The following is a 54,557-nucleotide window of genomic DNA, read 5'->3' as shown; positions in this document are numbered from 1 at the left end:
CGGGCGCGATGACGCGCGCCAGCGCCGCCCGCCGCGCCTCCCCGCCGGAGAGATGGGCGGGGTCCTCCTGGCCCGTGAGGCCGAGCTGCTCCAGGAGATATTGGGCACGGTAGGCGTCGTCGCCGGGGCCGAGGCCGGCCTCCACATAGGCGAGCGTGGTCGCGAAGCCGCCGAAGTCCGGCTCCTGCGGCAGATAGCGCACGGTGGCGCCGGGCTGGAAGAATCGCGTCCCGTCATCGGGCGCGATCAGGCCCGCCGCCACCTTGAGCAGCGTCGACTTGCCCGAGCCGTTGCGCCCGACCAAGCACACGCGATCGCCGGCGGAGACGGAAAGTTCCGCCCCGTCGAGCAGGGGAGTGGCGCCGAAGCGCAGATGGATATCTTGAAGCAGGATCAGCGGTGGGGCCATGACGCCCGATTAAAGCCACCGGCGCCGGAACGCAAAGGGTCTGCGCACCGCGCGGACACGAATGCCCCGCCGCCGGCTTCAGCCGCGATCCGCCGACCGCCGCCGGGCAGAACCCGACGTCGGCGACATCCTCGACCAGATTGTCAATGAAGGGTGGATGGCCCGCCGAGGCGGTTCATTTCGTCCTTGAGAACGAGCTTCCGGCGCTTGAGCTCCGCCACGCGGACCGAGTCCTTGGCGGGGGAGGCGAGTTCGCGGGCGAGCTCCGTATCGAGAGCCGCGTGGCGACGCTTCAACTCCATAAGGTGCGACTGGATGGACATACTGAGCCACTCCCTGTCTGCATCACGCTTTGGAGTGTGTCATGGGTTTGATACTGAGTCGACCACCTTTCTGATAGGCATCGCCGGAAGATGTCTTGCAGTGCAAAAAGCCCGTGCCATAGTCGGTCGGCGCGTCCTGCGCGCACGGCGGCTCGCGCCCTGCGGGCTCCCGTTGCCGAAAACGTGATCTAAGAGGCCCGGAGGCGCCGCCGAAGGGATGGGCCGCTCGGGCCCAGGTTTGGGGGAAGGCCCGGTCGCCGCGCGCGGCGGGGCGCGGGTTGCGACGGATGGGTGCATGACCAGTGACGAGGAACGGGATCTGAAGATCCTCTTGGAGCGCCTGCGGCAGGAACATCGCGACCTCGACGTCGCCATCGAGGCCCTCACCGACGTGACGGGCTCCGACGTGCTCCAGGTGCAGCGGCTGAAGAAGCGCAAGCTTCAGCTCAAGGACCGCATCACCCACCTCGAGGACCAGCTGTTCCCCGACATCATCGCCTGAAGCGGGCGGCGGGACCGGGCGCGGCTTCCGCGCCGGCGCCCGTCCGCCGGCTCCGGCCGCTCAGAGAAGCGCGAGCAAGGCCTCGGCGGTGGAAAGCTCGGCCTTGCCGGGGCTGTCCTCCACCTGCAGCGTCTTCACCACGCCATCCTCAACCACCATGGCGTAGCGGCGCGAGCGCACGCCGAGGCCGGCCGCGGAGGCATCGAAGCTGAGGCCCAGCGCCGTGGCGAAGCTCGCGTCCGCATCCGACAGGAACAGCACCTTGCCGGCGGCGCCGGAGGCGTTCTCCCACGCGCCCATCACGAAGGGATCGTTCACCGCCACCACGGCGATGGCGTCGACGCCCTTCGCCTTGATGGCATCGGCATTGGCCACGTAGCCCGGCAGGTGGTTGCGGTGGCAGGTGGGGGTGAAGGCGCCGGGCACCGCGAACAGCACCACGCGCTTGCCCTTGAAGACATCGTCCGTGGTCTTCTGCACCGGGCCGTCGGCGGTCATCACGCGAAAGGTGGCGGGGGGCAGGCGGTCGCCGACCGAGATGGACATGGCTCTCTCCACGGGAAAACGGCCGGGAACGGCCGCCCGGCGACAATACGTAGTTTTCCGGAGGATAAAAGGGCCGCCCCCTGCCCCGCCCTCAGGGCTGCGGCACCGCCTGGACGGTCACCGAGCGGGGCGTGTCGGAGAGGGTGAAGGTGAGGCGCGCGCCACGCGGGTCGGCATCGGCGGGCACACCTTCCATCGGCAGGGTGAAGCGCGCGAGGCCGCCGGGCAGCGCCGTCTTCTGCGGCAGGGGCAGCGCCCAGCGGGCGTCGGGCCCTTCCACGAACAGGTCGGCCATGGGGGTCGCGGTCCGCGCCTCCACCACCAGCCGCGGCGGCGTCACCTCCGCATCGATACGGGCGGAGAGAATGGCGGGCGTGCCCTCCGCCCCGATGGGCTGCGGTTCCGGCACCTTGCCGCGCGCCTCGGCGATGCGCCGGGCCACGGCCGGGTCGGCGGCCCCGTCGAGCTCTAGCGCGAGGCGCGCGGTGGCGGGCATGCACAGCGCCTCGCACACCGCGAAGTCCATCACCAGATCGAGCCGCGCGGGGCGCGCCGGATCCTTCAGCGTCACCTTCAGCGGAAACAGCACGCTCGACTTGTAGCCGATGGAATAGCCCCCGCCGCCGTCCGCGAAGCGCCGGGGCGCCGGCCAGCCCACCTCCACGCCGGCCACGTTCTGCGAGCTCTCGAAGGAGACGGCGGGCGGCACCCCGCTGTCGCCGGGATAGCGCCAGTAGGTCTTGAACCCCGGCTGGAGGCGGATGTCGATGCCCGCCTCGCGCACGGGCCCGGAGCCGCCCGCCTCCACCAGCCGCACCTCGGCGCCGGGCACGCTCACCGCATCGGTCTCGGCGGCGCGGGCCGCCGTCCCGGCGCCGAACGCCAGGGCACAGGCGAAGCCGCCCGCAAGGAAGCTGCGGACGCTGCGGGCCGGCCTAGCCGCCCGGCGAAATGCGATCTGTGTCATGCCTCCCGCGGTAGCCGCTCCCGCCCTCGCCGCAAAGACGCGCGATCGCACAAGGCTGTGAGCGGCCCCGCCGGCCCGCACCGCGGACGCGCATTCCCAAAACGCCGCAGGCGCGGTACGCTTCTCCCATGACCGCGACCCATACCCCGAATACCCCGGCTGGGGACCCGCGCTTCCTGGACGGGCAGATGCTGATCGCCATGCCCACCATGCGCGACGAGCAGTTCGCGCGCACGCTGGTCTATGTGTGCGCGCACTCCTCGGAGGGGGCGATGGGCATCGTGGTGAACCAACCCGCCAGCCATATCGATTTCGGCGATCTGCTGGTGCAGCTCGACGTGGTACCGGCCTCCGGGCGCATCCTGCTGCCCGAGAGCGCGGGGACCATCAAGGTGCTGAAGGGCGGGCCGGTGGAGACGGGGCGCGGCTTCGTGCTGCACTCGGCCGACTATTTCATCGAGAACTCCACCCTGCCCATCGACGACGGCATCTGCCTCACCGCCACGCTGGACATCCTGAAGGCCATCGCCGGCGGCACCGGGCCGCGCAGCGCGGTGCTGGCGCTGGGCTACGCCGGCTGGGCGCCGGGGCAGCTCGAGGCGGAGATCCAGGCCAACGGCTGGCTCAACTGCCCCGCCGACCCGGACCTGATCTTCCGCCGCAGCATCGAAACCCGATACGACGCGGCGCTGCGCAAGCTCGGCATCGATCCCGGCATGCTCTCCAGCGAGGCCGGGCACGCCTGAGGCGCCCGCGCCTCACGGCAGGGAGGCGAGCAGCGCTTCCATGTCCGCGCGCGAGGCGAGGATAAGTCGTGGCCCGGCGAAAGCCTCGAACAAAGTGGCGTGGCCGGCGCGGGAGCTGGTGTCGCTCCTCAGGTCATAGTCACCGGCCCAGCCGATGAGCGCATCGAGCGCCGCCGTGTCGGCACCGCGCCGGATGCCCCGGCAGCGCAGGTTGCCGGCGCATTCCTCCACCGGCGGGCGCACCCAGATCATCGCCGTCGCGCGCGGGATGGCGACGGCGGCGAGCCAGCCATAGACCCCCTCGATGATCCACCCCTCCCGCGCCGCCGCCGCGCGGACCTGGGCGCGGGCGGCCTCGCGCTCGCGCGCCCGGCCATAGGCACCGGGCTCCCAGTGGATCAGGTCGAGATCGAGCGCGGGCAAGCCCAGCCGCGCGGCGAGGCGCTCGGCCAGCCAGCTCTTGCCGGCACCGCTGTTGCCCAGGATCAGGATGCGGGAAAGCGCCTGCGCGTCGAGGCGCTGCGCCACCCCCGCCGCCTCCCCCGCGGACGAAGGCGGCTCGCCGGGCGGTGCGGTAGAGGAAGGATCACCCATGGGAGAGCCCCCGGAAAGCCGCCGCCGGTGCCGCTCACTCGGCCGCGGCGCGCTTCTTCTTGGCCTCGACCGGCGCGGGCTCGATCAGCGCGCGGCAGTCTTCCGCCGTCAGCGGCTCGCCGAACACCACGCCCTGGGCATATTCGCAGCCGTAGCGGGCCATCTGCACCGCCTCGCCCTCGCGCTCCAGCCCCTCGGCAATCACATCCATGCCCAGCTCGTGCGCCAGCTCCACCAAGGAGTTGACGATGATGGGACGGGCCGCGCGCGCCGGGCCCTTGGCGGTGTCGCGCACGAAGTGCTGGTCGATCTTGATCGCGTCGAAGGGGAAGCGCTGGAGATAGGACAGCGAGGAATAGCCCGTGCCGAAATCGTCCAGCACCAGCCCCGAGCCCAGCTCCTTCAGGCGGTTGAGCAACACGGCGGCGTATTCGGGGTTCTCCATCACCAGCGTCTCGGTGATCTCCAGCTTCAGCGAGCCCGGCGCCACGTGGTTGCGGGCGAGGACGGATTTCAGATCCTGCACCAGATCGTGCCGCAAAAGCTGGCGGGAGGAGACGTTGACGTGAACGAACAGAGGCGGGTCAACCCGCAGCATGCTCTGCCAGATGGCAAGCTGCCCGGCCGCCTTCTCCAGAACGAACAGGCCGAGATCAAGGATGAGCCCGCTCTCCTCCGCCAGCGACAGGAACTCGGAGGCGGCAAGCTCCCCGAGGCGCGGGTGGTTCCAGCGCATGTAGGCCTCGAACCCGCCGATGGCCCGGTCGCCCAGGCGCACGATGGGCTGGTAGCGCACGAAGATCTCGCCCTTCTCCAGCGCCTCGGCCAGCTCCGCCTCCAGCACCACGCGGTCGATCTTCTGCTGGCGCATGGCGGGGCGGAACACCTCGATGCGGTCGCCGCCGATGCGCTTGCCGTAATACATGGCCAGCTCGGCGTCCTTCAGCACCTCGTCGCGCTTGCCCACCTCCGGCCCGGACAGGACGAGGCCGATGGAGGCGGTGACGAACACCTCCCGCTCCGCGAAGGTGATGGGCGCGCGCAGGGAGCGGCGCAGGGTGTCGGCAAAGGTGGTGATGCGCTCGGGGTCGCGCTCCGACATCAGGATGAGGCCGAACTGGTCGCCGGAGATGCGAGCCAGGGTGTCCTGCGGCCGCAGCAGGCGCATCAGGCGGCGGGAGACCGTGAGCAGGATGGAATCGGCCACCGCCATGCCCACCTGCACGTTCACCTGCTTGAAGCGGTCGAGGTCGATCACCATCACCGTCGGCTTCACCTTGTGGTCGAGCCGCGCGAGGGTGAGGGCCTGTTCCAGCCGGTCGAGGAACAACTCACGGTTGGGCAGGCCGGTGAGATTGTCGCGCACCGCGTCATGGAGCAGGCGCTCGGCGGCGATGCGCTCGCCGGTGACGTCGAACAGCGTACCCACACAGCGCACCACCTCGCCGTCGGCACCCACCACCGGGCGGGCCTTCAGGTTGAAGGTGAGGTAGTGGCCGTCGATGGCCTTGAGGCGGAAGTCCTGGTCGATGCGGCCGCGCCGCTGGTCGATGATGCCGTCGAGCGTGGCGCGGAAGCGGTCGCGGTCGGCGGGGTGCAGCACCTCCAGCCAGCCGGCGGCCTCGGTTTCCAGCGAATGGCGCTTGAGGCCCAGGGCCTCCTCGGCCTCGGGGGAGGTGTAGATCCGGTCCGTGTCCACGTCCCAGTCCCACACGATGAGGCCGGAGCCCGCGAGCGCCAGCGCCCGGCGCTCCAGCTCCGAGGTGGAGCCCTGGATGCCGCCGATGCCGGCGAAGGCGTGCTGCATGACGGTGAAGCCGATGAGCATCACGATCAGCACCAGGCCGCCGGAGAGCGCCGGCGCCGCGAGATCGTTGCTGATGATCCCCGCCACCGTAAGCCCGGCCATGATGACCCACACCAGAAGCAGCGACCAGGTGGGGATGATGAGCACCGCGCGGTCGTAGCCGTGCTGGGAGAGCCACAGCACGATGCCGAAGCCGGCCACCGCCACCGCCAGCAGCGACAGGCGCGCGACGCCGGCCGCCACCGGCGCGTCGAGCAGCGCCACCACCACCAGGGCGGCCAGGAAGGTGAGCCAGCCGGCGGCCACGTGCACATAGCGCACATGCCAGCGGTTGAGGTTGAGATAGGCGAACAGGAACACCAGCAAGGTGGCGGTGAGGAATGCCTCGCCCGCCGCCCGCCAGAATTGCTCCGCCACCGGCGAGAGGCCGAACACCTTGGACCAGAACGCGAAATCGAGCCCGATATAGCCCAGCACCGCCCATGCCAGGGCCGCCGCCGCCGGGAACATCACCGAGCCCTTCACCACGAACAGGATGGTGAGGAACAGCGCCAGCAGGCCGGCGATGCCGATGACGATGCCGTGGTAGAGCGTGAAGGCGTTGACGCGCTCCTTGTAGGCGTCCGGCTCCCACATGTAGAGCTGCGGCAGGGTGGAGGAGCCGAGCTCGGCCACGAAGGTGACGGTGGAGCCGGGATCGAGCGTGACCAGGAACACGTCCGCGTCGGGGGAGTTCTGGCGCTCGGGCTTGAAGCCCTGGCTGGGGGTGAGCGAGACGATGCGCCGGTTGCCGAGATCGGGCCAGAACAGGCCCGAGCCCACCATGCGGTAGTGGGGCGCAACGATGAGGCGGTCCACCTGCTCGTCGGTATTGTTGGAGAGGGCGAAGGCGATCCAGTCCACATGCTGGCGCCCGTCGGCGCTCTGCACCTCGATGCGGCGCACCACGCCTTCCGAATCCGGCGCGGTGGAGATCTGGAAGCGGCCGTTGTCGGTGGCCTCGCGCTCCACGGCGGGGGCGAGGTCCGTCACCTTGGCGTCGAGCCTGATGGCGACCGGCTCCAGCGCCCGCGCGGGCGCGCTCCCCAGGGTGGCAAGGGCGACGGCCAGGACAAAGGCGATGGTCGCGGCGATGAATGAACGCAACGGCAGGTCTCCGCGGGCAGGTCTCCGCGCCCCGGCATGATCGGGCGGCGATTCGTCACTAACGAAGGCATACGGCCGGAGCAAGGCGGCTCCCGCCGTAGCATGATACTGCTACGCACGGTGTCACGCTCACCCGGAGCAGGAGCCACGCAGGACCGCGCCGCCCGGGCAGACGATCAGTTTAGGGCATTTCCGCGTTCAGGAAATCGCGAAATGCCTCCGCTTTCATGCAGGGCGCAGGCAGCGCGCCCCGAAACAGCTTCGTCCATTCCCCTATAGCGAGGCTGAGGGCCGATGGGAATCCCCTGTCCCTGAGGCACCCGCCTGCCACCGGCGGATTTGAGCCAGATCAAAAACGGCACGCTTCTTGCTGCGCCGCACGTTCGCATGCCGCGGATGCCGGAACCCCGTCGCTTTTGTCGGGGGCCGGACATCACGCCCGACATCGAGCCCGACATCGCTTGGGACTATGAGGTGATCGATGAAGCTCATCGTCGAACGTCCGGTCGTCGTTGCCCTGGTGGACGCCTTTCCCGATCACGCCCACCTGCTCGCCCAGCCACGCTTCTCGAACCGAGTGGAGGTGGGCCTCGACACGCTGAGGCCCGAGGAGCTGACCCACCTGCATGATTTGGTGCGGAAGAACGGCGGCACCCCCATCCGCGGCCAGGACGAGCAGCTCGCCAATCTGGTGCGGGTGTTCCAGTACGAGGGGCAGGCGTTCGGGCCGGACGACCTGGAGGATCTCGCCGGGGCGCTGGCCCTGTTCCTGGTGGACACCTGCATCCGTGGCTGGCTGTTCCGCATGAACCCCGGCGGCAAGCCCGAGCCCTACCTCATCACCCGGCTCGACTATACCCCCGCCGGCGATGAGGAAGCGGGGCGCGTCATCATCGAGCTGAAGGCCAACAGCCGCGGCCGCACCCAGATGGAGAACCTGCTGATCCGCTCCAAGGATCTGCGCGGCCTCACCATTCCCGGCACCCTGGCGGCCAAGGGCTGGCTGCTGGAGGACCCCGGCCTGCTCCGCTCCTTCGACGACGAGACGGCGCGCTATTTCGACTGGCGCGGGCGCTACGGCCAGCAATTCTCGGCCACCGGCACCGGCATCTTCGCCGAGGACCCCACCTCCAACCGCCGAGACACCGACTGGGCGCGCAAGTCCACCATCGTGCTCTCCTCCTCCGGCACGCCCACGCGCCTCGTCAACGACGAGGAACTACTGGGCGAGCGCACCCTGGGGGCGGAGACCTCCGGCTTCTTCCTCGACAAGCTGGTGAAGAAGGCGGAGAAGCAGAACTGCTTCGACATGGCGGTGGACGAGGCCCTGAGGAAGGCCAGGGACAGCATTCCCAAGGGGGCCTTCACCGACATGCCGGTGCACCCCCTGATCCTGATGTTCCATCTTGAGCTTCACCACCACGTGTGGGTGCACGTGGACAATATGAAGCCGTATGAATACCATCCGGAACTCAAGCAGAAGCTGGTCCTGCCTCCCGAGCAGACGGACCTCATCGACATCCTGACCGCCGAGATGAACACGCTGATGGCGGACATCGTCGAAGGCAAGTCGGGCGGCACCACCGTGCTGTGCGCCGGCCCGCCCGGTGTCGGCAAGACGCTGACCGCCGAGGTCTATTCGGAGATCATCCAGCGCCCGCTCTACCGGGTGCACTCGGGCCAGCTCGGGCTCGATGTGGCGACCATGGAGAGCCAGCTGAAGGACGCCCTCACCCGCGCCCAGCGCTGGGGCGCGGTGATGCTGATCGACGAGGCCGACGTCTACATCAAGCGCCGGCAGGACAACCTCACCATGAACGCCGTGGTGGGCGTATTCCTGCGCGTGCTCGAATATTTCAACGGCCTTCTCTTCCTCACCACCAACCGCGTGGACGACATAGACGAGGCCATCGTCTCGCGCTGCATCGCCCTCATCAAGTATCACGCGCCGGGGCCCGACGACCGGCGCAAGATCTGGCGGGTGATGGCCGAGCAGTTCGCCCTGCCCCTTTCGGATGAGCTGATCGAACTTCTGGTGCGGCAGTTCCCCGAAACCTCGGGCCGCGACATCAAGGGCCTCGCCAAGCTGGTGTCCAAGTTCTGCACGCAGAAGCAGGTGGCGCCGTCCATCGAGATCTTCCGGCGCTGCGCCATCTTCCGCGCCCTCGACGTGCCGCCCATGTGACTCTCATCTGCGGCGGCGCGCGCTTTTCTGCCCATGAAGGCGCCGGCCCAGGCGCCGGCGCCTTCATGCTATATTTCATGCGACATAGCTTCGCAGACCCCGCACGCGCGCAGCCTGCGTCCAGCGCACTTTTCGCGCAAAACGGGAAAACAAGCATATTTTTCGCATATTGTTTCCCCACGCGCAGCCCCTTAGCTAAAGGCCCAGAGACGCATTTTCCCGTCTTCGCCAAGCTCAGTTCTCACGGAACGTAACCTTGCGCGACCAATATCAAGGAGAATGAAGATGAAGGTCTCCGCGCGGAATGCTCTTTCCGGGAAAATCGTTGCCCTGAAGAAGGGTGCCACCACCGCTCATGTGGTGATAGACGTGGATGGCCTGAAGGTCACCGCCTCCATCACCAATGAATCCGCAGAAGACCTCGGGCTCAAGGTGGGCGGCACCGCCACCGCCATCATCAAGTCGTCGGACGTCATCATCGCCGTGGCGTGAGCCGGCCCGCCGCATTGACTTCACCGCAGGTGCCGTAAGCTTGCGGGGCGTCTGCTCCATCGAGCAACGGGAGAAGAGACAATGAAGGTTTCCGCGCGCAACGCCCTTCCCGGCAAGATCGTCGAGATCAAGAAGGGCGCCACCACCGCCCATGTGGTGCTCGACGTGAACGGCCTGAAGGTGACCGCCTCCATCACCAACGAGTCGGTGGACGAGCTCGACCTCAAGGTGGGCGGCGAGGCCACCGCCATCGTGAAGTCCTCGGACGTCATCATCGCCGTGGCGTGACGCATCCGGCCGCAAGGTCATCCCACCCCGAACGAACGGGAGAAGACCATGAAGGTTTCCGCACGCAACGCTTTCCCCGGCAAGATCATCGAGATCAAGAAGGGCGCCACCACCGCCCATGTGGTGCTCGACGTGAACGGCCTGAAGGTGACCGCCTCCATCACCAACGAGGCGGTGGACGACCTGGGCCTCAAGGTGGGCGGCGACGCCACCGCCATCGTGAAGTCCTCCGAGGTGATCGTCGCCGTGGACTGATACCAAAGGCCCATGAGTTTGACTCATGGGCCTTTGGTTAAGCCCGCGCGGCGTTTGAGCGTACCCACTTGGCACCGGTCAAAGACCGGGGCCGATGGTATGATGGGGAAGGCCGGAGCCGCCCCCCGGCCTCTGCCCTGACCCCGGGCAGGGTGGTTCCGGACCGGGCCGCTTCCGCGGCGCGAGCTGCGGAGGCGGCCATTTCACCGAAGGCGTGCGCGGCCTCACCGGCCGTTGAAATGCACCGTTCCGAAGCCGGAGAGATCGTAGCCGCCGAGCGCTTCCGCCCGTGCCGCCAGGGCCGGGCCGCGGCAGAAGGCCACGAACTTCTGGAACGGCGGGTCGAAATAGGCCTTGCGCCAGACCAGGAGATCGAAGCGCTCCTCCACCATGGGCAGAAAATCGAGGTTGAACTGGCGCGCCGCCGCCTCGATCCCAAGGCCCACGTCCGCCCGCCCGCCGGCGATGGCCATGGCGAGGTCGGTCTCCGAGCGCTCGATGGTGTCCACCGGCATCAGGTCCGCCCGCGCCATCTTCTCGGCCTTCAGCAGGCGATCCAGCACCAGCTCGCTGCCCGCCTCGGGCTGGCGCCGCTGAAAGCGCAGTCCGCGCGCCTCCCGAAGGCAGGAGGGCGCGCGCGGCAGGTCGGGCCGGGACATCAGCCCGCGCGTGCGCCGCGCCCACTCCAGCAGCACCCACGGCTCCTGCCCGAAGCGCTCCGCCACCAGCGAGACGTTCCAGCCCTCCCCGTCCGGAATGTGGAGCCCGGCGGCGATGCAGTCGCCCGCCGCGGCGCGCTCCACCCCGTCGAGGGTACCGTCGAAGAAGGCGGCGATGCCGGAGCGCGATTCGCGCAGCGCCCATTCGAGCAGCGGATCGTGGCCGCCCGCGAACACCAGGGGGCGCGGGACATCCGCCGCCGACACCACGGCCTCGCTCTCCGCCGCTGCGGTCTCGGCGCCCAGCCAGACTTCGATTTCCTTGCGCGGAAACAGCAGCTTGCCCGTCACCTTCCGAAACGGAAGAGTGCCTGCGGCCACCAGATCGTAGACCTTGCGCTCCTTCACCCTCAGCAGGCTGGCCAGCTCGCGCGTGGTGAGAAATTCCGACATGGGCAAGTCCCGAAAAATGCGCAGGCGGTCCGGAAGGAACGACACGAAAAAGCTATATCCGCATAGATACGCCGTCACCGAAGCGACGCAAGAAAAACCCTCGGCCGGCTCTCGGCCCCGTGGGCATGCTCCGGGGAGGACCAGGGCACCGCGCCGCCTTGCCCGGAACCGTCCAGCGGCCTACAGCGTCTCGCAAGGCGCGGGCACCGCCCGCCCACCTCCGGCAGCAGGGAACGCCATGGCCCGCATCGGCATCGTGACCATTTCCGACCGCGCCAGCCAGGGCGCCTACGAGGACAAGAGCGGGCCGGCCATCGAGGCCTGGCTGCGGCGCGCCGTCACCAGTCCCCTCGCCTTCGATTATCGCGTCATCCCGGATGGCTTCGAGAGCGTGCGCGACGCGCTGATCGACATGTGCGACCGCGAGGCGCTCGACCTCGTGTGCACCACCGGCGGCACCGGCCCCGCCCCGCGCGACCTGACGCCCGAGGCCATGGCGGCGGTGATCGAAAAGCCCCTGCCGGGCTTCGGCGAGCAGATGCGCCGCATCTCCCTCAACGAGGTGCCGACCGCCATCCTCTCGCGGCAGGAGGCGGGCGTGCGCGGCAAGACGCTGATCGTGAACCTGCCGGGCAAGCCGGCCTCCATCGGCGTGTGCCTCGGCGCCGTGTTCCCGGCCATCCCCTATTGCCTGGACCTGATCGGCGCGGCGCGCATCGAGACCGATCCGGACGTGGTGGTGGCCTTTCGTCCCAAGGGCGCCTGAGCGCGCGGCGCCGGAGCAGGCAGCGCCCCTCAGATCACCACGACGCCGTGGTGCTGGGCCTCGGCCTCCGGCTCCACGTGAATGGTGAGGCTGGCGTCCTTCATCTCATCGGCGAAGGCCGTCTCGATGCGGTCGCAGATGGCGTGGGCGGCGGCCACCGTCATGTCGTCGGGCACCACCATGTGGAACTGAATGAAGGTCATGCGGCCGGCGTGCCTAGTGCGCAGGTCGTGCACCTCCAGCGCGCCTTCCGCGTGGGTCGAGACCAGCGCGCGGATATGCGCCACCACCTCCGGCCCGGGCGCCTCGTCCATGAGCCCGGCGACGGATTCGCGCATCAGCCCCCAGCCCATCCACAGCACGTTGAGCGCCACCAGGCCGGCGATGAGCGGGTCGAGCTGCGGCCAGCCGGTGATGGGCACCAGCACGAAGCCCACCAGCACGCCCACGGAAGTGACGACATCCGAGAGCAGGTGCTTGGCGTCGGCGATCAGGGCCGGCGAGCGGTGAGCCTTGCCCACGCGCATCAGCACCCAGCACCACGCGCCGTTCAGCACCGTGGCGGCGCCGTTGAACAGCATGCCGATGAAAGGCTGCTCCGGAAGGCGCGGGTCCATGAACCCGTTGTACGCCTCGCGCAGGATGGTGATCGCCGCGAGCGTCACCAGCACGCCCTCCACCACCGCGGAAAGATATTCGGCCTTGTAGTGGCCGAACTGGTGGTTGGCATCGGCGGGGCGCGACGAGATGTGGAGCGCGATCAGGGCGCCGAGGGAGGCCGCCACGTTGATGATGCTCTCCAGCGCATCGGAGAGCAGCGCCACCGAGCCGGTGACCCACCACGCCACGGTCTTCAGGCCGAGCACCACGATGCCGACGAGCACGCTCGCCGCCGCGACCCAGAGCGCGTTGCGGGTCATCCGGGATCTCCTGTCCTCGCCTGCGGCCTCAGGCCGGCGCCCGATGGCGGCGCGCCCCATTCATACCCGCCATATGCGACGGCGGGCTTTCAGCGCGCCGAGGGCATCCTCGCGGACCATCGTCGCGGCCAGTTTTTAGCGATTCTAATCTGGCGCCGCAATACGAAGGCGGCGCTCTGCAGCCACCTTAGCGCAGCATCTGCGCCAGCGCCCCATTCATGGCCGTTTCCGGCACACGAATGATGCCGTCGAAGGGGCCGCTCATCTCCAGAATCAGGAACAGCGCCCCCGCGAGCGACACGGCGCACAGGAAGAACACCACCAGCGACACGGCGTTCACCGGAGCGAACAGCCCGAAGCTCACGAAGATGAGCGAGAGCCACACGATCAGCACCGCCGTGAACACCGGCGGCACGGCGGTGACGCTCTCCGCCACCACCGTCCAGCGCAGGGTGGAGGCCGCCTTGTAGCGCTCGAGCGCCTCGCCGCGCAGCTCGGCCTCCAGCGGGGTTCCGGACGGGAGCATGCGAATCGCATGACCCACCGCCTCCAGCATGGCCTTCGACGTGGTGCCGTTCACCTCGATCCGCGCACCCACGCCCTCCGGCCAGGTCTCGGCCAGGGCGCGGCGCGTGTAGGTGGTGAGCAGCCTCCGGGCGTCGTCCGCTCCCGGCCCGTAGGCGCGCAGCGCGGTGTCGAGCGTGATGAGATCGGTGGCGAACTGCTGCACGTCCCGCCCGGTGGTATCGAAATTGCCTTTCACCGAGGCGGTCATCAGGCCGAGGATGAGCGACGACATGGCGGCCACCATGCCCACGCCCAGCTTCACCGCATCCTCGGTGCCTTTGGAGAGGTGCTCTTCCTTCAGCCGGCGCGAGCCCCACATGCCGGCGCACACGCCACCGAAGAGGCTGACGAACGCGATGGCCGCCACCGCCAGTGCCTGCATCGCCCCTCCCGCGCGCCGGCTGGCGCAGATGTGGTTATCATCGTGCCATCCGCCCCTGAAGCGGCGAACGCGCCAAGCGTGCAACCCTCATGGATCAAGGATTCAGCGGGGCTTCAACGGCAGCGGTGGGCGCCACACCCGGTGGCGGCGCCACCCAATCAGCCAACGCCGGCCGGGAGCGGGAGCGTGCCCACGGCAAGCCCGCCCCAGCCGCCTACTCGGCGGCCTCGGCGGCCAGCTTGGCCTCGGCGTCTTCCTGGGTCTTCAGCACGTCCGGATGGGGCATGGAGATGATGTTGTAGCCCGAATCCACGAAGTGGACCTCGCCGGTGACGCCGGTGGACAGGTCCGACAGCAGGTAGAGCGCGGAGCCGCCCACCTCCTCGATGGTGACCGTGCGGCGCAGGGGAGCATGGCGCTTCTGGTAGTTGAACATCAGCCGCGCGTCGGCGATGCCCGCCCCCGCGAGGGTGCGCACCGGGCCGGCGGAGATGGCGTTCACCCGGATGCCCTGCGCGCCGTAATCGGCCGCGAGATAGCGCACGGAGGCCTCCAGCGCGGCCTTGGCCACACCCATCACGTTATAGTTGGGCATCACCCGCGTGGAGCCGCCATAGGTGAGGGTGATGAGCGAGCCGCCCTTTGGCATCAGCGCGGCGGCGCGCTTGGCGATCTCGGTGAAGGAGAAGCAGGAGATGACCATGGTGCGCGAGAAATTCTCGCGGCTGGTGTCGGCGTAGCGGCCCTTCAGCTCCGATTTGTCGGAGAAGGCCACCGCGTGGACCAGGAAATCGATGCCGCCCCACTTTTCCCTGAGGGTCTCGAACACCGCGTCGACGCTCTTCAGGTCCTCGACGTCGCAGGGCATCAGGAAGCTGGAGCCCAGGCTCTCCGCCAGCGGGCGCACGCGCTTGGCCATGCCCTCGCCCTGGTAAGTGAAGGCGATCTCCGCCCCCTGGCCCGCAAGCGCCTTGGCGATGCCCCAGGCGATGGAGTGGTCATTGGCGACGCCCATCACGAGGCCGCGCTTGCCTTTCATCAGGTCCTGCATCACCCACCCTTTGAACGCCATCGCGCGAGGGGGAAACCCGTTCGCGTGAGAAAAACACTTCGGTTCGAGGAACCCGGGCCCTGCCCCGCGAGACGCAGCGCGCCTTCATGAAGCCGGCGCGAGGCCCCGGGCCCGCGCCCGGCGGCGCCGTGACGCGGCGACAAACCCGCACATCATTCGCCGATAGCAGACCCGGACGACCCGCGCCACGCCCTCGGCGTCACCTCTTCCGACCGATCTTTACAATGCGTGTACGCGACCCCGCCTCAGGCATCGAGATGCTTGAGGACGAGGCTCGCATTGGTGCCGCCGAAGCCGAAGCCGTTGGAGAGCACGTGCCCGAGCTTCGCATTGTCCACCCGCTGGCGCACGATGGGCATGTCGGCGAAGGCCGGGTCCAGCTCCTCGATGTTGGCGCTCTCGCAGATGAAGCCGTTCTGCATCATCAGGATGGAGTAGATGGCCTCGTGCACGCCGGTGGCGCCCTGGGAATGGCCCGTGAGCGACTTGGTGGCAGAGATGGGCGGGCACTCGGCGCCGAACACCGCGCGGATGGCCTCGATCTCCTTCAGGTCGCCGATGGGGGTCGAGGTGGCGTGCGGGTTGATGTAGTCGATGGGCGCCTTGATGGTGCTCATGGCGAGCTTCATGGCGCGCTCGGCGCCCTCGCCCGAAGGGGCCACCATATCCACGCCGTCGGAGGTCGCGCCATAGCCGGCGATCTCGGCATAGATGCGGGCGCCGCGCGCCTTGGCGTGCTCCAGCTCTTCCAGCACCAGCACCCCGGCGCCGCCGGAGATGACGAAGCCATCCCGGTTCGCGTCATAGGCGCGGGAGGCCACCTGCGGGCGGCCGTTGTAGGCGGAGGACATGGCGCCCATGCCGTCGAACAGCACGGAAAGGGTCCAGTGCAGGTCCTCGCAGCCGCCGGCGAAGATGATGTCCTGCTTGCCGTACTGAATCAGCTCGTAGGCGTTGCCGATGCAGATGTTGGTGGTGGCGCACGCGGCCGAGATGGAATAGCTCAGCCCCTTGATCTTGAACCAGGTGGAGAGCGTCGCCGAGGCGGTGGAGGCCATGGCCTTGGGCACCGCGAACGGCCCCACGCGCTTCGGCCCCTTCTCGCGGGTGATATCGGCGGCATCCACGATGGTCTTGGTGGACGAGCCGCCCGAGCCCATGACCAAGCCGGTGCGGATGTTGGAGATCTCGTTCGGCTCCAGCCCCGCGTCGCGGATGGCCTGGTCCATGGCCACATGGTTCCAGGCGGTGCCGCCGCCGTGGAAGCGCATGGCCCGGCGGTCCACCATTTCTTCCGCGTTCAGGGTCGGGGCGCCGTGCACCTGGGAGCGGAAGCCGAGCTTGGCATAGTCCTCGGCGAAGGTGATGCCGCTCTTGGCCTCGCGCAGGCTGGCGAGAACCTCCTGCGTGGTGTTGCCGATGGACGAGACGATGCCCATCCCGGTGACGACGACGCGGCGCATGTCAAATCCCCATTGGAACGCACGGTACGGGCGCTCGGCTTCATTCTGGAGCGGCGCCGAGAAGGTCGAGACTCGATCGCCGCGCGGGTTCGCCGAAGGTCCGGCTCAGCCGGCCCCGTGAGAACCGTCGAAACGGCCCCTCGGCTGCGGGCATGATGGCTGCGGATCGTGGCAACGCCTTGTCAGGCGCTGGCCGCTTCCGCCGTCTCGGCCTGGAACAGGCCGACCTTGAGATCGTGGGCGCGGTAGATGACGGTGCCGTCGGCCTCGAGCCAGCCGTCGGCGATGCCGAGCACTAGCTTGGAGCGCATGACGCGCTTGAAGTCCACGCCGTACACCACCTTCTTCACGGAAGGCAGCACCTGGCCGGAGAACTTCAGCTCCCCGAGGCCCAGCGCCCGCCCGCGGCCGGGCGAGCCCAGCCAGCCGAGGAAGAAGCCCACCAGCTGCCACATGGCGTCGAGCCCGAGGCAGCCGGGCATCACGGGATCGCCCTTGAAGTGGCAGCCGAAGAACCACAGGTCCGGGTTCACGTCCAGCTCGGCACGCACCATGCCCTTGCCGAATTCGCCGCCGGTCTCGGAAATCTCGGAGATGCGATCGAACATGAGCATGGGCGGCAGCGGCAATTGCGCATTGCCCGGCCCGAACAGCTCACCACGTCCACACGCGAGGAGATCCTCATACCCGAAGCTGGTCTGCCGTTCCGCCATTTGTGAGCTTAATCGCCTTGCTGCCCAAGAGGGTCTTTTCCCCAAACAGGGTCATTCGCCCAAGAGGGTCGTTTCCACCGGGCCCCTCGGCCCGCCCCCGAGCATCGTGCTCCGACCCCGGCGGCGGGCACTCCCTAACATAGGGAAGGGCGCGCTCAAAGTCATGAAAGCGTCACGGCCTCGAAAGAACCGCCGCCACCGTGCCCGGGAGCGCCGAAGGTGGCGGGGTATACCCGCGCCGGCTTGCCGCCGGGGACACGATCAGGTGAGATGGGACACGACACACGCGGCACGCCGCCGCATGCGGAACGGGGAGAGGCAGCATGGCGATATTGAAGGAATTCCAGGAATTTGCCATGAAGGGCAACGTGATGGATCTCGCCATCGGCGTGATCATCGGCGCGGCCTTCGGCAACATCGTGACCTCGCTGGTGGGCGACATCTTCATGCCCGTCATCGGCGCCATCACCGGCGGCCTCGACTTCTCGAACTATTTCGTCCCGCTGGCGAAATCGGTGACGGCCGAGAACCTGGCCGACGCCAAGAAGCAGGGCGCGGTGCTCGCCTACGGCGCCTTCATCACCATCGCCATCAATTTCCTCATCGTCGCCGCCGTGCTGTTCCTGCTGGTGCGCGGCATCAACATCCTGCGCCGCAAGCAGGCGGCCGTGCCCGCCGCCCCCACCCGCACCGAGGTGCTGCTGGAGGAGATTCGCGACCTCGTCGCCCAGGACGCGGCGGCACGGAAGGCGCCGGGCGCCTGATCGTCCCGGCGGACCCGCCCGCGCCGGCCGGCGCGGGCGTCAATGCACGTCTGCGCCCACCGCATCGCTGATGCTGCGGAAACCATCGGCCCTGAGTCGCGCCGCGAGGTCCGCCTTGATGCGGCCCACGAGGCCGGGGCCGTGGAACACCAGCGCGGAATAGAGCTGCACCAGGCTCGCCCCGGCGCGGATCTTGGCGTAGGCGTCCGCCCCCGAGGCGACGCCGCCGGCGCCGATGAGCGGCAGCCGGCCCTCAACAAGGCGGGAAAGCGCCTTCAGCCGCTCCGTGGAGAGCGCCATCAGCGGCTTGCCCGAAAGGCCGCCGGTCTCGCCCCGGTGGCCGCTGCGCAGCGAGGCGGGCCGCGAGAGGGTGGTGTTGCCCATGATGAGGCCGTCCACCCCGGTGGAGAGCGCCACCTCGGCCACGTCCGCGAGAGCGGCATCGTCCAGGTCGGGCGCCACCTTCACCAGCAGCGGCGGGCGGCCGACGGGATCGGGGATCGAGGCGTCGCGCACCGCCAGCACCTGGGCCAGCAGTGCCGACAGCTCCGAGCGCGCCTGCAGCGAGCGCAGGCCCGGCGTGTTGGGCGAGGAGATGTTGCAGACGATGTAGTCGGCGAGGCGGCAGGTGGCCGAGACGCCGGCGGCATAGTCCTCGATGGCGTCCTCGCTCTCCTTGTTCTTCCCGACATTGGCGCCGACGATGCCGCCCGCCCGCGCCGCGCGGCGCTTGCCAAGCTGGAAGACGAACGGCGCCAGCCCCTGGCTGTTGAAGCCGAAGCGGTTGATGACCCCCTCGTCCTCATCCAGGCGGAACAGCCGGGGCTTGGGATTGCCGGGCTGCGGACGGGGCGTGACGGTGCCCGCCTCCACGAAGCCGAAGCCCAGCTTCAGCACCGCATCCACCACCTCGGCGTCCTTGTCGAAGCCGGCGGCAAGGCCGATGGGATTCGGAAAGTCGATGCCCCACACCCGGCTCGCGAGCACCGGATCGTCCGGCGCCGAGAAGCTCGGCGCGAGCCCGCGGCGCAGCGCCTTGATGGCGAGGCCGTGCGCCCGCTCCGGCGAGATGAAGCGCAGCAGCGGCCGCGCGAGAACGTAGAGATCCATGGCCATCACTCGCCGGTGACGGCGGTGCCTCCGTGTGCCTTCGACCAGCTATGGGGGTCGTGCAGGAAGGACTCGATCTGGGCGATCTGCGCGCTCTCGAAGCGGCTGGACTTCTTCACTTCCGCCAGCACGTCCCACCAGGTGGCGAGACGATGCAGGGTGAGGCCGGCGTCCTTCAGGATGCCGTCAGCCTCGGAGAAGATGTCATAATAAAAGAAGACGAAGCAGTGGCCGCACTCGGCGCCGGCGGTGCGCAGGGCGTTCACGAAGTTCACCTTGCTGCGGCCGTCGGAGGTGAGGTCCTCCACCAGCAGCACCCGCTGGCCGGGGGCCAGGTGGCCCTCGATCTGCGCGTTGCGGCCGAAGCCCTTGGGCTTCTTGCGCACATACTGCATGGGCAGCATCATCCGATCCGCCACCCAGGCCGCGAAGGGAATGCCCGCGGTCTCGCCGCCGGCCACCGAATCCACCTGCTCGTAGCCGATCTCGCGGTAGATGGTGGAGATGCCGAAATCCACCAGGGTCTGGCGCACGCGGGGGAAGGAGATCAGCCGCCGGCAGTCGATGTAGACCGGGCTCGCCCAGCCGGAGGTGAAGATGAAGGGCTCGCCCGACGAGAAGCGCACCGCCTCCACCTCCAGGAGCATCCGCGCGGTCTGCTCGGCGATGGTCGCCTGATCGGCAAAAGCTGTGACATTGGCCATGTTCGGCGCGCCTTTCGGTCCGGGTCAAGGAAGCGGGGCGGGCAAGGCCGGCCCAAAGGCGGGCATATATCAGAGCGCGAGCGCGGCGCCACCCCGGCTGCGACAAAACGGAGCCGGGGAAGTCACAGGAACCCTTCCGCGCGCCCCTTTCCTTCAGGCCGCCTGGGCGAGGCGCGCGGCATGCTCCAGGGCCATCTCCAGCCGGTCGTTGCCCCAGAACAGCTCGCCGTCGGCGGTGACGAAGCTCGGGGCGCCGAACACGCCGCGCGCCTTGGCCTCCTCGGTCTGGGCGCGCAGGCGGTCCTTATTGGCGGGCCGCTCGGCCTCGGCGACGATGTCACTGCAGAAATGGCCGAGCCCGGCCAGCACCTGGCGCACCGTCTCCCGGTCGCCGATGTCGCGACCGCTGGCGAACTCCGCCTGGAACAGGGCCCGGCTGAAGGAGGGCCGGCTCGCGTCGTCCAGGAACATGGCGACGCGGGCGGCGAGCAGGCTGTGGGCGGGGAAGTCCTTCGGGCGCGTCACGGGCGGCAGCCCATCGCGCGCGGCGAGGCGCGCCATGTCCACCCACATGTGCTCGCCCTTCATGGGAAAGGCGTTGAAGGGCGAGGTGGCGAGCCCCTGGTCGGCGAAGATGGGCCCGAGCAGGAACGGCCTCCAGTGCACCCGCACCCCCGCCTTCTCGGCCAGGGCCGTGATGCGCATGGCGGAAAGGTAGGAATACGGGGAGGCCAACTCATAATAGAAATCGAGCGTGGCGCTGGTCATCGGGGCCTCCTCCCTGTAGATGCGCAGGCGATGTGCCGGTGAATGTGCGTCGGCGCGGGGTGCTTCGGCAAGGCCGGGGAGTTCCGTATTGTGGAACCGCCCCATTGGTGCGCAATCGCGGGAGGCGGCCGGGCGGCCGCGCCCGCCCAGGGGGTGAAGGTGACGCCTTGAAGTGGGTGCTGTTCTTCGCGCTGGTGGTCGGCGCCGCGGTGGCCATCCTGTTCACCGTGTTCCCGCAATGGGACCTCGCCATCACCAGCCTGTTCTGGGATGCCTCGCACCGCCATTTCACCCTGGCCGGGGCGCGCTGGGCGCAGGCGGCGCGCGCGCTCGGAAACTACATTCCCTGGGCCATCGCCCTGCCGGCCTTCGCCGCCATCGTGCTGAAGCTCCTGTTCCCCCGCCGGCCCATGTTCATGCCGGCGCGCGCGGCGGTGCTGCTGGCGCTCACCATGGCGCTCGGGCCGGGGCTGGTCGTCAACGGCATCCTCAAGCAGGAATGGGGCCGGCCCCGCCCCGTGCATGTGGACGACTTCGGCGGCGGGGCCGCGTTCAAATCCTGGTACGAGACCGACGGCACCTGCCCGGGCAACTGCTCCTTCGTCTCCGGCGAGGGGGCGCTCGGCTTCTGGCTGGTGGCGCCGGCGAGCCTGCTGCCGCCCGGCCCGGCGCGGGCCGCGGGGCTGGTGGCGGCGGTGGCCTTCGGCGCGGCGGCAGGCGGCCTGCGCATCGCCTTCGGCGGCCACTTCTTCACCGATGTGGTGTTCGCCGGCGTGCTGGTGGTGCTGATCGTGGTGCTCACCCGCCTGTGGCTCTACGACCGGGCCCGCGCGCCTTCCGATGCGATGGTGGAGCTGACCATCGGCCGGGCGGGGCTGAAGCTCCAGAAGGGCGCGCGGGCGCTGTGGCGGCGCGGCATGGCTGCGACGCGGAAGGTGGCCGCCCGTCTGAGGCGATAGGCGCGGGCGCGGTGCTTCCGGCACCCGCACGCACCCGTCGCAGCGCAAGCGGGGGCGGCTGGAGGCCGACCTGCGGAAATACGGCACTGCCGTATCGTGTGGCTTGCCAGCGCGGCGCGCGGGCCTATAGTCCGCGCCGGCTTTCCTTAAATCCCCACATGCTTCGAGAGACCTGATGGCGCGTGACGTGAAGAAGGTGGTGCTGGCCTATTCTGGCGGGCTCGACACCTCCGTGATCCTGAAATGGCTCCAGACCACCTACAATTGCGAGGTGATCACCTTCACCGCCGACCTCGGCCAGGGCGAGGAGCTGGAGCCGGCGCGCAAGAAGGCAGAGCTGCTGGGCATCAAGCCGCAGAACATCTTCATCGAGGACGTGCGCGAGGAATTCGTGCGCGACTACGTGTTCCCCATGTTCCGCGCCAATGCGGTGTATGAGGGGCTGTACCTGCTCGGCACCTCCATCGCCCGTCCGCTGATCGCCAAGAAGCAGATCGAGATCGCCCGCAAGATGGGGGCGGATGCCGTCTCCCACGGCGCCACCGGCAAGGGCAACGACCAGGTGCGCTTCGAGCTGGCCTATTACGCGCTCGAGCCTGAAATCACCGTCATCGCCCCCTGGCGCGAATGGGACCTCGCCTCCCGCACCCGCCTGCTGGAGTTCGCGGAAGCGCACCAGATCCCGATCTCCAAGGACAAGCGCGGCGAGGCGCCCTTCTCGGTGGACGCGAACCTGCTGCACTCCTCCTCCGAGGGCAAGGTGCTGGAGGACCCGGCCGAGGACGCGCCGGAATACGTCTACCAGCGCACCATCTCGCCGGAGGCCGCGCCCGACGAGGCCACCGTCATCACCATCGCCTTCGAGAAGGGCGACGCGGTGGCCATCGACGGCGAGGCGCTCTCGCCCGCCACCCTGCTCACCCGCCTCAACGCGCTGGGCAAGGCCAACGGCATCGGCCGCCTCGATCTGGTCGAGAACCGCTTCGTGGGCATGAAGTCGCGCGGCGTCTACGAGACCCCCGGCGGCACCATCCTGCTCGCCGCCCACCGTGGCATCGAGAGCATCACGCTGGACCGCGGCGCGGCCCACCTGAAGGATGAGCTGATGCCGCGCTATGCGGAGCTCATCTACAACGGCTTCTGGTTCTCCCCCGAGCGGGAGATGCTGCAGGCCGCCATCGACCACTCCCAGGCCTATGTGACCGGCGAGGTGACGGTGAAGCTCTACAAGGGCAACGCCACCGTCATCGGCCGCAAGAGCCCCTATTCGCTCTACAATCAGGAGCTGGTGACCTTCGAGGAAGGCGCGGTGGCCTACGACCATCGCGACGCGGCGGGCTTCATCAAGCTCAACGCCCTGCGCCTGCGCACCCTGGGCAGCCGGGCGCGCAAGATTTCCGAGTGAGGCTCCCCGCCAAAGGGAAAGGCCGGTGCGCACCCGCGCACCGGCCTTTTTTATGCCTAGCGCCGAAACCTCGGGCGGCGCTGCGGCGGTTCTCACCCTGGCGGGAAGGGCAGCTTGTTCTAGACTGCGACATTGCCACCCATTTGCAGCTTGTTCCGAGCCGCCCATTCTATATTTTAGAATTATTATAAAATCGGAGATCCCGCCGATGATGTCGTTCTTCCCCGGCCGCCGCCGCTTCTCCGACCTTTCGGAAAAGGAGGTTCTCGCCCTCGCCATCTCCTCCGAGGAGGACGACGCGCGGGTCTATGCCGATTATGCCGACGCCTTGCGCAAGGACTATCCGGATACGGCCAGGGTGTTCGAGGCCATGTCGAAGCAGGAGAGCGGCCACCAGCGCAACCTCACCCGCGAGTTCGAGCGCCGCTTCGGCCCCCATGTGCCGCTGATCCGCCGCGAGACCATCGCCGGCTACTATGCGCGCCGGCCGGTCTGGTACGTGTGCAACCTGGGCATTGCGCGCATCCGTCAGGAAGTGGGCCTGATGGAGGACGAATCGGCCAACTTCTACCGCCACGCCCAGGAGCGGGCCACCGATCGCGGCACCCGCGACCTGCTGGCGCGCCTCTATGGCGAGGAACTCCAGCACGAGGAGATCGCCGGCGAGCTGGCGGAGCGCTACCTGCCGGTGGACAAGAAGGAGGAGGAGAACGAGAAGGCCCGCCGCCAGTTCGTTCTCACCTGGGTGCAGCCGGGCCTCGCCGGGCTGATGGACGGCTCGGTCTCCACCCTCGCGCCCATCTTCGCCACCGCCTTCGCCACCCAGAACTCCCACACCACGCTGCTGGTGGGCCTCGCCGCCGCCGTGGGCGCGGGCATCTCCATGGGCTTCACCGAGGCGGTGCACGACGACGGTGTCATCTCCGGCCGCGGCTCGCCCATCAAGCGTGGCATCGCCTCCGGCTCCATGACGGCGCTGGGGGGCCTGGGCCATGCCCTGCCCTATCTCATCCCCGATTTCTGGACCGCCACGGCGATCGCCATCGGCGTCGTGTTCGTGGAGTTGTGGGCCATCGCCTTCATCCAGAACCGCTATATGGAGACGCCCTTCTGGCGCTCGGTGATGCAGGTGGTGCTGGGCGGCGCGCTGGTGCTGGCGGCCGGCATCTTCATCGGCGGAAGCTGAGCGGCGGCGCCGGGGCCGCCCTGCGCGAGATCATGGCCCCGCGCGCGCCCATCCGCGCTACCATCGCCGCCGACACGCACGCCACCAAGTGGCGCGACACGAAGGAGGCCGCCATGTTCGCCATGGTTCTCAACCGCACCGGGGAAAGGCTCGTGGGCGAGACGCGGCCCGATCCCGTCCCCGGCCCGGGCGAGGTGCTCATCAAGGTCACCGCCTGCGGCGTGTGCCGCACCGACCTGCACGTGGTGGACGGTGAGCTGCCGCAGACCCGGCCGCCCATCGTGCCGGGCCACGAGATCGTCGGGCGCGTGGCGGCGCTCGGCGCCGGGGTGTCCCACCTCCGGCTCGGGGAGCGGGTGGGGGTAGGCTGGCTCGGCCACGCCTGCGGCACCTGCCCCTATTGCGCCGCGCAGGAGGAGAACCTGTGCGACACGCCCGAATTCACCGGCTGCACCCGCGACGGCGGCTTCGCCACCCACACCCGCGCCGACGCCTCCTTCACCTATCCGCTGGGCGAAGCGGGGGAGGACACCGCCCTCGCCCCCCTGCTGTGCGCGGGGCTGATCGGCTGGCGCACGCTGAAGATGGCGGGGGATGGCCGGCGCATCGGCATCTACGGCTTCGGCGCTGCGGCCCACATCATCGCCCAGGTGGCGCGCTGGCAGGGACGGGAGATCTACGCCTTCACCCGCCCCGGAGATACCAAGGCCCAGGATTTCGCGCGGAGCCTCGGCGCCGTCTATGCCGGTCCCTCCGACGCGCCGGCCCCCGAGCCGCTGGACGCCGCCCTCATCTTCGCCCCGGCGGGCGAGCTGGTGCCCCAGGCCCTCAAGGCCGTGAGGAAGGGCGGGCGCGTGGTGTGCGGCGGCATCCACATGAGCGACATTCCCACCTTCCCCTACCGCTGGCTGTGGGAGGAACGGAAGATCATGTCGGTCGCGAACCTCACCCGCGCCGACGCCCACGAGTTCCTCGCCCTGGCGCCGAAAGCGGGCGTGACCACCCATGTCACACCCTACCCTTTGACCCAGGCCAACGAGGCCCTGGACGACCTGCGCTCAGGCCGCCTCACCGGCGCCGCGGTGCTGGTGCCGGAGCACTGAGGGCGGCCCTCAGCGCTCCATCACATAGGTGCCGGGAGCCGGGCACACGGGCGCGTAGCCCGGCCCGCCGATGGTGGGCAGGCCGAAGGTGCCGGCCGTGGAATGGCCGCTGAGCCATTCCTCCCAGGCCGGCCACCAGGAACCGTCCTGCGGCGGATTGGTCTCCACCCACTGGTCGGGCCCCAGGTGCAGCTCGCCGAGCTTGGTCTCGTGGATGCGGTAGTGCCGGCGCTTGTGCCCCGGCTCGCTGACGATGCCCGCATTGTGCCCGCCGGAGGCGAGCACGAAGGTCACGTCGGTGTCGGTGAGCTGGTGGATCTTGTAGACCGATTTCCACGGCGCCACGTGGTCGCGCTCCGTGCCCACCACGAACAGCGGCACCCGCAGATTGAGGAGCGACACCGGCCGGCCGTCCACCTCATAGCGCCCGGCGGCGAGGTCGTTGTCCAGGAACAGCTTGCGCAGATAATCCGAATGCATGCGGTAGGGCATGCGCGTGGCATCGGCGTTCCAGGCCATGAGGTCGTTCATGGGCGCGCGCTCGCCCATCATGTACTCATGCACCATGCGCGACCACACGAGATCGTTGGAGCGCAGCATCTGGAACGCGCCGGCCATCTGCCCGGCGGACAGGTAGCCCTGGTTCCACATCATGCTTTCGAGCACGTAGAGCTCGCTCGGGTCCACGAACAGCTGCAGCTCGCCGGGCTCGGAGAAATCGGTCTGCGCGGCGAACAGGGTCACGGAGGCGAGCCGGTCGTCCTTGGCGTGCGCCATGGCGGCGGCGGCGATGGCGAGGATGGTGCCGCCCAGGCAATAGCCCACCGCATGCACCTTGCGGTCCGGCACGATGGCGCTCACCGCGTCGAGCGCGGCCATCACGCCCAGCCGGCGGTAGTCCTCGAAGCCGAGGTCGCGGTCCTCCTCCCACACGTTGCGCCAGGAGATGCAGAACACCGTGTGGCCCTTCTCCACCAGGTAGCGCACCAGCGAATTGTGGGGCGAGAGGTCGAGGATGTAATATTTCATGATCCAGGCGGGCACGATGAGCACCGGCTCGGCCTTCACGCCGGGCGTGGCGGCGCGGTACTGGATCACCTCGATCAGATGGTTGCGGAAGATCACCTCGCCGGGGGTGGCGGCCACGTTCTGGCCCGGCACGAACGCCTCGGCGCCGGCCGGCGGCTGGTTTCCGGCCTTGCGCATCATGTCGTCCAGGGCGTTGCGCCAGCCCTGCACGAGGTTCATGCCCCCCGTCTCCAGCGTGCGGCGCACCACCTCCGGGTTGGTGAAGGGGTTGTTGGAGGGGGAGAAGGTATCGAGCATCTGGCGCGCGACGAACGCCACCACCGCCTCGTTGTGAGGGTCGACACCGGGCACGCCGTGGGTGGCGTTGTGCCACCACTGCTGCTGCAGCAGGAACGCCTGCGACCAGAAGCGATAGGGCCATGCCTGCCATTCCGGCGCGCGGAAGCGGTCGTCGCCCTCCAGCGGTGCGATGGCGGGGGATACCGAGCGGTCCAGCCCCGCGGCGAGCATGCTGGCGGCGAAGCGCGCCGTCTTGCGTCCGGCCTTCACCGCCAGCTCGCTGCGCTTGCCGGGGGCGGCGGCGAGGTGCATCCACCAGTCCAGGAAGGCGAGGGTGAGCGCGGTGGGCGAGAAGCCGGAGGTGACATGCGCCACGCAGGCGGCCACCGCCCGGTCCACGGCGCGCAGCGCCTCAAGGCCGCTGCCGCGGTCGAAATCGCTGTCGTCGAGCCGGCTCAGGGCGGCGAGCGCCTGCGCCACCAGCTTGTGCGGCTGCGCGAGTTCGGGCCCCAACCTCGGCGCAGCCTCGGGCTGCGGGACGACGGCAGGCAGCCGGGGCGCCGGCGCCGGCTGCAGCGGCGCGGAAAGGGCGCCGGGCGCGGCCTCCTTCACGCTCTCCTTCACGCCTTCACGGGCCCGATCGATGGAGGCGACAGGGGTTTCCGAAGACATCGACCGCTCATCCTCACGTCTCGGCACGGGTGGACCCGGCCTGTTCTGAAAGCACGGCCCGGAGCGGGGCATCGGTAGCCGCGCACGGCGCTCCGGAGGTGCGGCTCAACCATGTGGCGATACGCGCGCCGCCGCAAGGGCACGCGGCCGACACGCGGCATCACGCCGCCGCAGGTGCCTTGATGCGGCGACGGAACCGGCGCGCGAACTTACGGGGCGAACGGCGGAACAGCTCCCGGTGCAGCCGGACGGCCTGACGCTTCAGGCGCTTCTGCAGGCGCGCCATGGCGATGCCCAGCCGCTCCAGCGCCCCTTCCCCGAGGCTGTCGGCGGCCGCGTGCAGCATGGGGCGCAGCACCTCGATGTCGTGGTGGGCGCCGAGCATGTCGCGCAGGCGCTGCGCCCGGCCGGCGCGGGTGGCGCCACGGCCGGAGAAGGCGGCGGCGAGAAACCCCATCTGATAGCGGTGCGCGACCACGCTCTTGCGGGTCTCGTGCATGGCGATGGCATTGCCGAAGGCGCCGCGCCGCGCCGCGCGGTATCCCTTGCGCAGCCCCTCCACGATATCCACCGCCGCCGCCTCGCCCTCCAGCCCGTCCGAGAGGCGCGCGCGGGCGTCGGCCACGAACGCGGCGAGGTGCGCGCGCAGGGCCGCGGCGTCCTCCGCCGCGGCGGAATCGGCGCCGATGGCGGCGCGGGCCGCCGCGATGTCGCAGGACAGCGCGAGGCCGGCTTCATCCAGGAGATCGAGCGCCTCGCGGGCGGTCGCGCGGTCGCGCGCCTGGGCCAGGCCGCGCGCCACTTCCGCCGCGTGGCGGCGGGCGGCGCGGGCGGCATCGGTGGCGAGAAGGCGCAGCAGAGAGCGGTATTCCTTCAGCGCCTTGCGCGCGTCGTGCACCATCTCCACCGCATCTGGCTCGGCGACCGCCGCCTCCACCTTGCCGAGCACCGCGCCCAGCGCCGCCACCAGCGGGGCAGGCACAGGCACGGGCCCGGCGGCAGGGGCCAGGTCGGAAGAGGGAGCATCGAGGGTCTCGGTCATCGCGCGCCTTCCGGGTGGGCGGGAAATCCTGGGGATGCGGCAGCTCGTCCGCCGGGCGCGGCCCGGAGGTTTCAACGCCGGAGCGGCCCGCCGCGTTCCGCACTCCTACACCGCGCCGATGGCGCGGCGGTGACGCGCCCGTTCGCGTCAAGACGCTCGGCTTCAAGAAGCCGAAGCGTCCCGCGCACCGGGCGTGCGGGCAACGCCTTCAGCCGCGCGGGCCCACGCGCCACGCCTTCAGCACCGTGGAGGCGAGGAGCGCCGCCGCCACCGATTTCAGCACATCGCCCGGCAGGAACACCATCGCGCCGAGGGCGGCCCGCCGCAGGCCGATGCCCGCCACGCCCGCCAGCACGGGGATGCCGCACAGATAGACCACCAGCACCCCGCCCGCGAAGGCCGCCGCCAGCGCCGAGAGGAAGGGCCGCATCCCGAGCCGTTCGGCCAGCCAGCCGGTGACGAAGGCGCCGGGAATGAAGCCCAGGAAGAAGCCCACCGTGGGCCCCGCGAGCACCCCGAGCCCGCCGCGCCCGCCGGTGAGCAGCGGCGCCCCCAGCAGCACCACCAGCGCGAACAGCGCGGTGGCCGCCGCGCCCCCGCGCGCGCCCAGCAGCAGCCCCGCCAGCATCACCCCCAGGTTCTGCGCGGTGATGGGCACGCCGGCCAGCACCGGCACGAAGATGGGCGGCACCAGACCCAGCGCGCCGATGAGCGCGGCCATGAGCGCGATGCGCACCAGCATCCGTGTTTCCACCTCACTCTCCCCGCTTGCGGGCGGAGGATGGCGCCTCCGCCGAGAAGCCGCGCGCCTCCAGCGCCTCGGCCACCTGGTCGGCGCCCTTCAGGGCGCCGGTGAAGAAGGCGCCCACCAGAGCCAGCCCGGGCCGACGGCCGCTGCGGGCGCGCCACGCCTCGGCGCGGCCGTGCCAGCCCGCCACCAGCACCGGGACGAAGCGCAGCACCAGCGCCACCGCCAGCGACAGCCGCCGCGCATCGAGCCCCAGCCGCTCGAACGGGCGCAGCACCGCCATCAGCGCGTCCATCATGTCCTGCAGGCGGGTGGAGAGGGTGACGAGATCGGCCAGCAGCACCATGAGCAGGATGCGCAGCACGCTCGCCGCCGCGACCTCGGCCGAGACCGCCCAGAGCTGTAGCAGCCCGATCAGCGCCAGCACCGGCAGCAGCGGCCGCCATTGCAGCAGGCGCGCCGTGCCGGCCCGCCCGAATCCGGCATAGACCAGCAGCACCACCGCCAGCGCCGCCGCCAGCAGGAACGGATCCTCGAGCGGCACCAGCAGCATGGAGAGCAGGGCGAGGCCGGCGAGCTTCACCCCCGCCGGCAGGCGATGCAGCAGGCTGCGGCCCGCGAGATAGCCGCCGATCATGAAAGGCCGCCCGCGCGCGCCGTGTGCGCCCGCACGCGGGCATGGGCGTGAGCCTCGTAGAGGGGGATCACCTCCTCCGGCGCGCCATCGGCGGCCACCTCCCCGCCGTGCAGCCACACCACCCGGTCGAAGCCCGTGAACAGGCTCAGGTCATGGCTCGCCATGACGACCTGCTGGTCGAGGCCGGCGATATGCCCGGAAAGCAGCAGCCGGGTCGGCAGATCGAGCGCGGAGAAGGGCTCGTCGAGCAGCAGCAGCCGCGGCCCCGCGGCGAGGGCCGAGAGGATGCACACGAGCTGCTTCTGCCCCTCGGAAAGCTCATCCACCGCCCGGTCGCCCCAGCCCGCGCAGCCGTGCTCGGCCAGCAGGCGCTCTGCGGCGGCGGTGGCGGCGGCCTTGTCGAGCCCCTGCTCCAGGGGGCCGAAGGCGATCTCCTCGCGCACCGTGGGAAAGATGATCTGGTGGTCCACGTTCTGGAACACGAAGCCCACGAGCGCCGGCAGCCGGCGGCGATGGCGCCTCGTATCGAGCCCCGCCACCTCCACCGCGCCGGCATCGGGCAGGATCAGCCCGTTGAGCAGCCGCAGCAGGGTGCTCTTGCCCGAGCCATTGTCCCCCACGAGGCCGATGCGTCGCTCCACGAGCGTGAGGCTGAAACCGGAGAACACCACCCGCGTACCCCGCGTCACCTCCACCGCGTCAAGGCGCGCACCGGCCTGCGCGGACGGCGGCGGAGCGGGACGACGGGCGGAAAAAGGCGGAAACGGCATGGGGCACCTGCGCCCTCCTCGATATACCGATCCCCGCCGCGCGCAAGCCCCTGCCATGGCAAGCCCGCCGTGCCGCGCGGGCCTTGCCATGGCAGCGGCGCCCGGCGCACAAGATGGAAGGGCGCCATGCAGGGGCACCGCGCCGCGCGCCGCCAGCGCAACCCCGGCGCCATACCTCCCGCGAACCCGCGCCAGCCGGCCGGCCACACCACGAGAGCCGCCATGACCGAAGATGCCGCTCCGCCCGGACCACCCCTCGGAGCGCCGGTGGAAGGACCGCCCGCCCGCGCCCCCGCTCCCGTCACCCTGGAAGGGCGCCTCGTGCGGGTCGTTCCGTTCGACGTGGCGCGCCACGGACCCGACCTCTACGCCCTCTCCCACGGGCCGGAGAAGGAGGCCCTCTGGGCCTATCTGAGCGCAGCCCCCTTCCCCGATCTCCACGCCTTCACACGCCATTATGCGGCGGCATCCTCGAAGGCCGATCCTCTGTTGCTGACGGTGGAGGACACGGCGAGCGGGCGCGCGCTGGGGCACGCCACCTACATGCGCGTGGAGACCGGCCACCGGGTGGTTGAGGTGGGCAACATCCTCTTCACCCCGCCCCTGCAGCACCAGCCGGGTGGCACCGAGGCCATGTATCTCATGGCACGCCACGCCTTCGAGGCGCTGGGCTTCCGCCGCTACGAGTGGAAATGCAACACCCTCAACCGGCCCTCGCGCCGGGCGGCGGAGCGGCTCGGCTTCACCTTCGAGGGGGTGTTCCGCCAGCACATGATCGTCAAGGGCCGCAACCGCGACACCGCGTGGTTCGCGCTGCTGGACCATGAATGGCCCCGCGCGAAGGCCGCATTCGAGGCGTGGCTCGCGCTGGACAATTTCGACGCCGGCGGCCGCCAGCGCCGGCGCCTGGAGGACATCCGCGCGGAGTTGCCGGAGCGGGGCTGAGCCTCAGGCGGCGGCCGGCGCGAAATCCTGCTCCACCAAGGCGGTGATAGCGTCCCGCAGCTCGGGCAGAAGGCGGCGGTAGGCGCGGCGGCGCTCCTGCGGCTGCGGCAGGCGGGAGACATCCTCGAACCCCCAGCCGCGCAGGCGCAGCAGGTGCATCCAGGGCAGGCGACGCGCGGCGCGGTGCGCGCCCTCCTCCAGCGCCACCACCGCGTCCACCCGCGGCGCGCCGGAAAGGGCGAACACTTCCACCGGCTTGGAGGAAAGCCCGTTGGTGGCCACGCCCTCCCGCTCCAGGCAGTCGAGCGCGGCGGGGTCCACGGGCGCGGCGAACGCGGTCGCCGCGCTGAAGGCGCGCACGCGCGCGTAAAGGTGCATGGTGAGGGCCTCCGCCATCAGGCTCAGCCCCGCATTGTCGCGGCACACGAAGAGAATGGACGGACGCGTGATCATGAGGCCTCTCCGGTCACGGGATCGCCCCGCAGCACCCCAGCGGCGATTCGGTTGGCGGGAACCTAGGCGCATCCCTCGACGCGGGCATGACAGCGCGCCGTGGCGCAGCCGCAACGGCAAAGACTTTTCCTGTCATGGAGGAGATGCCGCATCCCCGCACCCAATATCTTGATCGGAAAAGACTATCAGCGGGATTCGACTGAGTTTCGTGGGCGCGGAAGGGGCATTCCGTCCCACATTGAACTTGCGTTAACCATTCTGAAGTTGTTCCACGAGATCAATGACATGCTGGCGGGAACACCGATTCGCGAACTCTTCGCCGGCTGGCAGATGTGGAGGCGAAAATGGCGAAGACGGAAGTCACCAGCGCCGCGGTCAGAAAGATCGCCGCGAAGGCGCTCAAAGATCCCGGCAGCATTACCCACGATGAGATCAAGAAGCTGGCGGCTTCCTGCCTGACCCAGGCGGCGGACAAGCCCAAGGCCGAAGCGACCGAAGCCAAGCCCGCAGCGCCCAAGCCCGCAGCGCCCGCGAAGGCACCCGTTGCCAAGGCGCCCGTGAAGGCCGTCGCCGCGAAGGCTGCCACGCCGAAAGCCGCCACGCCCAAGACCAGCACGCTCAAGACCACCGCTCCCGTGAAGAGCGCCGCTCCGGCCGAGGAGAAGGCCCCGGCCAAGGCTCCCGCCGTGAAGGCGCCCGCCGCGAAGAGCGCAGCGGCGAAGCCCGCCAAGACCCCGGCCAAGGCTGCGCCCGCGAAGGCCGAGGCGCCGGTGGCCGAGAAGCCGGCCGCCAAGGTCGCTGCTCCCAAGAAGGCCCCTGCCGCCCGCAAGCCCGCCGCCAAGGCGCCGGCCGCCGCTCCGGCGGTGACGGATGCGCCGGTCGCCGTGGCCGCCCCCGAGGCCGCCAAGCCTGCCGCGCCGGCCAAGACTGCACCGGTGAAGACTGCACCGGCCAAGACCGCTCCCGCCAAGGCGCCGGTGAAGGTCGCGACGAAGCCCGCCGCCGCGAAGGCTCCGGCCAAGGCGCCGAAGAAGAACTGAAGACAGCGGCGCCGCGCGGCCTCCCGCGGCGCCGGCCTCCAAAGCTCTTTCCGTTCGCACCAGCTCACGGATAAAGCTCTGGACTCTTGAGTTTACGCATTTTCTTCACGCGAACTGGTGTCCACTTCGCCTGAAAACGCTTGAAAGATGCGATCCGGCCGGCGCCAGGCGCCGGCCGGATTTTTCATGTCACTGCTGGGGCAGCGGGCCGGCGCGGCCGATATTGAAGATCTGCACCCGGCGATTGATGGCCGCGTCGGGGTGCTTGGTGTCCTGCAGCGCTTCCTCGCCGAGGCCCACGGCCTCGATGCGGCGCGGGTCCACCCGGAAGGTGGTGGTGAGCGCCTGGGCGATGGCGTCGGCGCGCTCCTGGCTGAGCTTCATGTTGTATTCGCGGGTGCCGGTGGCATCCGTATTGCCCACCACCAGGAACTTGTAGCCCAGCAGCACCGGATTATGCATGGCATCGGCGATGGAGCCGAGGGTGCGGTAGGAGGAGGGCTTCACCATCGCCGAGTTCAGGTCGAACTCGATCTCCACGTTGATCTGCGCGAGCTGGTCGAGCTGCAGGGCCAGCGGAGGCCGGCTCTCGGGCGGGCCCTGATACTGCATGTGGGCCTGGGCGAGGCCCCGCAGCGCCTCCGCAGAGACCGTGGGCACGTCGTTCACGGAGCTGGTGAGCCCCTGGACGATCTCGGAATTGGGCGTGAACGCCTGGGCCGCGGCGGGCGTGGCGGCGCCGAGGATGAGCGCCGCGCCCGTGCACAGGGCGGCGAGGGCGGGAGCGATGCGCGAGCGGATCATGGTGCCGGTCTCCTGCGTATTCACGGCGCGCATCAGCGGTAGCCGGCGTTGGTGAGGGCGGCGGTGCAGGTCTGGCTCACCACCTTGGATGCCTCCAGCAGGCAGGAGACGAGATTGCCGTCGCCGGGCTCGACGCCAGAGCAGAACTCGGCGCGGTCGCGGTCGCAGGCCTTGTAGACCTCGCGCTGCGCGGCGGCGCGCGCCTCGGTCATCTGGCGGATGGATTCATGGTTGGCGGCGCAGGCGGGAGACAGCTCCGCCTGATGCGCGGCCAGGCACTGGCCGATGGCGCCGTTGCCGAGATTGACGCCCCGGCAGTGGCGCATGATGTCCTGGCCGCAATGCTGGGCCAGAAGGCCGGCCGCCTCGGCGTAGCTCACCGTCTGCGCATGCGCAGACGCCGCCGGCAGCGCCAGCAGCGCCGCCAGGACAAGTCCCGCGAACTTCATTTGAATCTCCCCACACCCCGGACCGCCGCGCGGCCCCCGGTGATTGACCATGACCGGGCAAGAACGGTCAACCGGGAACATCTGCCGGTGGGAGAAAGGACTAGATTCCAGCGCTGACGCGTTTTCTTCACACGAACCGGTGTCCACTTCGCGCGAAAACGCTCTAATTCTGGCGGGCGCGGGCCTCAAGCTCGATCTCTTCGCCCGCGGCGCCGACCACGCCGAGCGGGTCGGCCGCCAGCTCCAGGTCCGGGGCATCCACCGTCGTCGTGTCAAACGGCGGCTCGGACGGAGCCTGGGCGCCCCCCTGCCCGCGCGCCGGCCGCGGGCCCAGCAGCACATGCCCGGCGGCGGCCACCAGCGCCATCAGCGGCAGCAGCGTGGTGAGCGCCGTCAGCGGCGAGGGGAACAGCACCGCCAGCGCGGTGCCGAGGAAGCCGCCGCCGATCTGCATGAAGCCCATGAGCGCGGAGGCCGCCCCGGCGATGGTGGGAAAGCCCGCGAGCGCCGCCGTGGTGCAGCCCGGCAGCAGCATGGCGATGCCGCAGGCCCACAGGCCGATCGGGGCCATGACCGTGAGCGTGGACGGCGGCCACAGCCGTAGCCCGATGCCGAGCCCCGCCGCCCCCGCGAGCACCAGCACCAGCCCGATGGGCACCATCTCCGCCGCGCCCATGCGCTTCAGCAGCCGGCCGGCGATCAGGGTTCCGCACATGAAGGAGCCGGTCTGCGCCAGCATGGCGAGGCCGAACTGGGTGGGCGTGAGCCCCACCTGCTGGATCAGCACGAACGGCAGCAAGGCGGTGAGGGTGTAGATGGCGCCGAGGCCGCCGCCCAGCGCCACGCTGGCGCGCATGAAGGTGCGGTCGGAAAGCAGGCGCGCGTAGCTCTTGGCGATGCCCACGGGAGAGGCCAGGGAGGAATCCCGCGCGGCGTTGGTCTCGGGCACGAAGAAGGCGAGCAGCACCAGCAGCGCGGCGCCGTACACCGCCATCGCCACGAAGATCATGTGCCAGCCGGCCGCGCCCAGGATGACGCCGCCCAGTGTGGGCGACACCGCGGGGCCGATGGCCAGCATGGTGCCGATGAGGTTCATGATGTGGGCGGAGGTCTGCCCCGTATACTGGTCGCGCACGATGGCGCGGGAGATGGCGATGCCGGCCGCGCAGCCCACCCCCTGGAGGGCGCGCCCGAGGATGAGCCACCCCATGGTGGGCGCCCAGGTGGCCACCAGCGCCCCCGCCATGTAGATGCCGAAGAAGGCGAGCGCCACCGGACGGCGGCCGAAGGCATCGGACAGCGGGCCGCAGGCGAGCTGGGAGAAGGCGAAGCCGAGGAAGAACACCGTCAGCGTCAGCTTGACGGTGGCGGGCGTGGTATCGAAGGCGCTCACCAGGGTGGGCATCGCCGGCGTGTACATGGCCAGGCTGATGGGACCGAGCATGACCATCAGCGCGCCGATCAGGGCGACGCGCAGTTCCGACATGATCGGAACCGGCGCGGGCGGCGGCGATGCGGTGAACGCGGCAGGCTTCATTTTCCGTCTTTGTCCCCGTCGTCGCGGTCTTCCTCCTCGCGGCAGCGCGCGAGGTTGTCGCGAATGAGAATCAGGAAATCGCGCAGCCGGGCCTGATCGGCATCGGAGAAGCCCGCGAGCGCCTCGCCGCGCGCCACCGCCGCCGCCGACTGCACGCCGGAGAGGAACGGCTCGGACGCCGCCGTAAGGCGCACGATCTTGGCCCGGCGGTCCCTCGGATCGGTCTCGCGCGCCACGAGGCCCCGGCTTTCGAGGGCATCAAGGAAGCCCACCAGGGTCATGGGCTCCACGTTCATCTTCACCGCGAGCGCGCTCTGCCTGAGGCCCGGATGGAGGTTCACGTAAGCGAGCGTGCGCGCCTCCCCGGCCGTGAGGCCGAGGCCCGCGTGGGTGAACGCGCGGTCGATGCGGGCGCGGTAGAGCCGCGCGGCATCGACGAGAAGGAAACCGAGAGGAGTGTCCGCCATTTCGTTCCCCACCTTATAATAAGGTAACCTTAGTTTCAACATGCATGTGCCACGCCCGGAGCAATCCGTATTGCGCGCCGAACCGCGCGGCCTATGTGTGAAGGGGTCCCCCTGGAGACCCCCCGGAGATCACCCCATGCCCTGGTCCCTGACCATCGGACGCCTCGGCGAAACCGCCATCCGCATCCACGTGACCTTTCTTCTGTTCCTGGTGTGGATCTGGGCCGCCTACTACCGGACCGGCGGCGCCGATGCGGCCTGGCAGGGGGTGCTGTTCGTCGCCCTCCTGTTCGCCTGCGTCCTGCTGCACGAACTGGGGCACGTCTTCGCCGCACGTCACTTCGGCGTGAGGACCCCTGACATCACCTTATGGCCGTTCGGCGGCATCGCAAGCCTGGAACGCATCCCCGAGAAGCCTTTGGAAGAGCTGGTGGTAGCCATTGCCGGACCATTGGTGAACGTGGTTATCGCGGCGGTGCTGCTGCTCATCCTCGGCGCCGGCTTCAACACCGACGACCTCTCCCGGATCGAGGACCCCGGCACCTCCATGCTGGTGAAGCTGGCGGGGGCGAACATCTTCCTGGTGGTGTTCAACCTCATCCCGGCCTTTCCCATGGACGGGGGACGGGTGCTGCGCGCCCTGCTCGCCATGCGGATGGGCTTCGGCCGGGCCACCGCCGTGGCCGCCTCCATCGGCCAGGGGCTCGCCATCGCGCTGGGGCTGGCGGGCATCTTCTTCAATCCCATGCTGATGATTATCGGCGTGTTCGTGTTCCTGGCCGCCTCCGGCGAGGCCGGGCAGGTGCAGCTCAAGGAAGCCTCGCGCGGGCTCTCGGTGGCCGATGCCATGATCACGCATTTCGAGACGCTCGGCCCCGGCGCCACCGTGGACGACGCCGCCGACGCGCTCATCCGCACCACCCAGCGCGAGTTCCCGGTGGTGGACGGCGGCGGGCGCCTGCGCGGCGTGCTCACACGCGACGCCATGATCCGCGCCCTGAAGGACGAAGGCCCTCAGACCCCCGTGATCGACGTGATGCAGCAGGATGTCCCCACGGTGGAGGCACGGGCGCGGCTCGACGCGGCGCTGAAGCTCATCACCTCCGCCCAGGCGCCGGCCGTGGGCGTGCTCGACGGCGAGGGCCGCCTCGTGGGCCTGCTGACCCCGGAGAACGTGGGCGAGCTGATGATGATCCACGCCGCCCGGCCGGACCACGGCGCCGGCCTCTTCCACCGTGCCGGCTGAGGCGCCTCGGGCATCAGAAGAAAAGGGGAGCAAGGCGCTCCGCCTGCTCCCCCGCTATTGGCTGCGTCCCCGCCGGACGAGCTTCAGTTGTCCTCGGTGTGCGCCACGTCATCCAGCGCCACGTTGCCGCAGCTGTAGGCGCCGTCCGGCTCGTCGAAGCCGGCGCTGGTGAGGAAGCCACAGCGCGAGCCTTCCGCCGCCGCCAGCCACGACACCAGCCGATGGCCGATGGCGATGGCCGCCGCCTCGTCGTCCGCGGGCTTGAAGGCCGTGTCGGCGGGCATCTGCGGGCCCGCCTTCTTCGCCGTCTTCAGGTCGCTCACGGTGGGAATGAGGGAGACGGTGGCGCCGGTGTCGGTGGCGGTGATCACCGGGCGAATCGTGAGGGTGAACTGGTCCCAACCGCCCTTCGCCAGCCGCGTCGCCTCCGATTCGGCCGTCACCTGGGCGGTGAACACCGGCGCCCCGCCGGGGCCCTTGGCGACGGTGGCGACGGAGAGCTTGAACTTGCGCGGGCCGGGCGTGGTGTTTTCCGCCGGCGCGCCGGAAAGGAGGCGGCCGAGCGCGGTCTCCAGATAGCCCTTCAGCTTGGCCTCGGAAACCGCGCCGCCCTCGCCCACCTTGGCGCGAGGCACCACCACCAGGGCCATCTCGGTGCAGGCGTTGGGCAGCGTCACCGCCGCCACCGCCGGCTCGGCCCGCAGCGCCTTGGCGGTCGGCGCCTCCGCGCCCACCGGCGCGGCCACGTCGATGGCGATGTCGTCGCCACCGTGGGCGGCCAGCCGCAGGCGGCTCCACACGTCCTTCAGCTTCGCCTTCACCGCGCCATGGGTGAGGCTGTTGGCGGAAACGTCGAGGTCGGCGAGCGCCGCGGGCGGCTCGGCCGTGGACTTCAGCGCCGAGGCGCGCAGCACCACCGACACCCCGCCATAGACCTGGCCGCACCAGTCGTCGCTCAGATGCTGGAGCGCCAGCGCGGTCTCGGAGAAGTCGTCGGCCGGGCGGAACAGGGTGACGCGGTCGAGGTCGCCGAGGGCCAGGGTCTCGTCCCACACCTGGTGCACGCCGCGCTCCCCCTCGCTGAAGTTCAGGGTATAGGCATCGGTCCCGGTGCCGATGGTGAGCTTCAGGATGCCCTCGCTCAAGGTGCCCGTGACCGGCACCGCCGGACGCGGATCGCCGGCGGGCGGTGCCAGGGTGCCCGAAACCTTGCCGGCATTGATGTCCAGCGTGGCGATGCCCACCCGGTACGGCTCGAAGAAGGGCAGGCCGAGGGTCATGTAGTGCTCGGCCGCGCATGCGGGCAGGCTCGCGCCCGCCAATCCCGCGGCAAGCGCCAGCGCCCCGAGCCGCGCGGCGCGGACACGCGGCAACCAGCCCTGCGGCTTGAAGCGTCCCGACATGATGAGATCCCTTCCTTCCCGAAACACCGGCCGGCGGCCTGGAGCACGCCCGCCTGCCCGTAGGGCGCGAATGTCCTCTTTCCTGAGGGAAATGGGTTGCGGATGCTTTAATGCCCAAGCCTGGGCACGGACCGCCACGGTGCCGGGAAATCCGCGCTAGGATGCGCCCTCGCCCAGCGGAGCCGCCATGACCTTCTCCCCCGATCCCGCCGCCTCCCACGCCTCGGATGTCCTGCCGCCGCCGGCGCGCGCCTTCGCGGTGACGACGCCGGACGGCCTGTCCATCCAGGTGCAGGAATGGGGTGCCGCCGAAGGGCCGGAGCTGCTGTTCATCCACGGCTTCTCCCATTGCGCCCTGGTCTGGATGCGACAGGTGGCGGCGCCGGAGCTCGCCGCCTGCCGCATGGTGGCCTACGACTTTCGCGGCCACGGCGGCTCCGACAAGCCGCTCGATCCCCGCTTCTACAAGGAGCCCAGGCGCTGGGCCGACGAGCTCGCCGCCGTGATCGCCGGCAGTGGCCTCAAGCGGCCCATCCTGGTGGGCTGGTCCTACGCCGGGCGCATCATCGGCGACTATCTCCTCCACCACGGCGACGCCGGGCTCGGCGGCATCGTCTTCGTGGACGCGGCCACCGCCAACGCACGGGAATTCTACGGCACCTGCAACCGGCTGATGCGCAGCATGTGCGTGGACGACCTCGCGCAGAACATCACCGCCACCCGCGCCTTCGTGCGCCGCTGCTTCGCGGGCGAGCCGCCGTCCGCGCTCGTGGAGACCCTCATCGGCTTCAACATGGTGGTGCCGCCGCAGGTGCGCGCCGCCTTGTTCGACCGCCCGGCCGAATATGAGGAGGCCCTCGCAGGCCTGCGGGTGCCGGTGCTGGTGGCGCAGGGCGCGGCCGACCAGGTGGTGGCGCCCGCCATGGCCCGCCACATCGCCGGCCTGGTGCCCGGCGCACGCCTCGCGCTATTCCCGGGAACCGGCCACGCCCCCTTCCTGGAAGCGGCGCGCGACTTCAACGCCGCCCTCGCCGGCTTTGTCCGCGACGCCGCCGGCTGAGCGCCGCTGCCGCAACGGGAGCGTGGCTTTTGCGGCGCACCGGCGCGAAAAGCGCCGCAGGCGCACGCTGGGGGTGGAACCGAACCGCCACAAGGCGGTTGCGGTCATGCTTGTTTGTGGCGAAAAATAGACCTCGGGCATGCGGAAGGTATTGCGTATCGAGGGGTTGTTCCGCTCGCCCGGGTCCAAGCACGCGAGACCGAGCGCCATGATGCACCTGAAAGCCTTCTCCGCCGCCGCGATCGCGGTCGCGCTGGTATCGGCGGCCCCTGCCCGGGCCGATGATCGCTATGACCTGTTCCCGTTCGCGAAGCTGTTCCTCGCCTCCCCCTCCGACGTCGGGGTGGTGAGCAGCTCCTCGCCCATTCTGCGCCAGACGGTGGCCTTCGATGGCAAGTACCGGCCGGGCACCGTCGTCATCCGCACCTCCGAGCGCCGGCTCTACTACGTGACCGCGCCGGGCCAGGCCATCCGCTACGGCGTGGGCGTGGGCCGCGACGGCTTCCAGTGGGCGGGCGTGAAGACGGTGAGCGCCAAGCGCGAATGGCCGGGCTGGACGCCGCCGGCGCAGATGCTGAAGCGCCGACCGGACCTGCCGCGCTACATGCCCGGCGGCATCGACAATCCGCTCGGCGCCCGGGCCATGTATCTCGGCTCCAGCCTCTACCGCATCCACGGCTCCAACGAGCCGGAAACCATCGGGCAGGCGGTGTCCTCCGGCTGCATCCGCATGACCAACGAGGACGTGGTGGACCTCTACAACCGCGTGAAGGTGGGCACCACCGTCTACGTTCAGCGCTGAGCGCCTGTCCCGGCACGGAAAAGGCCCGGGCGGGATGCCCGGGCCTTGACGTTTCGGAAGAAACCGGCGGGGACGGCCGCGACGCGGCGACCCTCACGAGCAACGTTCTGCGCGTCCAAGCGGAGAAGCAATTTCGCCGCTGGCGATTGCGGTGGACCTCTCAAGCGAGCCTCAGGGGGTGCGCCCCACTCCGAGGGAAAGGCCCTGGATTCCTGAGTTGACGCGTTTTCTTCACGCGAACCGGTTTCCACTTCGCTCGAAAACGCCCTAGCCCAGGGCCGGCGCCGCCGTTTCCTTCTCCCGCACCCGGCCGAGGGAGGTCTGCGCCAGCACCATCATCGCCGCCGAGCTTGCCACCAGCCACACGAGGCGGCCCTGGTAGCGATGGTTGGGGTTGGAAAGCGCGCCGCAGATGAAGGCGTTGCCCACCAGGGCGGCGAGGATCGCCGCCGCGAACATCGCCTGCCGCGGCGCACGCCGCCACGCCAGCGCGAAGATGACCAGCGCCGCCAGGGACACACCCATGATGGCCCGCGTGGGCCAATAGAGCGGCTTGAAGTCGATGCCATGCTGCTGGCGCGAGCCCTGGAACGCCTTGGCGCTGCCCGGATACCACTTGCCGATGGTCTGGACATAATAGTTCCAGCGCGGGCCCAGCCCGTCGCCGGGGTCCAGCATCAGGAACTGGATGGCGGTGAGGTCGAGGCTCTGCCGCACCACCTGGTCCGGCATGGTCTCAAGCGAGCCGTCCACGATCGCCGCCGCCTCGCCGCGCAGGGCGTCCCAGCCGCCCAGCTTGTAGAGGGGGGAAGCGCCGCGCGCCCACAGGAAGTCGTTCGCCGTGGGCGGCAGGTGGTCGCGGTAGGCGCACAGCTTGTAGGGCGCCGGCTTGTGGGAACCGGCCGGCGGGCAGTTCTCGTCGAGATAGGACTTGGTGACGCCGCCCTCGATGAACAGCGCCAGCGCCTGGACGGTCGCGGTCTGGGTGAGGAAGGGCCGCCCCGTCACATAGGCGTTGGCGGTCACCGCGAGGCTGATGCCGCCGATGGCCGCGAACGCCGCCTCGCGCAGCCGCACCTGCGGCATGCCCGGCCACCGCCGCCGGGCCAGGCGCGCCATGCCGCCGAGCATGAGCAGGCCCAGGGCGAGACCCACATGGCTGGTGTGCACCGCCACCCCCACCGCGCACAGGGCGGTGAGCAGCATCCGGCGGGGCATCGAAAGCCCGTCGAAGAACAGCATCAGGCTGACGAGGCCGAGCACCATGGCGCCGGCGAACACATCCGCCATCACCTGGCTGGCGAACAGCGAGATGCCGCCCGCGAGGGCCGCGATCATCGCCACCGTGAACGCCATCAGGAAGCGGGGCGGGGCGAACTGCGCCCGCACCGACAGGGCGATGGTGAGCACCACCAGCGCCGATTGCGCCAGCACGATGGCCGTGGGATTGCCCGCGAGCCGGCCGATGCCGGCGAACAGCCCGTAGGCCGCCGTGCGGAACTCCGGCATCTGCCAGGTGAAGGTGAGCCCGAGATAGTCGATGCTGTCGTGGTAGACGAGGACGAAGCCGTTCCACGCCACCGGCAGCGCCAGCGCGATCACGGCGATCACCATCACGCCCGCTATCGCGAGCGCGTCTCCCGGTGCGGCCATGCGCGCGGTCAGACTCGGCCGCGGCAGCCTTATGGAACGAAAGTAGCCCATCCGTCTGCCGCCTCGCCCAGTCCTCAGCGACGACGAAAATTCTGCTGGCGGCGCGCGCCGGGAGGCGGTGCCGAACCTTCCGCCTTGTGGCGGAAATTGATGCGGCCCCGATCGAGATCGTAGGGCGACATCTCCACCACCACGCGGTCGCCCTCGATGGTGCGGATGCGGTTCTTCTTCATCTTGCCGGCCGCGTAGGCCAGGATCTGATGGTCGTTGTCGAGCCGCACGCGGAAATTCCCGTCCGGGAGCACTTCCGTCACCGTTCCCTCGAACTCCAGCAGTTCTTCCTTCGCCATATAGTCGTCTCCACTGCCCCATCCCGGGGCGGCACTGGCGGGCCTTATCTCACGTTTCCGCGTTCCGGCCCATAGCTAACGCGCAAGCGAGGCCGTTTCTAGGCCTCGCCGTGGCATTCCGGATCACCGCACCGGGCGCTTGGCGCCGCCGCCGCGGGTTTCCTGACGGGATTCCGAACGGACCGGCACCGCCTTCATGAAGCCGATACCCCCCATTTCGCCACCGGCCGCGCGGCCGGCACGGGCCTCGTCGTGGCGCGGTTTGGCCGGGCGGGGCTGCTGCGCGCGGGGCGCATGGGCCTGTCCCGGAGCCTGGGCGGCACGCGGCTCGCGCTGCTGCTGGCCGTCCCGCCCCTCGCCACGCGGGGCGGCGGGGCGCTTCTCCCGGCGCACGCTCTCATCGCGCCCGCCCTCGGGGCGGCGGTCCTCGGAGCGCCGGTCGTCGGTCCGGCGATCCTGGCGCCCGTCGCGGCGCTCACCCTGGCGGGGCGCGCCATTGCGGCCACCCTCGGGGCGGCGCTGGCGGCCGGCGGGGCGGCCCGAGCGGCCCTCCTCCCGCGCCTCCACGGGCGAAACGGCGAGCGGCTCGCCTTCCGGCACCTCGAAGGCCGCGCCCGCGCCACGGCGGTCGCTCGAGGGGATCTGCATCTTGATCAGCCGCTCGATGGACCGGAGGAAGGCGCGCTCCTCATGATCGCAGAAGGAGATGGCGATGCCCTCCCGTCCCGCGCGGGCGGTGCGGCCGATGCGGTGCACGTAGCTCTCGGGCACGTTCGGCAGGTCGAAATTGATGACGTGGCTCACGCCCGTCACGTCGATGCCGCGGGCGGCGATGTCGGTGGCCACCAGGGTGCGCACGGTGCCCTCGCGGAAGGCCGCCAGCACGCGGTCACGCTGGTTCTGCGACTTGTTGCCGTGGATCGCCTCGGCGGCGATGCCGGCCTTGGCCAGCACGCGCACCACCTTGTCGGCGCCGTGCTTGGTGCGGGTGAACACCAGGGCGCGGTCGATCTCCTCCTTGGAGAGGACCTCGGCCAGGAGCGGGCCCTTGTTGGCCTTGTCCACCAGCACCACGCGCTGGTCCACGCGATCGGCGGTCTTGGCGACCGGCGTCACCGCCACTTCCACCGGCTCGTGCAGCATGGAGCCGGCGAGCTCCGCGATGGCGGACGGCATGGTGGCGGAGAAGAACAGCGAGTGGCGCTTGCGCGGCAGCCGCCGCACCACGGCGCGGATGGCATGCACGAAGCCCATGTCCAGCATCTGGTCCGCCTCGTCGAGGACGAACACTTCCACCTGGTCGAGCCGCACCGCATTGTTGTCGGCGAGGTCGATGAGGCGGCCGGGGGTCGCCACCAGCACGTCCACCCCGCGCGAGAGGGCGCGGATCTGCCGGCCCATGGGCACGCCGCCGATGGCGAGCGACACAGAGACGTTAGCGTGGCGGCCGAACTTCAGGAAGTTGTCCACGATCTGGCCGGACAGCTCGCGGGTGGGCGAGAGCACCAGGGCGCGCACCGCCTTGGGCTCCGGCCGGCGCGGATGGCGCACGAGGCGATCGAGGATGGGGAGAGCGAAGGCGGCGGTCTTGCCGGTGCCGGTCTGGGCGATGCCGATGAGGTCGTGGCCGGCGAGGATTTCGGGAATGGCCTGGGCTTGAATGGGGGTCGGCGTCACGTGCCGTTCTTCGGTGAGGGCGCGGACGATGGGCTCGGCAAGGCCGAGGGAAGAAAAAGAGGTCAAGCTCTGTCTTTCATGGGCGAGCGGCACCGCGGCGCGCATGCGGAAAGCTGCGCGGCGGCACGGATCGCGGGGATCTGCGACATCCCGCGTGGCCTGGGGTGTCCGAGAAGAAAATGGAATTCGGGCTAAGCCGCCTGAGACGCTTCCAGGAAAATGAAGCTCCGAGCGGTCTCCGCTACGCGGCCCGATAGTGCCGTCACCCGCCTGCGCCGCTCATGGCCCTTCCGGCCCTTCGAGAACGACCGCCTGCCGACGGATCACCATGGCAGTGCATATGACCCATCTGCGTGACGATTTCAAGGCAGAGGGGACGGATGCCGCGCTTTTCGCCGCTTCCGGTGCCCGCCCGCGCCGTCGGCAACCCCCGTACGCTTTTCCGCCGCACTGCATCGCCATATAGAGCGCGGACATTCCAGGCCCCCCGCGCGGCGCCCGCCCGCGGCGGAGGGAACGGAAGAGATGCGGGGCGGAGGACCCATGCTCGACCCACAGGCTCTGATCGACGCCACCACGACCTTCGTGCAGCAGCACCAGGCCCTGGCGCCGGCTGTCGTGTTCGCGCTCGCGTTCGGCGAGTCGCTGGCCCTGGTTTCCTTTCTCGTGCCCGCCACCGTCCTGCTGCTCGCCATCGGCGCGCTCATCGAGGCATCCGGCCTCCATTTCTTTCCCATCTGGCTGGCGGCGGTGGTCGGCGCGTCCCTGGGCGACGCGGTCTCCTACTGGTTCGGCTTCTATTACAAGGACCGCGCCAAGACCTTCTGGCCCCTCAACCGGCGTCCGGACCTGGTGGCGCGGGCGGAAGACTTCTTCACCCGCTTCGGCGTGTGGGGCGTGGCGGTGGGCCGCTTCTTCGGCCCCGTGCGCGCGGTGGTGCCGCTCATCGCCGGCATCCTCGCCATGCGGCAGAGCCATTTCCAGCTCGCCAACGTGGCGAGCGCGGCCATCTGGGCCTTCGCCATGCTCGCGCCCGGCGCCCTCGCCCTGCGCCTCATCGGCGGCTGAAGGCCCGCGCCGCGCCCAGCGCGCGGGATTGACCGCGCGCCAGTGACCGTGCGGCAACGCCGCGCCTTGTGCCCCCCGGAGATGCTATATATCAACGGACATACCAACCGGGGACATATTGCCATGATCGATTTTTCCATCCGGCGGCGCAGCCTCGTCCTGGGCCTCGTCGTCGCCACCGCATTTTTCGGGATGGCTCGCGCGGAGCAGCCGGCGAGCGCCACCGCTGCGGCGGCCGACAGCACCGTCACCACCTTCGCCGCCGCCAGCCTCACCAATGCCTTCGAGGATATCGGCAAGGCCTATGAAGCCAAGGGCGGCAAGGGCAAGGTGAAGTTCTCCTTCGCCGCCTCCTCGGCCCTCGCCAAGCAGATGGAAGCCGGCGCCCCCGCCAACATCTTCGCCTCCGCCGACCTGAAATGGATGGAGTATGTGGAGAAGAAGGACCTGATCGTCCCCGCCTCGCGCGTGGTGCCCATCGGCAACGCGCTGGTGCTGGTGGCCCCGGCCGACAAGGCCAAGCCGGTCACCCTCTCCAAGGACATGGACATCGAGGCCCTGCTCGGCGCCAACGGCCGCATCGCCACCGGCCTCACCGACAGCGTGCCGGTGGGCATCTATGCCAAGACCGCCTTCACCAATCTCGGCGTGTGGGACAAGGTGGCCCCGCGCATCGTCGGCGCAGAGAGCGTGCGCGCCGCCCTGGCGCTGGTGGAGCGCGGCGAGGTGCCCTACGGCGTGGTCTATGCCACCGATGCCGCCATCGCCAAGAACGTGAAGGTGGTGGCCACCTTCCCGGCGGACAGCCACCCGCCGGTGGAATATCCCTTCGCCCTCGCCAAGGGCCACGACACCGCCGAGGCCAAGGATTTCTTCGCCTTCCTGGTGGGTCCCGAGGCCAAGGACATCTACAAGAAGTACGGCTTCGTGGTGAAGTGACCCGCCGCGGCCCCTCCGGCCGCCGCCCCTATTTTTGAACAGCCGGAGGGCGGCGCGCGCGAAGAACGCCTTCGCAGGCGCCGCCCTCCGGTTTAGTATTTTTGTGACATTGCCGTCCGGAATTTTCACATGCTGCTGACGCCGGAAGAATGGACAGCGGTGACGCTGAGCCTGAGGGTCGCTTTCTGGGCCACCCTCTGGAGCATGCCGCCCGCCATCCTCGTGGGCTGGATCCTGTCGCGCCTGGAGTTTCCCGGAAAGGGCCTGTTCGACGGCATCGTCCACCTGCCGCTGGTGCTGCCCAAGGTGGTGGTGGGCTACATGCTGCTCATCACGCTGGGCACCCGCGGCTATCTCGGCCAATATCTCTACGAGTGGTTCGGCATCAGCCTCATGTTCACCACCGCCGGCGCCACGGTCGCCGCCGCCGTCGTGAGCTTCCCGCTCAGCGTCAATGCCATCCGCCTCGCCATCGACGGGGTGGACAAGGGCATCGAGACCGCCGCCCGCACCCTGGGCGCCAGCCGGATCGACGCTTTCTTCACCGTCACGCTGCCGCTGATGCTGCCCGGCATCCTTTCCGGCGCGCTCATCTCCCTGGCCTCCGCGCTCGGCGAGTTCGGCGCCACCATCACCTTCGTCTCCAACGTGGAGGGGCAGACGCGGACCATCCCGCTCGCCATCTACAGCGCCACCCACATGCCCGACGGCGACGCCATGGCGCTGCGGCTCACCGTCGTGTCCGTCATCCTCGCCCTCGGCGCCCTGGTGCTGGCCGAGATGGCCGACCGGCGCATCAAGATCGCATTGGGGCGCGTATGATCGAGATCGACGTCCGCCTCGTCCGCAGCACCGGCTTCACGCTCACGGCCAGCTTCACGGCGCCGCCGAGCGGCGTCACCGCCCTGTTCGGCCGCTCCGGCTCGGGCAAGACCACCATCATCCAGATGGTCGCGGGCTCCGTGCGGCCGGACGCGGGCCGCATCCAGGTGGGGGACGAGGTCTTCCTCGACGTGGAGAAGGGCATCGACCTGCCCATCGAGAAGCGCCGGGTGGGCTACGTGTTCCAGGATGCGCGCCTGTTCCCCCACCTCTCGGTGGACGGCAACCTGCGCTATGGCCAGCGCCGCGCCCGGCACGACCATTCCATCGGCTTCGAGGCGGTGGTGGAGATGCTGGGCATCGGCCACCTGCTGAAGCGCCGGCCGCACACCCTTTCCGGCGGGGAGCGCCAGCGCGTCGCCATCGGCCGCGCCCTTCTCGCGCAGCCGCGCCTGCTGCTCATGGACGAGCCCCTCGCCTCCCTCGACGAGCAGCGCAAGCTGGAGATCCTGCCCTATCTGGAACGCCTCAGGGACGACCTGAAGCTGCCCATCCTCTATGTCAGCCACTCCATCGACGAGGTGCTGCGCCTCGCCGACATGGTGGCCGCGCTGCAGGATGGCGCGGTGATCGCCAGCGGCCCGCTCTCCGACGTGCTCTCGCGCCCCGAGCTGATGCCGGTGCTCGGGCGGTTCGACCTCGGCACCATCCTCGACTGCGTGGTGAAGAGCCACGACTCCGAACTTGCCCTCTCCACCCTCACCTTCGCCGACGGGGAGCTGCGGGTGCCGCTGGTGGACCGGCCGGTGGGCGCGCCGGTGCGCGCGCGCATCCGCTCGCGCGATGTCTCGCTGTCGCTGTCGCGGCCCATCGACGTCTCCGTGACGAACCGGCTCTGCGGCACCATCGGCGCCATCCGGCGCGAGGGCGGGCCCTATGCGACGGTGGAGGTGAGCCTGCCCCACGGCCGGCTGCAGTCCCTCGTCACGCTGGAGAGCGTCGAGCGGCTGGCGCTGGAGGAGGGCATGCCCGTGTGGGCCATGATCAAGGCGGTGGCGGTGGACAGCCGCTCCCCCGCTTTCCCGGCGCAGAGCGAGCCGTTCAGCCCGCCTTCGCGCTCAGCGGGGCCGTCTCTTCGGCTGGTTGCCGGGCGCTCTCGTCCGCCAGAGCCTGAGTGAGCTCATCCAGAGTGGAACGGGTGGCCTTCGCGGCCTGCCGCTCCATGGCGCGGTAGAGCGCGATGAGCCGCTCGCCGAAAGCCGTGACCTCCGTCCCCGCGCCGCGCCGTCCCGGATAGGTGAGGATCACCTTCTGCTCGAACATGCGGTCCAGTTCATCCACCAGCAGCCAGGCGCGGCGATAGCTCATGCCGATGGCCTTGGCGGCGGAGAGGATGGAGCGATGCTCGCGAATGGCCTCGAGCAGCATGATCTTGCCCGGCCCCAGGCGCCGCCCGTCGGGAAAATCGACACGCAGGAACAGGCGGGATGAGGCGTCCTGGCTCACGGCATCTCCTTTGCGGCTCACGGCCGGCGGCTCGCGTCCTCACAGGGGAGAAGCGGGCCGGACTGCCGGTCTTCACCGGAAGATGCGTCGGCGCGCCACGCGCGGCAAGTGCAGCCGCGCGCAAATTCGCGTGCTCGCCCGCGCGCCTCCTCAGGCCCGCACGGGGCGGGAAAGCTGCTTGGCCTTGGCGATGCGGCTGTTGACGAGGCTGGAGAGGATCACGATCACCGCCGCCGTCACCACATAGGCGATGACCTGCATGCCGGTCGGCTGGGCCCGATAGCCCACGAGCGTGCGCAGCACCCGGCCGAGGGCGCCGTCATCCGACAGCAGCCAGCTTGAATCCCACACCGGATCGGCCAGGGACTGAATGAAGCCGGAATCCTGGAGGATGCCCACCACCTGCGCCGCGAGCCCGGCCGCCAGCAGGGTGATGACGATGGCCGTGACCTTGAAGAGGTACTTCAGCGGCACCGCCACGAGGCCCCGGTAGAGCACGAACGCCACCGCCGCGCCGGCGAGCAGGCCGCCGAGGCCGCCCATCACCACGTCGGGCACGCTCTCCATGCCGGTGGACATGATGCCGTAGACGAACAGCACGATTTCCACGCCCTCGCGCAGCACCGCCATGCCGACCACGACGGCGAGGGCGGTGAGGGGCTTTCGGCCCTCCTTCACGTCCTTGCCCACCGCCTGCATCTGGATGACCATCTCGCGGCCGTGGCTCGCCATCCACACCACGGTCCAGGCCAGCATCACCACCGCGACCGCGAGGATGGACGCGTTCAGCAACTCCTGGCCGGAGCCGTCGAACAGGTTGGAGATGCGCTCGGCGAACAGCGCCAGCACCGCCGAGCCGGCGATGCCGCCGAGCACGCCGGCGCTGATCCACAGGCCGCGCCCGCGGATGCCCTCCGACGCCGCGAGCACGACGCCGATGACGATGCCCGCCTCCAGCACCTCACGAAACACCACGAGGAGTGCCGCCAGCATGTCTGCTCTCCTTATCACGCCGGGCCGAAGCCCGCTCAGCGGCGGCGCGATGCCCACGCGCGACCGCTCCGGTCGCGGCGCCCGCCGCACGGCCTTCAGGGAACGGGATCAAGGCGCGAAACCGCGCACCGGAAAGATCTCGCAATCAGTTTGGAACAACTCAAAAATACATATTCGGCCCATGCCGCGACGCCGGCTACGGGCATGACATCTTTCCTAACATCGCCCGGAGCGGTTTGTCAGCCGGTCAAGCGCAGTTTAGAATGACTTCAACATCAGGATTTCCAGCCTGCGTTGCATCGCATGCAATCTCCCGCGCAGTAGCGGGAGCCGCCAGCCCGTGAAGACATCGCGGCCAGTCCGCCCGCTCCGGCGCACGCGCGCAGAACTACGCAACAGCGCATACCCCTTTGTCTTGACACGCGGAAGTGAAGCCTGGACTGACCTATCGGAAGCCGTTCATAGAACGATTCCATTATTATCCCGCGCGCTTGCGAGGGGGGCGAGCCCTGCCTAATCTGCCCGCGCTGGGGAGGCGGACCCTTTGCGACCGCCCCGTCATTTGAACGAGCCTTACCCGAACCAGGAGACCAGGTTGATGCGCGCGCATGTCATTGCCGGCGCGATCGCCGCCGCGGTGAGCTTCGTGTCGCCGGCATTCGCCGACGCGCCGAAGCCCCGCGATGTGATCACCCATTACGCGGACCTCGCGGAGGCGATGTACGGCGCCTCCTACGAGACCTCCAAGCAGATGCAGCAGGCCATCGACGCCTTCGTGGCGACGCCGAGCGCCGAGACGCAGCAGAAGGCCAAGGACGCCTGGAAGCACGCCCGCACCTTCTACCAGCAGACCGAGGCCTTCCGCTTCGGCAACAAGATCGTCGACGAGTGGGAAGGCAACGTCAACGCCTGGCCCCTGGACGAGGGTCTTATCGACTATGTCGACAAGTCGAAGTATGGCGAGACCTCCGACGAAAACCCGCTCTACACCGCCAATGTGATCGCCTCCAAGACGATCCGCATCGGCAAGAAGACCATCGACGTCACCAAGATCACCCCCGAGCTGCTGCACAACCTCAACAGCGCCGGCGGGGTCGAGGCGAACGTGGGCTCCGGCTGGCACGCCATCGAGTTCCTGCTGTGGGGCCAGGACCTCAACGGCACCGGGCCCGGCGCCGGCGCCCGCTCCTGGACCGACTATGACCTCAAGGCCTGCACCAACGCCAATTGCGACCGCCGCGGCCAGTATCTGAAGGTGGCCACGAAGACCCTGGTGGACGACCTGAAGGAAATGACCGACGCCTGGGGCGCCAAGGGCGCCGCCCGCAAGGCCCTGCTGAAGAAGAAGGACAATGCCGGCCTCGCCGTCATCTTCACCGGCCTCGGCTCCCTCTCCTATGGCGAGCTGGCCGGCGAGCGCATGAAGCTCGGCCTCATCCTGCACGACCCGGAAGAGGAGCATGACTGCTTCTCGGACAACACCCACAACTCGCACTATTATGACGAAGTGGGCATCCGCGACGTGTATTACGGCCGCTTCACCAAGCCCGACGGCACCGCCCTCACCGGCGCTTCCGTGGCCGACCTCATCCGCGCCAAGGACCCCAAGATCGCCGACGAGATCGACCAGAAGTCGGACGCCGCGCTGGCCGCGCTGAAGGCGATCAAGGACACCGCCGATTCCGGCGAGATGGCCTACGACCAGATGCTGGGCGAGGGCAACGAGAAGGGCGCCAAGCTCATCCAGGCCGGCGTCGACGCCCTGGTGGCCCAGGCCCACGCCATCGAGCGCGGGGTCTCCGCCCTCAAGCTCCAGATCAAGGTGGAAGGCTCCAAGAGCCTCGACGACCCCTCGGCCGTCGGCAAGAAGTGAGGCGCCGGCGGTGATCTCGCGTCGCGCATTGATGCTGGGAGGGGCCGCGGCGGGAGCCGCGGCCTTCGCGCCTTCCGCCCTCGGGGAGGTGCTGCCCAGGGCCATCGACACCCTGCCTCCCGATGCCCCCCAGCGGCGCCTGTCGCTGGTGGCCGAGGAGACCACGGTGCCCCTGCTCGGCGCGGACAAGCCGCCCACGCCCCGGTTCTGCGCCTATAACGGCACGCCCTTCCTCACCCTGCGCGCGCCCCAGGGCACGCGCCTGATGGTGGAGTTCGAGAACCGGCTTCCGGACCCCACCACCGTGCACTGGCACGGCATCCGCGGGCCCTACATCTTCGACGGCGTCGCGCCCATCACCCAGCCGGTGGTGCCGGCGGGCGGACGCTTCTTCTACAACGTGCCGCTGCCCGATCCCGGCTTCTATTTCTTCCATCCCCATTGCGATGAGACCGGCCAGGTGGGCCGTGGCCTCGTGGGGCTCCTGCTCGTGGAGGACCCGCGCGAGAAGCAGGTGCGCTTCGATGCCGAGCACATCATCGCGGTAAAGGACTGGCGGCTGGACGAGAACGGCCGCTGGCTGCAGATGTTCACCGACGAGGGTGCCTCCACCGCCGGCACCTTCGGCACGGTGCGCGCGGTCAACGGCTCCATCGTGCCGCCGCGGGTGGAGGCCCCCGCCCATGGCGATGTGCGGGTGCGCGCCATCGTCGCCGATTCCACGCGGGTGATCGACTTCGGCTGCGATACCGACCACGCGGCGGCCATCGCCATCGACGGGCAGGCGACCACGCCTTTCCTGCTGAACGCGGCCCCCGACGGCGTCTGGCGCATGGGCCCCGCCATGCGGCTCGACGTGCATGTGCGCATGCCCGGCCCCGGCGAGGAAGTGAAGATCTACGATTACCGCACCGCCGAGCCCTGCCTTCTCACCACCCTGGTGGCGGTGGACAAGGGCCGGAAGAAGACCCCCTTCAAGCCCAAGGCCCTGCCCGCTCCAGTCCAGCTGCCGCAGCCGGACGTGGCCAAGGCCACCCACCTCGATTTCCTGGTGCAGACCGCCGCGGGCGCCACCGTCATCGCGCCGCCGCTGCCGCCGGACGACCCGCTCGCCAAGGCGCTCGTCGATTCCCTGTGCGTGGGCGACAAGACCTTCTGGGCCATCAACCGCAATTCCTGGGGCGCGGGGGCGGACCTGCGCCTGCCGCCGCCGCTCAACGTGCTGAAGAACGGGCAGAGCTACGTGCTCACCATCACCAACGTGACCAAGCACGTGCATCCGATGCATCTGCACGGCCACATCTTCAAGGTGCTCTCCTCCTCCAAGAAGAAGACGCTGCCGCAGTTCCTGGCCGATACCGTCATCGTCGAGCCCAACGAGAGCGTGGACATCGCCTTCAAGGCCGCGAGCGGCAACTGGGTGTTCCATTGCCACATCCTCGAACACATGGATTCCGGCCTCATGGGCTGGTTCCGGGTGGCGTGATGGCCCGGCAAGCAGGACACTGGGCGCGCATGGCGCTTTTCGCCGCCGTTCTCGCCGCCTGGGCGCCGGGCGCCGTGACGCCGGCCCGCGCGCTCGACGATCTCGACGTGCAGATCGGCAAGGCTCTGTTCAAGCGGCCCTGGACCCCGGCCCCCACCACCACCCAGGCGGACGACGGCCTCGGCCCCCTGTTCGATGCCCGCTCCTGCGCCTCCTGCCACCCCGGCGGCGGCCGCGCCGCGGCCGCCTTCGACGCCTCGGGCCAGGTGGCGGGGCGCGGCATGGTGCTGATGATCGGACAGGAGGACGGCGCCGCCGACCCGGTCTATGGCCGGCGATTGCAGATCGACGCCGTCCCCGGCCTTGTCGCCGAGGGCATCATCGCCGCGGACGACACCGCCCTCCCCGATGGCCGACACGCGCGCAAGCCGCGCCTCGACGGCCTCGCCTACGGCCCGCTCGATCCGAAAAGCGGGCTTTCGCTGCGTGCCGCGCCGGACCTGCACGGGCGTGGCGCCATGGCCGCCGTGCCCGATGCCGCCATCCTGGCGGTGGAGAAGGAGCAGGCCGAAGGGCATGACGGCGTCTCCGGCCGCGCCCGGCGCATTCCGCAGCAGGACGGCTCGTTCCGCGTCGGCCGTTTCGGCTGGAAGGCGAGCCACCCCACCATCGAGAGCCAGAGCGCGGAGGCCTTCTTCCTCGACCTCGGCCTGTCCAACCCGCTCCATCCCGAGCCCTGGGGCGACTGCACCGCCGCCCAGGCGGCCTGCCGCGCGGCGCCCCACGGCGCCCATCCGGCGGCGGACGGCACCCCCGGCTTCGAGATCGGCGCGCCGGTGCTGGACCGGGTGGTGGCCTATGTCGCCTCCCTGCCCACGCCCCAGGCGACCACGCCGGCCGACGCCGCCGGCGCCGCCGGCGCGCGGCTGTTCGCCGCCACGGGCTGCGCCGCCTGCCATCGGCCGCAGATGCCCACCGCCGACGGCGGCAAGGCGCGCCTCTACTCGGACCTGCTGCTGCACGACATGGGCCCCGACCTCGGCGATACCATGCCGGAGCCCGGCGCCGGAGCCTCCGACTGGCGCACCGCGCCGCTGGCGGGCGTCTCCCAGGCCCTCGCCCGTAAGACCGGCCTGCTGCATGATGGACGCGCGCGCTCGGTGGCGGAGGCGGTGGCGTGGCACGGGGGAGAGGCCGCCCCGGCGGCCGCCCGCTTCCGCGCCCTTTCCGAGCGGGAGCGCGCCGCGCTCATCGCCTTCGTTTCGTCCCTCTAGTTTTTGGAAGTGGTTCCGGATGCTTGAGAACATTGCCCGCCCAGCCCTCGCCACGGCGCGCAAGGCGCTCGCCACCCTTGGCTGCGTTGCCGCTCTTTCGGTTTCGCCGGCGCTGGCGGCGAACCCGCCCTTCGATTCCGTGTCCGTGATCGAGAGCTGGCTGCTGCCGCGCTACGATGCGCTCGCCGGCGCCGCCGATGCCCAGAAGGCGGCCTGGACCGGCTTCTGCGCCAAGCCCGAGGAGGCCGGCGTGCCGGCCCTGAAGGACGCCTACGGCAA

56 protein-coding genes (2 of these 56 only partly in view) are annotated in these 54,557 nt (G+C 69.7%); 25 read left to right on the top strand and 31 right to left on the bottom strand.

Annotation, left to right across the window (positions count from 1 at the left end; all coding sequences use genetic code 11):
* Both V5F75_RS08625 and V5F75_RS08620 read right to left on the bottom strand, forming a co-directional pair.
* Positions 1-409 carry the beginning of an ABC-F family ATP-binding cassette domain-containing protein gene (locus V5F75_RS08625; protein WP_394034778.1) on the bottom strand. The gene continues 1,406 nt to the left of window position 1, outside the view, so 409 of the gene's 1,815 nt are visible here — the first part of the coding sequence; it begins with the start codon at positions 407-409; its stop codon lies beyond the left edge, outside the window.
* A 143-nt stretch (positions 410-552) separates the two neighbouring features.
* Positions 553-732, bottom strand: a complete 180-nt coding sequence (locus V5F75_RS08620; protein ID WP_393989772.1) for a YdcH family protein — start codon at positions 730-732, stop codon at positions 553-555.
* A gap of 295 nt (positions 733-1,027) precedes the next feature.
* Here V5F75_RS08620 and V5F75_RS08615 point away from each other — a divergent pair, with 295 nt between their 5' ends.
* Positions 1,028-1,234, top strand: coding sequence for a YdcH family protein (locus V5F75_RS08615; RefSeq protein WP_394034779.1), 207 nt, complete (start codon positions 1,028-1,030; stop codon positions 1,232-1,234).
* A gap of 60 nt (positions 1,235-1,294) precedes the next feature.
* Here the strand turns inward: V5F75_RS08615 and V5F75_RS08610 are convergent, their stop codons facing one another.
* Both V5F75_RS08610 and V5F75_RS08605 read right to left on the bottom strand, forming a co-directional pair.
* The gene (locus tag V5F75_RS08610; RefSeq protein WP_394034780.1) at positions 1,295-1,780 is read right to left on the bottom strand and encodes a peroxiredoxin; all 486 of its coding nucleotides are present in this window, start codon (positions 1,778-1,780) and stop codon (positions 1,295-1,297) included.
* Positions 1,781-1,871: 91 nt separating this feature from the next.
* Complete coding sequence (locus V5F75_RS08605; protein WP_394034781.1) at positions 1,872-2,747, bottom strand: protein-disulfide reductase DsbD domain-containing protein; 876 nt, start codon at positions 2,745-2,747, stop codon at positions 1,872-1,874.
* Between the two features lie 128 nt (positions 2,748-2,875).
* Between V5F75_RS08605 and V5F75_RS08600 the strand changes: the two genes are divergently transcribed.
* Positions 2,876-3,493 carry a YqgE/AlgH family protein gene (locus V5F75_RS08600; RefSeq protein WP_394034782.1) on the top strand — a complete coding sequence of 206 codons (618 nt, stop codon included), beginning with the start codon at positions 2,876-2,878 and terminating at the stop codon, positions 3,491-3,493.
* A gap of 12 nt (positions 3,494-3,505) precedes the next feature.
* Here the strand turns inward: V5F75_RS08600 and V5F75_RS08595 are convergent, their stop codons facing one another.
* A complete protein-coding gene (locus V5F75_RS08595; RefSeq protein ID WP_394034783.1) occupies positions 3,506-4,087 on the bottom strand; it encodes a P-loop NTPase family protein in 582 nt (193 codons plus the stop codon).
* Between the two features lie 34 nt (positions 4,088-4,121).
* A complete protein-coding gene (locus V5F75_RS08590) occupies positions 4,122-7,040 on the bottom strand; it encodes an EAL domain-containing protein (protein ID WP_394034784.1) in 2,919 nt (972 codons plus the stop codon).
* A gap of 481 nt (positions 7,041-7,521) precedes the next feature.
* Between V5F75_RS08590 and V5F75_RS08585 the strand changes: the two genes are divergently transcribed.
* The 4 genes from V5F75_RS08585 to V5F75_RS08570 all read left to right on the top strand — a co-directional run bounded on the left by V5F75_RS08585 (position 7,522) and on the right by V5F75_RS08570 (position 10,260).
* Positions 7,522-9,225 carry an AAA family ATPase gene (locus tag V5F75_RS08585; protein ID WP_394034785.1) on the top strand — a complete coding sequence of 568 codons (1,704 nt, stop codon included), beginning with the start codon at positions 7,522-7,524 and terminating at the stop codon, positions 9,223-9,225.
* A 285-nt stretch (positions 9,226-9,510) separates the two neighbouring features.
* Positions 9,511-9,717 carry a TOBE domain-containing protein gene (locus V5F75_RS08580; protein WP_394034786.1) on the top strand — a complete coding sequence of 69 codons (207 nt, stop codon included), beginning with the start codon at positions 9,511-9,513 and terminating at the stop codon, positions 9,715-9,717.
* An 81-nt stretch (positions 9,718-9,798) separates the two neighbouring features.
* On the top strand, positions 9,799-10,005 hold the full coding sequence (locus V5F75_RS08575; protein WP_394034787.1) for a TOBE domain-containing protein: 207 nt from the start codon (positions 9,799-9,801) through the stop codon (positions 10,003-10,005).
* A gap of 48 nt (positions 10,006-10,053) precedes the next feature.
* On the top strand, positions 10,054-10,260 hold the full coding sequence (locus V5F75_RS08570; RefSeq protein ID WP_394034788.1) for a TOBE domain-containing protein: 207 nt from the start codon (positions 10,054-10,056) through the stop codon (positions 10,258-10,260).
* Between the two features lie 224 nt (positions 10,261-10,484).
* Here the strand turns inward: V5F75_RS08570 and V5F75_RS08565 are convergent, their stop codons facing one another.
* Positions 10,485-11,372, bottom strand: coding sequence for a substrate-binding domain-containing protein (locus V5F75_RS08565; RefSeq protein WP_394034789.1), 888 nt, complete (start codon positions 11,370-11,372; stop codon positions 10,485-10,487).
* Positions 11,373-11,610: 238 nt separating this feature from the next.
* On the opposite strand from V5F75_RS08565, the gene mog reads away from it, so the two are divergent.
* Entirely contained in the window at positions 11,611-12,138 is a 528-nt protein-coding gene (gene mog / locus V5F75_RS08560; protein ID WP_394034790.1) for a molybdopterin adenylyltransferase, read from the top strand.
* 29 nt (positions 12,139-12,167) lie between these two features.
* On the opposite strand, the gene V5F75_RS08555 is transcribed toward mog, so the two are convergent.
* The 5 genes from V5F75_RS08555 to fabA form a co-directional block, all read right to left on the bottom strand.
* A complete protein-coding gene (locus V5F75_RS08555) occupies positions 12,168-13,058 on the bottom strand; it encodes a cation diffusion facilitator family transporter (protein ID WP_394034791.1) in 891 nt (296 codons plus the stop codon).
* A 187-nt stretch (positions 13,059-13,245) separates the two neighbouring features.
* Positions 13,246-14,007, bottom strand: coding sequence for a bestrophin-like domain (locus V5F75_RS08550; RefSeq protein ID WP_394034792.1), 762 nt, complete (start codon positions 14,005-14,007; stop codon positions 13,246-13,248).
* Between the two features lie 214 nt (positions 14,008-14,221).
* Positions 14,222-15,058 carry an enoyl-ACP reductase FabI gene (fabI, locus tag V5F75_RS08545; protein ID WP_394034793.1) on the bottom strand — a complete coding sequence of 279 codons (837 nt, stop codon included), beginning with the start codon at positions 15,056-15,058 and terminating at the stop codon, positions 14,222-14,224.
* Between the two features lie 266 nt (positions 15,059-15,324).
* Entirely contained in the window at positions 15,325-16,542 is a 1,218-nt protein-coding gene (gene fabB, locus V5F75_RS08540; RefSeq protein ID WP_394034794.1) for a beta-ketoacyl-ACP synthase I, read from the bottom strand.
* Positions 16,543-16,724: 182 nt separating this feature from the next.
* A complete protein-coding gene (gene fabA, locus V5F75_RS08535) occupies positions 16,725-17,255 on the bottom strand; it encodes a 3-hydroxyacyl-[acyl-carrier-protein] dehydratase FabA (protein WP_394034795.1) in 531 nt (176 codons plus the stop codon).
* A gap of 329 nt (positions 17,256-17,584) precedes the next feature.
* Between fabA and mscL the strand changes: the two genes are divergently transcribed.
* Complete coding sequence (gene mscL / locus V5F75_RS08530; RefSeq protein ID WP_394034889.1) at positions 17,585-18,019, top strand: large conductance mechanosensitive channel protein MscL; 435 nt, start codon at positions 17,585-17,587, stop codon at positions 18,017-18,019.
* A gap of 39 nt (positions 18,020-18,058) precedes the next feature.
* On the opposite strand, the gene V5F75_RS08525 is transcribed toward mscL, so the two are convergent.
* The 3 genes from V5F75_RS08525 to V5F75_RS08515 form a co-directional block, all read right to left on the bottom strand.
* Positions 18,059-19,129: a quinone-dependent dihydroorotate dehydrogenase gene (locus V5F75_RS08525; RefSeq protein WP_394034796.1), complete on the bottom strand. Its 1,071-nt coding sequence runs from the start codon at positions 19,127-19,129 to the stop codon at positions 18,059-18,061.
* Between the two features lie 5 nt (positions 19,130-19,134).
* On the bottom strand, positions 19,135-19,833 hold the full coding sequence (locus V5F75_RS08520; protein ID WP_394034797.1) for an orotate phosphoribosyltransferase: 699 nt from the start codon (positions 19,831-19,833) through the stop codon (positions 19,135-19,137).
* A gap of 153 nt (positions 19,834-19,986) precedes the next feature.
* Positions 19,987-20,601 (bottom strand): 2-hydroxychromene-2-carboxylate isomerase, encoded by a 615-nt coding sequence (locus V5F75_RS08515; RefSeq protein WP_394034798.1) that lies wholly within the window; start codon positions 20,599-20,601, stop codon positions 19,987-19,989.
* A 176-nt stretch (positions 20,602-20,777) separates the two neighbouring features.
* Between V5F75_RS08515 and V5F75_RS08510 the strand changes: the two genes are divergently transcribed.
* The 4 genes from V5F75_RS08510 to V5F75_RS08495 all read left to right on the top strand — a co-directional run bounded on the left by V5F75_RS08510 (position 20,778) and on the right by V5F75_RS08495 (position 25,254).
* Positions 20,778-21,560, top strand: coding sequence for a phosphatase PAP2 family protein (locus V5F75_RS08510; protein ID WP_394034890.1), 783 nt, complete (start codon positions 20,778-20,780; stop codon positions 21,558-21,560).
* A gap of 175 nt (positions 21,561-21,735) precedes the next feature.
* Positions 21,736-22,965: an argininosuccinate synthase gene (locus tag V5F75_RS08505; protein ID WP_394034799.1), complete on the top strand. Its 1,230-nt coding sequence runs from the start codon at positions 21,736-21,738 to the stop codon at positions 22,963-22,965.
* Between the two features lie 208 nt (positions 22,966-23,173).
* Positions 23,174-24,151: an iron exporter MbfA gene (mbfA, locus tag V5F75_RS08500; protein ID WP_394034800.1), complete on the top strand. Its 978-nt coding sequence runs from the start codon at positions 23,174-23,176 to the stop codon at positions 24,149-24,151.
* 113 nt (positions 24,152-24,264) lie between these two features.
* A complete protein-coding gene (locus tag V5F75_RS08495; protein ID WP_394034891.1) occupies positions 24,265-25,254 on the top strand; it encodes a zinc-dependent alcohol dehydrogenase family protein in 990 nt (329 codons plus the stop codon).
* Positions 25,255-25,263: 9 nt separating this feature from the next.
* Here V5F75_RS08495 and V5F75_RS08490 read toward each other — a convergent pair whose 3' ends face one another.
* The 5 genes from V5F75_RS08490 to V5F75_RS08470 all read right to left on the bottom strand — a co-directional run bounded on the left by V5F75_RS08490 (position 25,264) and on the right by V5F75_RS08470 (position 30,431).
* Positions 25,264-27,234 (bottom strand): alpha/beta fold hydrolase, encoded by a 1,971-nt coding sequence (locus V5F75_RS08490; RefSeq protein ID WP_394034801.1) that lies wholly within the window; start codon positions 27,232-27,234, stop codon positions 25,264-25,266.
* A gap of 160 nt (positions 27,235-27,394) precedes the next feature.
* The gene (locus V5F75_RS08485) at positions 27,395-28,276 is read right to left on the bottom strand and encodes a CHAD domain-containing protein (RefSeq protein ID WP_394034802.1); all 882 of its coding nucleotides are present in this window, start codon (positions 28,274-28,276) and stop codon (positions 27,395-27,397) included.
* Between the two features lie 208 nt (positions 28,277-28,484).
* The gene (locus V5F75_RS08480) at positions 28,485-29,030 is read right to left on the bottom strand and encodes a biotin transporter BioY (RefSeq protein WP_394034803.1); all 546 of its coding nucleotides are present in this window, start codon (positions 29,028-29,030) and stop codon (positions 28,485-28,487) included.
* A gap of 1 nt (position 29,031) precedes the next feature.
* Positions 29,032-29,661 carry an energy-coupling factor transporter transmembrane component T family protein gene (locus V5F75_RS08475; protein WP_394034804.1) on the bottom strand — a complete coding sequence of 210 codons (630 nt, stop codon included), beginning with the start codon at positions 29,659-29,661 and terminating at the stop codon, positions 29,032-29,034.
* The gene (locus V5F75_RS08470) at positions 29,658-30,431 is read right to left on the bottom strand and encodes an energy-coupling factor ABC transporter ATP-binding protein (protein WP_394034805.1); all 774 of its coding nucleotides are present in this window, start codon (positions 30,429-30,431) and stop codon (positions 29,658-29,660) included. The genes V5F75_RS08475 and V5F75_RS08470 overlap by 4 nt, the downstream gene beginning before the upstream one ends.
* Positions 30,432-30,653: 222 nt before the next feature.
* On the opposite strand from V5F75_RS08470, the gene V5F75_RS08465 reads away from it, so the two are divergent.
* Entirely contained in the window at positions 30,654-31,376 is a 723-nt protein-coding gene (locus V5F75_RS08465; RefSeq protein WP_394034806.1) for a GNAT family N-acetyltransferase, read from the top strand.
* Between the two features lie 3 nt (positions 31,377-31,379).
* Here the strand turns inward: V5F75_RS08465 and V5F75_RS08460 are convergent, their stop codons facing one another.
* A complete protein-coding gene (locus tag V5F75_RS08460) occupies positions 31,380-31,829 on the bottom strand; it encodes an arsenate-mycothiol transferase ArsC (RefSeq protein ID WP_394034807.1) in 450 nt (149 codons plus the stop codon).
* Between the two features lie 344 nt (positions 31,830-32,173).
* Here V5F75_RS08460 and V5F75_RS08455 point away from each other — a divergent pair, with 344 nt between their 5' ends.
* Positions 32,174-32,869 (top strand): hypothetical protein, encoded by a 696-nt coding sequence (locus V5F75_RS08455; RefSeq protein WP_394034808.1) that lies wholly within the window; start codon positions 32,174-32,176, stop codon positions 32,867-32,869.
* Between the two features lie 189 nt (positions 32,870-33,058).
* Here the strand turns inward: V5F75_RS08455 and V5F75_RS08450 are convergent, their stop codons facing one another.
* From V5F75_RS08450 to V5F75_RS08435, 4 genes are all read right to left on the bottom strand, one after another.
* Positions 33,059-33,706: an OmpA family protein gene (locus tag V5F75_RS08450; protein WP_394034809.1), complete on the bottom strand. Its 648-nt coding sequence runs from the start codon at positions 33,704-33,706 to the stop codon at positions 33,059-33,061.
* Positions 33,706-34,122 (bottom strand): cysteine rich repeat-containing protein, encoded by a 417-nt coding sequence (locus V5F75_RS08445; RefSeq protein WP_394034810.1) that lies wholly within the window; start codon positions 34,120-34,122, stop codon positions 33,706-33,708. The genes V5F75_RS08450 and V5F75_RS08445 overlap by 1 nt, the downstream gene beginning before the upstream one ends.
* A 163-nt stretch (positions 34,123-34,285) precedes the next feature.
* Positions 34,286-35,659 carry a Bcr/CflA family efflux MFS transporter gene (locus V5F75_RS08440; protein WP_509212162.1) on the bottom strand — a complete coding sequence of 458 codons (1,374 nt, stop codon included), beginning with the start codon at positions 35,657-35,659 and terminating at the stop codon, positions 34,286-34,288.
* The gene (locus V5F75_RS08435; RefSeq protein WP_394034812.1) at positions 35,656-36,126 is read right to left on the bottom strand and encodes a MarR family winged helix-turn-helix transcriptional regulator; all 471 of its coding nucleotides are present in this window, start codon (positions 36,124-36,126) and stop codon (positions 35,656-35,658) included. The genes V5F75_RS08440 and V5F75_RS08435 overlap by 4 nt, the downstream gene beginning before the upstream one ends.
* 136 nt (positions 36,127-36,262) lie before the next feature.
* Here V5F75_RS08435 and V5F75_RS08430 point away from each other — a divergent pair, with 136 nt between their 5' ends.
* Complete coding sequence (locus tag V5F75_RS08430) at positions 36,263-37,372, top strand: site-2 protease family protein (protein ID WP_394034813.1); 1,110 nt, start codon at positions 36,263-36,265, stop codon at positions 37,370-37,372.
* Positions 37,373-37,455: 83 nt separating this feature from the next.
* On the opposite strand, the gene V5F75_RS08425 is transcribed toward V5F75_RS08430, so the two are convergent.
* Positions 37,456-38,775, bottom strand: a complete 1,320-nt coding sequence (locus tag V5F75_RS08425) for a hypothetical protein (protein WP_394034814.1) — start codon at positions 38,773-38,775, stop codon at positions 37,456-37,458.
* A gap of 187 nt (positions 38,776-38,962) precedes the next feature.
* Here V5F75_RS08425 and V5F75_RS08420 point away from each other — a divergent pair, with 187 nt between their 5' ends.
* Both V5F75_RS08420 and V5F75_RS08415 read left to right on the top strand, forming a co-directional pair.
* The gene (locus V5F75_RS08420) at positions 38,963-39,835 is read left to right on the top strand and encodes an alpha/beta fold hydrolase (protein ID WP_394034815.1); all 873 of its coding nucleotides are present in this window, start codon (positions 38,963-38,965) and stop codon (positions 39,833-39,835) included.
* Between the two features lie 208 nt (positions 39,836-40,043).
* Complete coding sequence (locus tag V5F75_RS08415) at positions 40,044-40,637, top strand: L,D-transpeptidase (RefSeq protein WP_394034816.1); 594 nt, start codon at positions 40,044-40,046, stop codon at positions 40,635-40,637.
* A 267-nt stretch (positions 40,638-40,904) separates the two neighbouring features.
* Here V5F75_RS08415 and V5F75_RS08410 read toward each other — a convergent pair whose 3' ends face one another.
* The 3 genes from V5F75_RS08410 to V5F75_RS08400 form a co-directional block, all read right to left on the bottom strand.
* Entirely contained in the window at positions 40,905-42,290 is a 1,386-nt protein-coding gene (locus V5F75_RS08410; RefSeq protein ID WP_394034817.1) for a hypothetical protein, read from the bottom strand.
* A 74-nt stretch (positions 42,291-42,364) separates the two neighbouring features.
* Complete coding sequence (gene infA / locus V5F75_RS08405) at positions 42,365-42,640, bottom strand: translation initiation factor IF-1 (RefSeq protein WP_188578066.1); 276 nt, start codon at positions 42,638-42,640, stop codon at positions 42,365-42,367.
* Positions 42,641-42,763: 123 nt separating this feature from the next.
* The gene (locus V5F75_RS08400) at positions 42,764-44,383 is read right to left on the bottom strand and encodes a DEAD/DEAH box helicase (protein WP_394034818.1); all 1,620 of its coding nucleotides are present in this window, start codon (positions 44,381-44,383) and stop codon (positions 42,764-42,766) included.
* 477 nt (positions 44,384-44,860) lie between these two features.
* Between V5F75_RS08400 and V5F75_RS08395 the strand changes: the two genes are divergently transcribed.
* The 4 genes from V5F75_RS08395 (at position 44,861) to modC (ending at position 48,324) form a co-directional block, all read left to right on the top strand.
* A complete protein-coding gene (locus V5F75_RS08395) occupies positions 44,861-45,385 on the top strand; it encodes a DedA family protein (protein WP_394034819.1) in 525 nt (174 codons plus the stop codon).
* Positions 45,386-45,508: 123 nt separating this feature from the next.
* Positions 45,509-46,324 (top strand): molybdate ABC transporter substrate-binding protein, encoded by an 816-nt coding sequence (gene modA, locus V5F75_RS08390; RefSeq protein WP_394034820.1) that lies wholly within the window; start codon positions 45,509-45,511, stop codon positions 46,322-46,324.
* 129 nt (positions 46,325-46,453) lie between these two features.
* Positions 46,454-47,146 (top strand): molybdate ABC transporter permease subunit, encoded by a 693-nt coding sequence (gene modB / locus V5F75_RS08385; RefSeq protein ID WP_394034821.1) that lies wholly within the window; start codon positions 46,454-46,456, stop codon positions 47,144-47,146.
* Complete coding sequence (gene modC, locus V5F75_RS08380; protein ID WP_394034822.1) at positions 47,143-48,324, top strand: molybdenum ABC transporter ATP-binding protein; 1,182 nt, start codon at positions 47,143-47,145, stop codon at positions 48,322-48,324. Before modB ends, modC begins: the two co-directional genes overlap by 4 nt.
* Here modC and V5F75_RS08375 read toward each other — a convergent pair.
* Positions 48,248-48,652, bottom strand: coding sequence for a winged helix-turn-helix domain-containing protein (locus V5F75_RS08375; RefSeq protein WP_394034823.1), 405 nt, complete (start codon positions 48,650-48,652; stop codon positions 48,248-48,250). The genes modC and V5F75_RS08375 overlap by 77 nt on opposite strands.
* Positions 48,653-48,802: 150 nt before the next feature.
* Positions 48,803-49,645: an FTR1 family iron permease gene (locus tag V5F75_RS08370; protein ID WP_394034824.1), complete on the bottom strand. Its 843-nt coding sequence runs from the start codon at positions 49,643-49,645 to the stop codon at positions 48,803-48,805.
* A 598-nt stretch (positions 49,646-50,243) separates the two neighbouring features.
* Here V5F75_RS08370 and V5F75_RS08365 point away from each other — a divergent pair.
* The 4 genes in view from V5F75_RS08365 to V5F75_RS08350 are tightly spaced (at most 29 nt apart) and all read left to right on the top strand, a layout consistent with a single transcriptional unit that may run on beyond the window.
* Positions 50,244-51,518: an imelysin family protein gene (locus tag V5F75_RS08365; protein ID WP_394034825.1), complete on the top strand. Its 1,275-nt coding sequence runs from the start codon at positions 50,244-50,246 to the stop codon at positions 51,516-51,518.
* A 10-nt stretch (positions 51,519-51,528) separates the two neighbouring features.
* A complete protein-coding gene (locus V5F75_RS08360; protein ID WP_394034826.1) occupies positions 51,529-53,004 on the top strand; it encodes a multicopper oxidase family protein in 1,476 nt (491 codons plus the stop codon).
* A 29-nt stretch (positions 53,005-53,033) separates the two neighbouring features.
* Positions 53,034-54,278, top strand: coding sequence for a di-heme oxidoredictase family protein (locus V5F75_RS08355; protein WP_394034827.1), 1,245 nt, complete (start codon positions 53,034-53,036; stop codon positions 54,276-54,278).
* A 19-nt stretch (positions 54,279-54,297) separates the two neighbouring features.
* Positions 54,298-54,557: the 5' portion of an imelysin family protein gene (locus V5F75_RS08350; RefSeq protein ID WP_394034828.1), read on the top strand. 841 nt of this gene lie beyond the right edge of the window; the window shows 260 of its 1,101 coding nt (coding positions 1-260); it begins with the start codon at positions 54,298-54,300; its stop codon lies beyond the right edge, outside the window.

This window comes from Xanthobacter albus (assembly GCF_043194895.2).
Lineage (GTDB): Bacteria > Pseudomonadota > Alphaproteobacteria > Rhizobiales > Xanthobacteraceae > Xanthobacter.
This window is presented reverse-complemented; position numbering and strand designations above follow the sequence as displayed.

Bases quoted from the DNA above. Each gene is read 5' to 3' on its own strand.
- modB (WP_394034821.1), top strand. From the start codon at position 46,454: ATGCTGCTGACGCCGGAAGAATGGACAGCGGTGACGCTGAGCCTGAGG.
- V5F75_RS08455 (WP_394034808.1), top strand. From the start codon at position 32,174: ATGGCGAAGACGGAAGTCACCAGCGCCGCGGTCAGAAAGATCGCCGCG.
- V5F75_RS08620 (WP_393989772.1), bottom strand. From the start codon at position 732: ATGTCCATCCAGTCGCACCTTATGGAGTTGAAGCGTCGCCACGCGGCT.
- V5F75_RS08605 (WP_394034781.1), bottom strand. From the start codon at position 2,747: ATGACACAGATCGCATTTCGCCGGGCGGCTAGGCCGGCCCGCAGCGTC.
- fabB (WP_394034794.1), bottom strand. From the start codon at position 16,542: ATGCGCCGCGTCGTCGTCACCGGGATGGGCATCGTCTCGTCCATCGGC.
- V5F75_RS08440 (WP_509212162.1), bottom strand. From the start codon at position 35,659: ATGAAGCCTGCCGCGTTCACCGCATCGCCGCCGCCCGCGCCGGTTCCG.
- V5F75_RS08490 (WP_394034801.1), bottom strand. From the start codon at position 27,234: ATGTCTTCGGAAACCCCTGTCGCCTCCATCGATCGGGCCCGTGAAGGC.
- V5F75_RS08410 (WP_394034817.1), bottom strand. From the start codon at position 42,290: ATGGCCGCACCGGGAGACGCGCTCGCGATAGCGGGCGTGATGGTGATC.
- modC (WP_394034822.1), top strand. From the start codon at position 47,143: ATGATCGAGATCGACGTCCGCCTCGTCCGCAGCACCGGCTTCACGCTC.
- V5F75_RS08585 (WP_394034785.1), top strand. From the start codon at position 7,522: ATGAAGCTCATCGTCGAACGTCCGGTCGTCGTTGCCCTGGTGGACGCC.
- mog (WP_394034790.1), top strand. From the start codon at position 11,611: ATGGCCCGCATCGGCATCGTGACCATTTCCGACCGCGCCAGCCAGGGC.
- V5F75_RS08450 (WP_394034809.1), bottom strand. From the start codon at position 33,706: ATGCGCGCCGTGAATACGCAGGAGACCGGCACCATGATCCGCTCGCGC.
- V5F75_RS08470 (WP_394034805.1), bottom strand. From the start codon at position 30,431: ATGCCGTTTCCGCCTTTTTCCGCCCGTCGTCCCGCTCCGCCGCCGTCC.
- V5F75_RS08495 (WP_394034891.1), top strand. From the start codon at position 24,265: ATGTTCGCCATGGTTCTCAACCGCACCGGGGAAAGGCTCGTGGGCGAG.
- fabA (WP_394034795.1), bottom strand. From the start codon at position 17,255: ATGGCGGAACGGCAGACCAGCTTCGGGTATGAGGATCTCCTCGCGTGT.
- V5F75_RS08575 (WP_394034787.1), top strand. From the start codon at position 9,799: ATGAAGGTTTCCGCGCGCAACGCCCTTCCCGGCAAGATCGTCGAGATC.
- V5F75_RS08430 (WP_394034813.1), top strand. From the start codon at position 36,263: ATGCCCTGGTCCCTGACCATCGGACGCCTCGGCGAAACCGCCATCCGC.
- V5F75_RS08555 (WP_394034791.1), bottom strand. From the start codon at position 13,058: ATGACCCGCAACGCGCTCTGGGTCGCGGCGGCGAGCGTGCTCGTCGGC.
- V5F75_RS08615 (WP_394034779.1), top strand. From the start codon at position 1,028: ATGACCAGTGACGAGGAACGGGATCTGAAGATCCTCTTGGAGCGCCTG.
- V5F75_RS08445 (WP_394034810.1), bottom strand. From the start codon at position 34,122: ATGAAGTTCGCGGGACTTGTCCTGGCGGCGCTGCTGGCGCTGCCGGCG.
- V5F75_RS08520 (WP_394034797.1), bottom strand. From the start codon at position 19,833: ATGGCCAATGTCACAGCTTTTGCCGATCAGGCGACCATCGCCGAGCAG.
- V5F75_RS08435 (WP_394034812.1), bottom strand. From the start codon at position 36,126: ATGGCGGACACTCCTCTCGGTTTCCTTCTCGTCGATGCCGCGCGGCTC.
- V5F75_RS08415 (WP_394034816.1), top strand. From the start codon at position 40,044: ATGATGCACCTGAAAGCCTTCTCCGCCGCCGCGATCGCGGTCGCGCTG.
- V5F75_RS08580 (WP_394034786.1), top strand. From the start codon at position 9,511: ATGAAGGTCTCCGCGCGGAATGCTCTTTCCGGGAAAATCGTTGCCCTG.
- V5F75_RS08610 (WP_394034780.1), bottom strand. From the start codon at position 1,780: ATGTCCATCTCGGTCGGCGACCGCCTGCCCCCCGCCACCTTTCGCGTG.
- V5F75_RS08465 (WP_394034806.1), top strand. From the start codon at position 30,654: ATGACCGAAGATGCCGCTCCGCCCGGACCACCCCTCGGAGCGCCGGTG.
- V5F75_RS08370 (WP_394034824.1), bottom strand. From the start codon at position 49,645: ATGCTGGCGGCACTCCTCGTGGTGTTTCGTGAGGTGCTGGAGGCGGGC.
- V5F75_RS08420 (WP_394034815.1), top strand. From the start codon at position 38,963: ATGACCTTCTCCCCCGATCCCGCCGCCTCCCACGCCTCGGATGTCCTG.
- V5F75_RS08425 (WP_394034814.1), bottom strand. From the start codon at position 38,775: ATGTCGGGACGCTTCAAGCCGCAGGGCTGGTTGCCGCGTGTCCGCGCC.
- infA (WP_188578066.1), bottom strand. From the start codon at position 42,640: ATGGCGAAGGAAGAACTGCTGGAGTTCGAGGGAACGGTGACGGAAGTG.
- V5F75_RS08365 (WP_394034825.1), top strand. From the start codon at position 50,244: ATGCGCGCGCATGTCATTGCCGGCGCGATCGCCGCCGCGGTGAGCTTC.
- V5F75_RS08565 (WP_394034789.1), bottom strand. From the start codon at position 11,372: ATGTCGGAATTTCTCACCACGCGCGAGCTGGCCAGCCTGCTGAGGGTG.
- V5F75_RS08485 (WP_394034802.1), bottom strand. From the start codon at position 28,276: ATGACCGAGACCCTCGATGCTCCCTCTTCCGACCTGGCCCCTGCCGCC.
- V5F75_RS08355 (WP_394034827.1), top strand. From the start codon at position 53,034: ATGGCGCTTTTCGCCGCCGTTCTCGCCGCCTGGGCGCCGGGCGCCGTG.
- V5F75_RS08505 (WP_394034799.1), top strand. From the start codon at position 21,736: ATGGCGCGTGACGTGAAGAAGGTGGTGCTGGCCTATTCTGGCGGGCTC.
- V5F75_RS08570 (WP_394034788.1), top strand. From the start codon at position 10,054: ATGAAGGTTTCCGCACGCAACGCTTTCCCCGGCAAGATCATCGAGATC.
- V5F75_RS08475 (WP_394034804.1), bottom strand. From the start codon at position 29,661: ATGATCGGCGGCTATCTCGCGGGCCGCAGCCTGCTGCATCGCCTGCCG.
- V5F75_RS08525 (WP_394034796.1), bottom strand. From the start codon at position 19,129: ATGGATCTCTACGTTCTCGCGCGGCCGCTGCTGCGCTTCATCTCGCCG.
- V5F75_RS08595 (WP_394034783.1), bottom strand. From the start codon at position 4,087: ATGGGTGATCCTTCCTCTACCGCACCGCCCGGCGAGCCGCCTTCGTCC.
- modA (WP_394034820.1), top strand. From the start codon at position 45,509: ATGATCGATTTTTCCATCCGGCGGCGCAGCCTCGTCCTGGGCCTCGTC.
- V5F75_RS08395 (WP_394034819.1), top strand. From the start codon at position 44,861: ATGCTCGACCCACAGGCTCTGATCGACGCCACCACGACCTTCGTGCAG.
- V5F75_RS08460 (WP_394034807.1), bottom strand. From the start codon at position 31,829: ATGATCACGCGTCCGTCCATTCTCTTCGTGTGCCGCGACAATGCGGGG.
- fabI (WP_394034793.1), bottom strand. From the start codon at position 15,058: ATGCAGGACCTGATGAAAGGCAAGCGCGGCCTCGTGATGGGCGTCGCC.
- mbfA (WP_394034800.1), top strand. From the start codon at position 23,174: ATGATGTCGTTCTTCCCCGGCCGCCGCCGCTTCTCCGACCTTTCGGAA.
- V5F75_RS08515 (WP_394034798.1), bottom strand. From the start codon at position 20,601: ATGACCAGCGCCACGCTCGATTTCTATTATGAGTTGGCCTCCCCGTAT.
- V5F75_RS08550 (WP_394034792.1), bottom strand. From the start codon at position 14,007: ATGCAGGCACTGGCGGTGGCGGCCATCGCGTTCGTCAGCCTCTTCGGT.
- V5F75_RS08600 (WP_394034782.1), top strand. From the start codon at position 2,876: ATGACCGCGACCCATACCCCGAATACCCCGGCTGGGGACCCGCGCTTC.